Source organism: Nocardia sp. NPDC004415 (genome assembly GCF_053602435.1).
In genome coordinates this window covers 1-57,671 of sequence record NZ_JBSGDP010000023.1, presented here as the reverse complement: position 1 = coordinate 57,671, position 57,671 = coordinate 1, and the positions used below count along the sequence as shown (strand labels likewise).

Genomic DNA, 57,671 nt, shown 5'->3' with positions numbered 1-57,671 from the left:
GCGATGGGTCTGGGCGCGGGCGGCACGATGCGCCAGGAGATCTACGCCGATCCCCGCCCGCTCGACGACTACCACCACGATGCCGACGGCCGCGTCTTCGTCCACCTCGCCTCGGCCGCCCAGTGGCAGCAGATCACCGGCGAGCCCGCCCCGTCGACACCGATCACCGCCCAGTCCTACGCGCAGCGCGGCCTGCCCTGGTTCGAAAACTACGCCGCCGATGCCGACGACCTGCCCGCCGCGCCGGAGCTGGCCGAGGTGAAACCGACCGGCGACTGGCTGGCCGACGAGCAACCGTATCCGCCTGTCGAGCAACCACTTCCGGTGATCCCGCTGGGCAACAAGACAGTCCGGGACGGCAGCTGGTAACGCCGTTGCGCCGCAGGGCGACCGGCTGATCCGGTCAACCTGCCACGGGGTGGAGCCACACGGCCGTACGATCCGGAGGTGGCCGAATCGACTGGTTCCACCCCGCTGCGCGTGCTGGTCTACAGCAACGATGCCGATACCCGTCAACAGGTGATCCTGGCGCTGGGCCGTCGCCCCCGCGCCGACCTGCCCGAACTCGATTTCTTTGAAGTGGCCACCGCGCCGGTGGTCATCGAGCAGATGGACGCCGGGGGAATCGATCTGGCGATCCTCGACGGTGAATCCGCGCCGGCAGGCGGTCTCGGTATCGCCAAGCAGCTCAAGGACGAGATCGAGCAGTGCCCGCCGGTGGTCGTGCTCACCGGCCGTCCCGACGACGCCTGGCTGGCCAACTGGTCGCGCGCCGAGGCCGCGGTCTCGCATCCGATCGACCCGATGCAACTGACCAACGCCGTCGCCGGGGTGTTGCTCGCGCGCTGATCGGCATCGTCCCGATCTGTCGGATAGTCCGAATCGCACCTTTCCGCCCATCACCACTGGTAACACCCGTGGTTCCCGTCGGCATGCCCAAGGGCGATTACCCGCGTATCGCTCATGAATCGCGATACCGAAATCGATCAAAACCGGGCCCGGAAACGGTCGGCGGACCCTCGCGACGGCGGTACGCTGTGCTCTAGCTCACACGAGCGCGGGCTCAGGTATAACGCTCCGCCATCGCTGCACAGCCTTGCGCGAGCCCCGGTTCGGCGGACAACGTTGTCGGCCCCGTCTCGCCAAGCTGCCGTCCGCGACCGGGCCACACGGCTCGGCCTGCTCCAGCGAGGAGGGGAAGTGCAGTCGTGAATATCGAGGTGCCCGCACTCGTACTCGGCGCCATCGCCGCGGCGTTCGCCGTGTTCTCCGTCGTCATGGCGGCGCTGGTCGGCCCCAAACGCACCAACCGGGCCAAACTCGAACCCTACGAATGCGGCATCGAGCCGACACCGCACGCCATCGCGGGTGGGCCGGGAAACGCCACCGGGCAGCGCTTTCCGGTCAAGTACTACCTGACGGCGATGCTGTTCATCATCTTCGACATCGAGATCGTCTTCCTCTACCCGTGGGCCGTGCATTTCGACGCGCTCGGGCTGTTCGGTCTCGCCGCGATGGCGCTGTTCATCGTCAATGTGTCCGTCGCCTACGCCTACGAGTGGCGCCGCGGCGGCCTCAGCTGGGAATGAGTGGGAAATTATGGGTCTCGAAGAGAAACTGCCCAGCGGGTTCCTGCTGAGCACCGTCGAAGATTTCGCCGGCTACCTGCGCAAAGGCTCGGTCTGGCCCGCCACCTTCGGGCTGGCGTGCTGCGCGATCGAGATGATGGCCACCGGCGCCGGACGATTCGACATCGCCCGCTTCGGCATGGAAGCCTTCCGCGCCTCCCCCCGCCAGGCCGATCTGATGATCGTCGCCGGGCGGGTCAGCCAGAAGATGGCACCGGTGCTGCGGCAGGTCTACGACCAGATGACCGAACCCAAATGGGTGCTCGCCATGGGCGTGTGCGCGTCCTCGGGCGGCATGTTCAACAACTACGCGATCGTGCAGGGCGTCGACCACGTCGTCCCCGTCGACATCTACCTGCCCGGCTGCCCGCCGCGCCCGGAGATGCTGCTCAACGCGATCCTCGCGCTGCACGCCAAGATCGCCGAGATGCCGCTGGGCGTGAACCGGGAAGAAGCGGTGCGCGCCGCCGAACAGGCCGCGCTGGCCAGCACCCCCACCATCCGGATGGAGGGCCTGCTGCGATGACCTTCGACGCACCCGACGGCGCCGACACCCCTGCGGGACAGGACGTTCCGCAGGAATCGACCCCGCCCACGCCGTCGCAGCCCGCACCCGCCGAGGACGAGGTGATCGGTACCCGCCACGGCATGTTCGGTGTCAGCGGCACCGGCGACACCTCCGGTTACGGCGGACTCGTCACCCCGGTCACCCTGCCCGCGGGCACCCCACCGCCCTACGGCGGCTGGTTCGACGCCTTCGTCGGCACCGTGCGCGCCGCGCTCACCCAGCGCGTGATCGCCTTCGACAGTGTGGTGGAGAAGATCGTCGTCTTCCGCGACGAGATCACCCTGCACGTCTACCGCGAACACCTCGTCGCGGTCGCGAGCGCCCTGCGCGACGACTCCGCGCTGCGGTTCGAGCTGTGCCTGGGCGTCAACGGCGTGCACTACCCCGACGACGAAGGCCGTGAACTGCACGCGGTCTATCACCTGATGTCGATCACCCACAACCGCCGGGTACGCCTGGAAGTGTCGGCACCCGACGCCGATCCGCACATCCCGTCGCTGTTCGCGGTGTATCCGACCACCGACTGGCACGAACGCGAAACCTACGACTTCTTCGGCATCCTCTTCGACGGGCACCCCTCCCTGACCCGCATCACGATGCCCGACGACTGGCGCGGTCACCCCCAGCGCAAGGACTACCCGCTCGGCGGGATCCCGGTGGAGTACAAGGGCGCGCGGATACCGCCGCCCGACGAGCGGAGGACCTACAGCTGATGACCGACACCGATTTCCGCCGCGGCGAACCGCAGGTCGTCACCGTCGCAGGCCAGGACTGGGACCAGGTCAGCGAGGTGATCGAGGGCGTGGGCGAAGAACGCATCGTGGTCAACATGGGCCCGCAGCATCCCTCCACGCACGGGGTGCTGCGGCTGATCCTCGAGATCGAAGGCGAAACCGTCACCGAGGCCCGCTGCGGCATCGGCTACCTGCACACCGGCATCGAGAAAAACCTCGAATTCCGCACCTGGACCCAGGGCGTCACCTTCGTCACCCGGATGGACTACCTGTCCCCGTTCTTCAACGAGACCGCCTACTGCCTGGGCGTGGAGAAACTGCTCGGCATCACCGACGACATCCCCGAACGCGCCACCGTGGTGCGGGTGCTGCTGATGGAGCTCAACCGCATCTCCTCGCACCTGGTGGCGCTGGCCACCGGCGGCATGGAGCTGGGCGCGCTCACCCCGATGCTGTTCGGATTCCGGGAACGCGAACTGATCCTCGACGTCTTCGAAGCCATCACCGGACTGCGGATGAACCACGCGTTCATCCGCCCCGGCGGCCTCGCCCAGGACCTGCCCGACGACGGCGTCACCAAGGTCCGCGAACTGCTCGACCTGCTGCCCGGCCGGTTGCGCGACATGGAACACCTGCTCACCGCCAACCCGATCTGGAAGAAACGCACCCGCGACATCGGCTACCTCGACCTCACCGGCTGCATGGCACTCGGCATCACCGGCCCGGTGCTGCGCGCCACCGGCCTGCCGCACGACCTGCGCAAGTCCGCCCCCTACTGCGGCTACGAGAACTACGAATTCGACATCCCCACCCACACCGGCTGCGACTGCTACGGCCGCTACCTCATCCGCATCGCCGAGATGGGCGAGTCGATCAAGATCGTCGAGCAGTGTCTGGACAAGCTGCGGCCCGGACCGGTGATGATCGACGACAAGAAGATCGCCTGGCCCGCCGACCTGGAGCTGGGCCCCGACGGCCTCGGCAACTCGCCCCGCCACATCGGCAAGATCATGGGCACCTCGATGGAGTCGCTGATCCACCATTTCAAGATCGTCACCGAAGGCATCAGAGTGCCTGCGGGACAGGTCTATTCGGCGGTCGAGTCGCCGCGTGGCGAGCTGGGCGTGCACATGGTCAGCGACGGCACCACCCGTCCCTACCGGGTGCACTACCGCGACCCGTCGTTCACCAATCTGCAGGCCGTGGCCGCGATGTGCGAGGGCGGCATGGTCGCCGACGTCATCGCGGCCGTCGCCAGCATCGACCCCGTCATGGGAGGGGTAGACCGATGACGAGCACACCCATCCTTCTGAACCTCACCACCCGCCCCGAACCGTATCCGCCGCACGTGCGGCAGCGTCTCGAGTTGGACGCGAAAGAGGTCATCGCCCGCTACCCGCACCCCCGGTCGGCCCTGCTGCCGCTGCTGCACCTGGTGCAGGCCGAAGAGGGCTGTGTCACCGGCACCGGCATCGATTTCTGTGCCGACCACCTCGGGCTCACCGGCGCCGAGGTCACCGCGGTGGCCACCTTCTACTCGATGTACCGGCGCACCCCGACCGGCGACTACCACGTCGGTGTCTGTACCAACACGCTGTGCGCGGTGCTCGGCGGCGACGCCATCTACGCCACGCTGCAACAGCATCTGGGTATCGGACACGGGCAGACCACCGAGGACGGCGCGATCACCCTCGAGCACATCGAGTGCAACGCCGCCTGCGACTACGCGCCGGTCATGATGGTGAACTGGGAGTTCTTCGACAACCAGACCCCCGAATCCGCCGTCGCGATCACCGACGCCCTGCGCGCCGGGCACCAGGTGCGGCCGACTCGCGGCGCGCCCCTGTGCACATTCCGCGAGACCGCCCGCATCCTCGCCGGCTTCCCTGACGAACGCCCCGACGCTCTCGAGGGCGCCCCGGGTGCGGCGACCCTGGCCGGTCTGCACGCCGCCGAAGCCGACGACGACGCCACCGGGCAGGGGGACCCGCGATGACCCTGACCCCGGTACTCAGCGCCCACTGGGCCGAACCCCGGTCGTGGACGCTCGACCGCCACACCGCCACCGGCGGCTACGAGGGCCTGCGCGCCGCCCTGCGCATGGCCCCCGACGAGGTGATCCAGACCGTCAAGGACGCCGGGCTGCGCGGCCGCGGCGGCGCCGGTTTCCCCACCGGCATGAAATGGTCGTTCATCCCGCAGGGTCCCGGCCCCGACGGCACCACGAAACCGCACTACCTCGTCGTCAACGCCGACGAATCCGAACCCGGCACCTGCAAAGACATCCCGCTCATGCTGGCCACCCCGCACACCCTCATCGAGGGCGTGATCATCGCCGCCTACGCCATTCGCGCGCAGACCGCGTTCATCTACGTGCGCGGGGAAGTCGTGCCGGTGCTGCGCAGACTGCAAGCCGCGGTCGCCGAGGCGTATGCGGCGGGGTTCCTCGGGCGCGACATCCTCGGTTCGGGCGTGGATCTGGAGCTGATCGTGCACGCCGGGGCAGGCGCCTACATCTGCGGGGAGGAGACCGCGCTGCTCGATTCGCTCGAGGGCAGGCGCGGCCAGCCCCGCTTGCGACCGCCGTTTCCCGCGGTGGCGGGCCTGTACGCGTGCCCGACGGTGGTCAACAATGTCGAATCCATCGCCAGTGTGCCCTCGATCCTGCGTCACGGCACCGAATGGTTCCGGTCGATGGGTTCGGACAAGTCGCCCGGGTTCACGCTGTACTCGCTGTCGGGGCATGTCGCCCGGCCCGGCCAGTACGAGGCGCCGCTGGGCATCACGCTGCGGGACCTGCTCGGCTACGCCGGTGGCGTACGGGCCGGGCACACGCTGAAATTCTGGACCCCCGGCGGGTCATCGACACCGCTGTTCACCGCCGAACACCTCGACGTGCCACTGGACTACGAAGGTGTCGCCGCCGCCGGGTCCATGCTCGGTACCAAGGCGCTGCAGATCTTCGACGACAGCACCTGTGTCGTGCGGGCGGTGCTGCGCTGGACCGAGTTCTACGCCCACGAATCGTGCGGTAAATGCACCCCGTGCCGGGAAGGCACCTACTGGCTGGTGCAGTTGCTGCGCGATCTGGAGGCGGGCCGGGGCAGCGAGGCCGATCTGGCCAAGCTCGCCGATATCGCAGACAACATCAACGGCAAGTCGTTCTGCGCGCTCGGCGACGGCGCGGCCAGCCCGATCTTCTCCTCGCTGAAGTACTTCCGCGAGGAATACCTCGAACATCAGCGCCGCGGCGGGTGCCCGTTCGATCCGGCCCGCGCCACGGTGTGGGCCCCGGCAGAGGGAGGCATCCGATGACGGCCATCGCCCCGGGCAACAGCAGCGGCGTGGTCCCCGCCGACCTGGTGAGTGTCACCATCGACGACACCACCATTCAGGTCCCCGCGGGCACCCTGCTGATCCGCGCCGCCGAACTCATCGGCGTGCAGATCCCCCGCTTCTGCGACCACCCGCTGCTCGAACCGGTCGGCGCCTGCCGCCAGTGCCTGGTCGAGGTCGAAGGGCAGCGCAAACCGGTGGCCTCCTGCACGATCCCGGTCACCGACGGCATGGTCGCCCACACCCAGCTCAGCTCGCCGGTCGCGGAGAAGGCGCAGCGCGGGGTGATGGAACTGCTGCTGATCAACCACCCCCTGGACTGCCCGGTGTGCGACAAGGGCGGTGAATGCCCGCTGCAGAACCAGGCGATGTCCACCGGCAGCGCCGAATCCCGGTTCGAGGGTGAGAAACGTACCTATCCGAAGCCGATCCCGTTGTCGTCGGCGGTGCTGCTGGACCGGGAACGGTGTGTGCTGTGCGCGCGCTGTACCCGGTTCTCCCAGCAGGTGGCCGGTGACCCGTTCATCGAGTTGATGGATCGTGGTGCGCTGCAACAGGTCGGCATCGCCCAGGCCGAACCGCTCGACTCGTACTTCTCCGGCAACACCGTCCAGATCTGCCCGGTCGGTGCGCTCACCGGCACGTCCTACCGGTTCCGGGCCCGCCCGTTCGACCTGGTCTCCACCCCGAGCGTCTGCGAGCACTGTGCCTCGGGCTGCGCGCAGCGCACCGACCACCGGCGCGGAAAGGTGCTGCGCCGTCTGGCCGGTGACGACCCGCAGGTCAACGAGGAATGGAACTGCGACAAGGGCCGGTGGGCTTTCGCCTACGCCACCGAACGCGACCGGCTGACCACCCCGCTGGTCCGTGGCTGGGACGGCGTGCTCGCGCCGGCGTCCTGGCCCGAGGCGCTCGCCGCCGCCGCGACCGGGCTGCGTGCCGCCATCGGCAACGCCGGGGTGCTGGTGGGTGGACGGGTCACCGAGGAGGAGGCCTACGCCTACGGCAAGTTCGCGCGAATGGTGCTGGCCACCAACGACATCGACTTCCGCAGCCGGGTCCACTCCGAGGAGGAGGAACGATTCCTGGCCGCGCGGATCGCCGGACGCGGGATACGGGTCGACTATCAGGCACTGAGTCAGGCGCCGGTGGTGCTGCTCGTCGGATTCGAACCCGAGGAAGAATCACCGATCGTCTATCTGCGGTTGCGCAAGGCCGCCAGGAAGAACCGGCTGCGAGTGGTGTCGCTGGCCCCGTTCGCCTCCCGCGGGCTGGAACGTCTCGCCGGGGCACTCATCCAGACCCCGCCGTGCGGTGAGGCCGACGTCCTCGCCGCGATCGGCGCCGAAACCTCCCCCGACGCCACCGAACTCATGGACCTGCTGCGCACACCCGGTGCGGTGATCATGGCCGGTGAACGGCTCGCGGGCAGCCCCGGCGCGCTCTCGGCGGTCATCCGGTTGGCCGACGCTACCGGCGCCGGGCTCGCCTGGGTGCCGCGGCGGGCCGGGGAACGCGGCGCACTGGAAGCCGGTGCCCTGCCGAGTCTGCTGCCCGGCGGGCGTCCCGTCATCGATCCGGCGGCCCGCCAGCAGGTTCGGCACCGCTGGCAGTCCGACGAACTGCCGGTCAGCCTGGGCCGCGACACCGCGGGCATCCTCGCCAACGCCCCGCAGGCCGGGGCACTGGTCATCGGTGGCGTCGATCCGGCCGATCTGCCCGATCCGGCGGCCGCGCTGGCCGCCATCGACGCCGCGCGGTTCGTCGTCAGCCTGGAGATCCGCCACAGCGCCGTCACCGAACGCGCCGATGTCGTGTTCCCGGTCGCGACCGCCATGGAGAAGTCGGGCACCTTCCGCACCTGGGAGGGCAGGGCGCGCCCGTTCGCGGCGGCCCCGCTCGACACCACGCGCCGCGTCGCCGCCCCGCTCTCGGACCTGCGGGTGCTGCATTCGCTGGCCGCCGAGATGGGCGTCGGGATCGGCCTGCCCGACGCCGCCGCCGCACGGACCGAACTGGACGCGTTGGGCGCCTGGAACGGTGACCCGGTCAGCGTTCCCGACCACACCAGCCAGACCCGCCCCGCGCCCGGCCCCGGCACCGCAGTGCTCGCCGGCTGGCGGATGCTGCTCGACGCGGGCCGGATGCAGGACGGTGAACCGAACCTCGCCGGCGTCGCGCGGCCACCGGTGGCACGGCTCTCGGCCGCCACGGCCGCCGAGATCGAGGCCGCCGACGCCGATCACGTCATCGTCTACACCGACCGTGGTGAGATCACCGTCCCGCTGATGATCACCGACCTGCCCGACCGGGTCGTGTGGCTGCCGCTGCACTCGCCCGGTTCCACGGTCGCCGCCGAACTCGGGGTGACGCCCGGCGCCGTCGTGCGTCTGCGCCGCGCCGACGACAGGATGAAGGAACACCGTCATGAGTGATTCCGTGCGCTACCTCGCGGCCGACGCGGTCTTCGGCACCGACCCGCTGTGGCTGGTGATCGTCAAAGCGCTGGGCGTGTTCGTGTACCTGATGCTCGTGCCGCTCATCGCCGTGTTCGCCGAACGCCGTGTGGTGGCACGCATGCAGATGCGGTTGGGCCCCAACCGGCTCGGGCCCGGCGGGATGCTGCAGTCCATCGCCGACGGCGTGAAGATGGCGCTCAAGGAAGACATCGTCCCGGCCCTGGTGGACAAGCCGATCTTCGTGCTGGCCCCGATCATCTCGGTGATCCCGGCGTTCATGGCGTTCGCGGTGATCCCGTTCGGTCCCGAGGTGTCGATCTTCGGCACCCGCACCCCGTTGCAGCTCACCGACATGCCCGTCGGCGTGCTCTACATCCTGGCCATCACCTCGATCGGTGTCTACGGCATCGTGCTGGCGGGCTGGTCGTCGAACTCCACCTATCCGCTGCTGGGTGGCCTGCGTTCGACCGCGCAGGTGATCTCCTACGAGATCGCCATGGCACTGACCTTCGCCACGGTGTTCCTGCTCTCGGGCACCATGGCGACCTCGGGCATCGTGTCCGCACAGGAAGGCACCTGGTACGCCTTCCTGCTGCTGCCCTCGTTCCTGATCTACTGCGTGGCCATGGTCGGTGAGACCAACCGCGCCCCCTTCGATCTGCCCGAAGCCGAAGGCGAACTCGTCGGCGGCTTCCACACCGAGTACTCGTCGCTGAAGTTCGCCATGTTCATGCTGGCCGAATACGTCAACATGGCCACGGTCTCGGCGCTGGCCACCACCCTGTTCCTGGGTGGCTGGCGGGCACCGTTCCCGATCAGCCTGTGGGAGGGCGCCAATTCCGGCTGGTGGCCGCTGCTGTGGTTCACGATCAAGGTGTGGACGTTCCTGTTCGTGTTCGTCTGGCTGCGCGGCACCCTCCCGCGCCTGCGCTACGACCAGTTCATGAATCTGGGCTGGAAACTGCTCATCCCGACCTCGCTGGTGTGGGTGATGATCGTCGCCGCCGCCCGGGTCCTCGACATCGAGGGCATCCCCGGCCAGAACGCGATCCTCGTCGGTGTCGGCGTGGTGATCACCGCGGCGCTCATCGCGACATTCCTGCGGGCGGGACGAGATCGAGGACTACCGCCGCTGCCGCAGCCCGAACCCGCGAAAACGGCGGTCTTCCTCGGGTTCCCGGTGCCGCCGATGCCGCCACGTCAGGTATCCGCGGAACCCGAGGTCGGGCTGCTCGAACCGCTGGCGGGCTTCGCGGTCACCGCCGCCACCATGTTCAAGAAGCCCAACACCGAGTCCTATCCCGAACAGAAGGTGCCGACCGCGCCGCGCTATCACGGCCGCCACCAGCTCAACCGGTACGCCGACGGGCTCGAGAAATGCATCGGCTGCGAACTGTGCGCGTGGGCGTGCCCCGCCGACGCCATCTATGTCGAGGGCGCCGACAACACCGAGGACGAACGGTTCTCGCCCGGTGAACGGTACGGGCGCGTCTACCAGATCAACTATCTGCGCTGCATCGGCTGCGGCCTGTGCATCGAGGCCTGCCCGACCCGTGCGCTCACCATGACCAACGAATACGAGCTCACCGACGACAACCGCGCCGACCTCATCTACGAGAAGGACCGGTTGCTGGCCCCGATGGAGCCGGGAATGGCCGCCCCGCCGCACGCGATGGCGCCCGGTACCGACGCCGGTGACTACTACCTGGGCCGCGTGCAGCCCCCGGCATCGGAGGAGGTGCTGCGATGACCACCGCACATGTACTGGCCGCCGAGATCGCGAACACCTCCACCGGCGAAGCGGTGCTGTTCTGGGTGCTGGCCCCGATCGCGGTGCTCGGCGCGCTCGGCATGGTGACCGCCGCCAAGGCCGTGCGTTCGGCGCTGTGCCTGGCCGCCACCATGATCGCGCTGGCCGTGTTCTACATCGCCCAGGGCGCGCTGTTCCTCGGCGTCGTGCAGATCGTGGTCTACACCGGCGCGGTGATGATGCTGTTCCTGTTCGTGCTGATGCTGGTGGGCGTCGACTCCGCCGAATCGCTGCGGGAAACATTGCGCGGGCAGCGGATCGCCGCCGCTGTCGTGGGGCTCGGGTTCGGTCTGCTGCTCATCGGTGGGATCGGCTCGGCGTTGAGCGGCAGCGGAACCCCCTATCCCGGGCGCGGGTTCGGGGGTCGGGATGTGATCGCCGAACTGGCCGAACTGATCTTCCTGCGCTACGTGTGGGCGTTCGAGCTCACCGGCGCGCTGCTGATCACCGCGACCATCGGTGCCATGGTCCTGGCCCATCGCGAGCACTTCACCCCGCGCCGCGGCCAGCGCGAGATGTCGCGCGACCGGTTCCGCACCGCCGGACAGCGCGCGACGCCGCTGCCCACACCCGGCGTGTACGCCCGGCACAACGCGGTCGACAGCCCGGCCCAGCTGCCCGACGGGTCCTTCGAGGAACTGTCGGTGAGCACCATCCTGCGTCACCGCCGCACCCGCGCCCACACCGAGGCCGCCGCGCTCTCGGTGGGCGCGGGCCGCGACGTCACCCCGACGGCCGACGAGGAAGGCACCCGGTGAACCCCCAGAACTACCTGTTCCTGTCTGCGCTGCTGTTCACCATCGGCGCCGCCGGAGTGCTGTTGCGCCGCAACGCGATCGTGGTGTTCATGTGCATCGAGCTGATGCTCAACGCGGTGAATCTGGCCTTCGTCACCTTCGCCCGGCTGCACAGCAACCTCGACGGACAGGTGATCGCGTTCTTCACCATGGTCGTGGCCGCCGCCGAGGTCGTGGTCGGTCTGGCGATCATCATGACGATCTTCCGTGCCCGCCGGTCGACCTCGGTCGACACCGCCAACCTGCTGAAGTTCTGACATGGGTACCGCAACGTTGTGGCTGCTGCCCGCCCTGCCGCTGGCGGGCGCGATCCTGTTGTTGCTGCTCGGGCGCCGCGCCGACCGCTGGGGCGTGTACCTGGGGACCGCCGCCGCGCTGGCCTCGTTCGCGATCGCGGTGGTCGCGTTCGCCGAGATGCTCGGCCGCGCCGACGCCGACCGCGCGATCCACCTGCAACTGTTCGAATGGGTGCCCGCCGGTGCCCTGCGGGTCGGCTTCGGTCTGCAACTGGACCAGTTGTCGATCTGCTTCGCGCTGCTCATCACCGGCGTCGGCTCGCTGATCCATCTCTACTCGATCGGCTACATGAGCCACGACGAGGACAAGCGCCGCTTCTTCGGCTACCTCAACCTGTTCCTGGCCGCCATGCTGGTACTGGTCCTGGCCGACAACTTCCTGGTGCTCTACCTCGGCTGGGAAGGCGTCGGTCTCGCCTCCTACCTGCTGATCGGGTTCTGGTATCACAAGCCGTCGGCGGCCACCGCGGCCAAGAAGGCGTTCGTGGTCAACCGGGTCGGTGACATGGGTCTGGCCATCGCCATGATGACCATGTTCGCGACCTTCGGTTCCTTCGACTTCCGCACCGTGTTCGCCGCGACCCCGGGCGCGAGCGAAGGCACCCTCACCGCGATCGGGCTGCTGCTGTTGCTGGCCGCCTGCGGCAAATCCGCGCAGGTGCCGCTGCAGTCCTGGCTCGGCGACGCCATGGAGGGCCCCACCCCGGTCTCGGCGCTCATCCACGCCGCCACCATGGTCACCGCCGGTGTCTACCTGATCGCCCGCGCCAACCCGATCTACGATCTCGCGCCGAACGCCCGCCTCGCGGTCCTCGCCGTCGGCGCGGTGACATTGCTGTTCGGCGCGATCATCGGCTGCGCCAAGGACGACATCAAGAAGGCGCTGGCCGCCTCCACCATGAGCCAGATCGGGTACATGATCCTGGCCGTCGGCCTCGGCCCGGCCGGGTACGCGTTCGCGATCATGCACCTGCTCACCCACGGCTTCTTCAAGGCCGGCCTGTTCCTCGGCGCCGGTTCGGTGATGCACGCGATGGACGACGAGACCGACATGCGCCGCTACGGCGGCCTGCGCACGCTCATGCCGATCACCTTCGTCACCTTCGGCCTCGGCTATCTGGCCATCATCGGGGTGCCGCCGCTGTCCGGGTTCTTCTCCAAGGACAAGATCATCGAGGCCGCCTTCGATCACGGGGGCGGTGTCGGAATCCTGCTGGGCACGGTCACGCTCGTCGGTGCCGGCCTGACCGCGTTCTACATGACCCGCGTCATGCTGATGACGTTCTTCGGGCAACGCCGCTGGCGGCCCGACACCCACCCGCACGAGGCGCCCGCGGTGATGACCGGCCCGATGATCCTGCTGGCGTTCGGTTCGGTGTTCGCCGGTGGCCTGTTCGTGTGGGGCTCCTCGCTGGTGAACTGGCTCGCGCCGGTGGTCGGCACCCACCATGCCGAGCCGGTGATCCCGGCCGCAGTGGTCACCGGGCTGGCCCTGACCGTGGTGGTGATCGGTGTCGCCGTCGCCTACCGCGCCTACGCCGAGAACCCCGTCCCCGAGACCGCGCCCGAGAAGGTGAGCGTGCTGACCACGGCCGCGCGCAAGGACCTCTACGGTGACGCGGTCAACGAGGCGGCGTTCGAGCGTCCCGGCAAATACCTGACGCGGGCGCTGGTGTTCCTCGACGCGCGTGGTGTCGACGGGATCGTCAACGGGACCGCCGCCGCGATCGGTGGGTTGTCCGCGCGAATCCGCACGGTGCAAACCGGTTTCGTGCGGTCCTATGCCCTGTCCATGTTCACCGGCGCGGCCCTGGTGGCCGCTGCCCTGCTGGCGGTGAGGTTCTGGTGAACTCGTTTCCCTGGCTGACGACGCTCTGGCTGGCCCCCGCGGTCGGCGCGGCCGCGGTCCTGCTGGTCCCCGCCGGACGACGCACCGCGGCCCGCGCGCTGGCGCTGGCGGTGTCGATCGGTGTGCTCGCGCTGGCGGTCACCCTCGCGGTGCGGTTCCAGCCCGGCGGTGAGCAGTACCAGTTCGTCGAAGCCCACGAATGGATTCCGGCGTTCGGCGTCGGTTACACGCTGGGGCTCGACGGCATCGCCACCGCCCTGGTCCTGCTCACCGCGGTCCTGCTGCCGCTGCTGATCCTGGCCGGCTGGCACGACGACCGCGCCGCCGGGGACGGCCGCAAGACCGTGCACCTGTACATGGCGTTGATGCTGCTGGTCGAGTCGATGGTGCTGATCTCGTTCCTGGCGCTGGACGTACTGCTGTTCTACATCTTCTTCGAGGCCATGCTCATCCCGATGTACTTCCTCATCGGCGGTTTCGGGCCACGCACCGACGACGCCGCAGTGCGCGCCCAACGCTCGCGCGCGGCAGTGAAGTTCCTGCTGTACAACCTGTTCGGCGGACTGATCATGCTCGCCGCGGTGATCGGGCTCTACGTGCTCACCGCCAAGGCCGGACTGGGCACCGACTCCGCGGGCACCTTCGACCTGCGCCTGATCGTCGCCGCCGTGCAGGACGGCAGCCTCGGCGGCAGCGCGGCTGTCCTCGATCTGCTGTTCCTCGGCTTCCTGTTCGCCTTCGCGGTCAAGGCGCCGCTGTGGCCGCTGCACACGTGGCTGCCCGACGCGGCGGTCTCGGCGACCCCGTCGAGCGCGGTGCTGATGATGGCGGTGGTCGACAAGGTCGGCACCTTCGGCATGCTGCGCTACTGCCTGCTGCTGTTCCCGCTAGCGTCGAGCACGTTCGCGCCCATGGTGATCACCCTGGCCGTCATCGGGATCATCTACGGTGCGCTGCTGGCGATCGGCCAGACCGATGTCATGCGCCTGATCGCCTACACCTCGATCTCACACTTCGGGTTCATCATCCTCGGCATCTTCGCCATGACCAGCCAAGCCCAATCCGGTGCCACGCTCTACATGGTCAACCACGGACTGTCCACGGCGGCACTGTTCCTCATCGCCGGGTTCCTGGTCTCGCGGCGCGGCACCCGGATGATCGCGGAGTTCGGCGGCGTGCAGAAGGTCGCACCGGTGCTGGCGGGAACGTTCTTCATCGCCGGTCTGGCCACCCTCTCATTGCCGGGGCTCGCGCCGTTCATCAGCGAATTCCTGGTCCTCGTCGGCACCTTCAGCAAATACAAGGTGGCCGCCGTGGTGGCGACCGGCGCGCTGGTGCTGGCCGCGATCTACGTGCTGTGGCTCTACCAGCGGATGATGACCGGCCCGCTGAAACAGGGCAACGAGCATCTGCGTGACCTGGTACCCCGCGAGCTGGCCGTCGTCGTGCCGTTGCTCGTGGCGCTGCTGGTGCTCGGCTTCTACCCGAAACCGATTCTCGACCTGGTGGATCCCGCCGTGGGACACACCCTCTCGACGATCGGTCAGCATGATCCCGCGCCGACGGTTCCCGCTCCCGAGGCGGGCGCGGCCATCCAGCCCGCGGGCGGACACCGATGAGGACGGACTTCGTGACCAGCAACGAGCTCGCCGCCACCCTGCCCGCACCGAGCATCGAATACCACCTGCTCGCGCCGATGCTGATCGTGTTCGCGGTCGGTGTGGTCGGTGTGCTCGTCGAAGCGTTCGTGCCGCGCCCGGCGCGCTATCCCACCCAGTTGATCCTGGGCCTCGGTGGCGTGATCGGTGCCCTGGTCGCCGTGGTGCTGCTGTCGGGGTCACGCGCCACCGCGGTGGTCGGCGCGGTCGCCGTCGACGGCGTCACCCTGTTCCTGCAGGGCACGATTCTGCTGGTCGCGCTGCTGGGGCTGCTGCTGATCGCCGAACGCGGCGCCGTCCCGCGAGCCCGCAGCGGGCCGGGCACCTGGAGCCGGGCCGCGGCCACCCTCGACCGCGGAGTGGACGCGTTCACCCCGCAGGCGTCGGCGGTGCCGGGCAGCGCCGACGAACTGGCCGCCGTGCGCGCGGGGGTGTCGACGACCGAGGTGTTCCCGCTGACCATGCTCGCGCTGGGCGGTCTGCTGCTGTTCCCGGCGTCCAACGATCTGCTGACGATGTTCGTCGCGCTGGAAGTGCTGTCGCTGCCGCTGTATCTGCTGTGCGGGCTGGCCCGACGCAGGCGGCTGCTCTCGCAGGAGGCGGCACTCAAGTACTTCCTGCTCGGCGCGTTCTCCTCGGCGTTCTTCCTCTACGGGGTCGCGCTGCTGTACGGGCAGACCGGGACGGTGTCGCTGCCGGGAATCGGCGCGGCGCTGGATCAGCAGCCCGAGGACGCGACGCTGGCGCTGCTCGGCATCGGCATGCTCGCCGTCGGCTTGCTGTTCAAGATCGGTGTCGTGCCGTTCCAGGCGTGGGTGCCCGACGTCTACCAGGGCGCGCCGACACCGATCACCGCGTTCATGGCCGCGGCCACCAAGATCGCCGCGGTCGGCGCCACCCTGCGGGTGCTGACGGTCGCCGTCGACGCGCTGCGGGACGACTGGCGGCCGGTACTGGCCGCGATCGCGGTGGCGACCATGGTGGTCGGCGCGGTCATGGCGATCACCCAGACCGACGTGAAGCGGATGCTCGCCTACTCCTCGATCGCGCACGCCGGGTTCCTGCTGGTCGGCCTGGTCGCAGCCGACGGCGCCGGGGTGGCCGCGGTGCTGTTCTATCTGCTGGCCTACGGGCTCGGCACGGTCGCCGCGTTCGCGGTGGTCACCCTGGTGCGCGATGCCTCCGGCGACGAGGCGACCGCGCTGTCGCAGTGGGCCGGGCTGGGCCGCCGGTCCCCCTGGCTGGCATCGGCGTTCGCGTTGCTGCTGCTCTCGTTCGCCGGTCTTCCGTTGACCAGCGGGTTCGTCAGCAAGTTCGCGGTCTTCGCCGCCGCGTCCGGAGCCGGGTACACCCCGCTGGTCGTCATCGGCGTGGTCTGCAGCGCGATCGCCGCGTTCTTCTACGTGCGGGTGATCGTGCTGATGTTCTTCACCGACCCGCCCACCGACGCACCGACCGTCACCGCGCCGTTCGCGACCACGCTGGTGATCGCATTCGGTGCCGGCGCGACGGTCCTGCTCGGTGTCTTCCCGCAACCGGTGCTCGACCTGGCCGAACGCTGCGCGGTGCTCGTCCGCTGATGAGCGCCGGGGATCGTCCGCCGACCAGCCACGAACGCGGCAGCGGGCAGCCGTGGGCGGCGTCCTACCTTCCCGGTCCCGCACCGTGGGACATCGGCGCACCGCAACCGGCGGTGGTCGAATTGATCGCGGCGGGCGCGTTCCACGGTGACGTCCTCGACGCCGGCTGCGGCACCGGCGACAACACGGTGGCCATCGCCGCGCACGGCCTGCGCGTACTCGGCATCGACGTCGCCGAGCCCGCCCTGGACATGGCCAGGGCGAAAGCCACCGGCCGAGGGCTCGATATCGAGTTCGCCCTCGCCGACGCGCTGCACCTGGATCGGCTGCGCCGACGCTTCGACACCGTCCTGGACTCCGCGCTGTTCCACACCTTCGACGCCGCCGAACAGGCCACCTACGCAGCGGGTCTGGCCACGATCACCGCGCCCGGGGCCACCCTCTCTCTGCTGTGCTTCAGCGATACCGGCCCGAACCCGGGGCCGCATCCGGTCAGCCGCGACGCCATCGCCGCGGCATTCGCGCCGCCCGACTGGCAGATCACCACCATCGCACCCGCCTTTCTCCGTACCCGATTCGACGAGGCGAGTCCCGCCTGGCTGGCCACCATTCGCCGCCACTGATCTGTGGCGGGCCGCCGGACGTGGTGGGGAGGGCACCGGTTGTTGTCGGACCCGGCGGCTACGGTGTCGGTATGCAAACGGGGAGTGAGCTGGTGGGTGGGGTCGCGGGAATGTCGGTGCCGCAACGAATGCGGACGCTGGCCGGTACCGCGCGGCGATTGTCGGGGACCGCGGAGCTGCAGGGGTTGCTGGCCGAGCTGGCCGCCGCCGGGCCGTACGAACGGCGCACAGCCGGGTATCTGGCCTATGTCGGTGGCGCCCGCGAGTTCCTGCTGACGCAACTCGACTCGCCGGAACAGGCTGTCGCCGGTCACGCCATGACCGCCCTGGTCCGGCTCGGGATCGCACCGCGGATCGTGCTGGAGCGGCTGCCGCAGATGTCGCGGCGTGCCCGTTACGACGTCATCCGAGTACTCGTCCGTGGCGGCCACACCCCGCTCGCCGACGCGCTGGTTCCCCTGCTGCGGGAGCGGTTCGGTGATGCCGAGGCCGCCCGGGTGCTGCCGGGATGCTCCGCGACCGCCGTCGCCGAGTGGCTGCCCGCCCTCGCCTACGCGGTCCCGAACTGGAACAGGCTCGCGCGCGCCCACATCGCGGTGATCTTCGACCATGTGCGGGAACGGTCGGTGGCCGCGGACCGCGCCGAATGGCAGGAGCTGTGGTCGCGGCTGACGGCGAATCCGGTGGCCGCCGCCGGTCACGATCCGGACGGTCTGCTGGCACTGGCCGCCGAAGCGGTCGTCTATGTGCCGCTCGCGGAGTTGAATCCGGTCGCCGGTGTGCTCGCCCGCCACGACGGTGCGGCCGTGTACCGGTTGATGCGGCATCCCAGCGGCAACGGCCAAGTGCTCGCGGGCCCGGCACTGTGGCGGGCATTGCACACGCTGCCCGACGACGACCTGCGCGAACTGTATCTGGCCTACCCGCAGGGCATCCGGCGCCGTTTCCTGCACACGATGCCGCCCTCGCGACGCGCCTCGATGGCGGCCGCCGACCTCGCGCGCCCCGGCAGCGCTCCGGCCGATGTCGACACCGCCCTACTCGACGAACTGCCCGCCCCCGCCCGCCACACAGTGGTCGAGGAGCTGCTGTCGCGCCCGGGCGCCACGGATGTTCCCGAAGTCAGCGACCAGCTGTCCGCACGTCTGCCCTGGGCGCAGGCGCGGCCCGCGCTGGTCGAAGCCGTGCGGCGGCCCACCGCCGAGGAACGGGCACGGGCGTACCCGCTGCTGGTCACCGCCGCCGCGGGCAGCCGCGATCCCGCCGCCGTCACCGACCTGCTCGGCCTGCTCACCCGGACCCGCAACGAACAGGACCCGGTGCGCTCGCGCGTCGTGCAGGCGCTGCTCACGGTCCCGATGCGGCTGTGGACCCCGGCGCATCTGCCCGCGCTCGAGCAGATCGCCACCGACGCGCTGCAAGCCCGCGACCGGTCGTGGGCGACGACCACCGCCGTATCGACCCTGGCGCGCACTCTGCTCCTATGCGGCAGCCGCGCGGACGACCGCGCCTTCACCGACACCGCGCTGCGCGTGTTCACCCGGCTGGCCGCGGTGACCAGCACACCGAATCTGTCGGGCCTGCACCGTGATCTGCCACGCGGCGCCGAACACCGCCTCGTCGACGCGCTGCGCGAGCGCCTGGCCGCCGACGCCGAACGTGACACCTGGGACCTGTGCCTGGCCCTGGCCGACGGGCTCGCCCACCGCGCCTACGACATCCCCGAGCTGCAACAGCTGCTCGTGCGTGCGGCCCGCTCGACCTCCGACGCCACCGTACGCCGCGCGGTGCGGCTCGCCCTGGCCGCACCCGCCACCCGCGACACCCACCTCGACACCCTCCTGGCCCACGACCGCTCGCTGATCACCCTGCCCGAAATCCAGCACCAGATCGGGATGCGCCGCACCGACCTGCTCGACACCCTCCTCGACACCACCACCCCCGGCCGTTTCCTGCCCGCGAACGTGGTGTTCGTGCCCATGTTCCACAGCGGTTTCGTCCGCTGGTCCCAGCACCATCTCGACCAGTACGCGCGGCTGCTCGACGGCCACGCCCGCAATCACGCCACCCAGCCGTACCAGCAGGCGACGGCGGTGCGCGCGCTGGGCACGCTGCCGGGCAGCTTCGCCCGCGTGAGCTGGTTCGTCGACCACGGTGAGCTCGTCACCGCCGAAGCGGCGCTCACCGCGCTGGGTGGCAGCGACGAACCCGAGCGGGCGGTCGCACTGCTGGCCGGTCACGTCGACGGCGACCGGGCCCGGGTCGCGGTCAGCAGTATCGCGGCCTGCGCCCCGGCACTGCCGCCGCACCGTGTGTCGACCGCGATCGCGCCCTTGCTCGCGTCCCGCAAGATCACCGCGGTGAAGGAAGGGGTCCGTCTGCTCGCCTCGTTGCGCGCCCCGGACGCGACCGCAGTGATCGCCGAACTGGCCCAGCGTCCGGACGCGCACCGGGATGTGCGCCGGGCGGCCGTATTCGGCACCCGGTTCCTGCTCGACCAGGAACAAGCGTGGACACTGCTCGGCCAGGCTGCCACCGAGCCGGAGGTGGCGAGCGCGATCCTCGATATCCGGCCGTCTCTGGTGCCGGTCCCGCAACGCAGGCGGTTCGCGGCCTTCGTCCGTGATCTGGCCGCACAGACCGATCCGCGGCTGGCCGGTCCCGCGCTCGCCGCGGTGAGTGGGTGGCAGCGCTGGGCGGCACCGGGCACCGATGACGTGATCCTCGACCAGCTCACCGATCTCGACCGGGTCGGGGTGTGGCAGGCCGCGATGCACGCCCTGCTGGCGGGTGTGCGGCAATCCGGTGACTGCACCGCCCTGTCGGCCGCGGTCCTGCGGCTGCGGGCCGACGAGTTCACCGCGCCGGGCCGGGATCTGCCCGCCCACCAACGCCTGTCGGCGTTGCTGAGCTCGTTCCTGCCGCTGGTGCGCACCATCGACGAACTGCGGCCGTCGGCCGCGACGGTGACCGCGCTGCTGGCCGACGACCCACTCTGGCACGACAAGCTGATCGCGCTCACCATGGCCGCGGTGCGCTGGACCGAGCCCGCCGAGATCGTCACCCTCGTCGACACACTCACCCCGTATGCCACCGGCGCCCTGGTGACCAGTCCGGCCGGTTATCTGCCCCGGCGTCTCCCGGCCGCTCTCACCGCCACCGACCTGGAGGTCCTGCGCACGATCACCGCCGAGCTGGCAACCCGTCCCGCACCCGCCGCGGCATTGGTGGCCCTCACGATCGTCGGCAGATGCGGCACCCAGCGCGGTTGGTCGAGCGACTGGGTCGACGTCTTGTCCTCGCTGCGAAGGCATTCCGGCCCCGACGTCCGCCGCGCCGCACACGCCCTGTTCACCGAGCACGAGTAAGCACCGGGGCACCCGTCACCACGGCACTGTTCCGGCGTCGTCGAAGAACCCGCCGGTCGCTCCGCCGTCGGGCAGGGTGGCGAGCCGGATCGCGATGGCCGCACCCTGCTGCGTGGTGCGGGTGCCGCGAAACCCGTTGAGGTCGGTGGCGGTGAAGCCCGGACAGACCGAGTTGATCAAGATGCCGGTATCGGCCAGTTCCTCGGCGTAGCGGAGGGTGAGCGCGTTGAGGAAGGTCTTGGAGGCCGCGTAGACGGCGGGAACCGGGCCCATGTCGATACCGGGTGTGGTCTGTAGGGCGAGCGAGCCCACGCTGCTGGACACGGTGACGATCCGCGGCGCGGCCGAAACACGCAACATCGGCAGCATCGCGTTGGTGACCCGGACGACCCCGATCACATTGGTTTCCACCACCGTCCGCACGGTCGCGGGGTCGACGGTGGTCGGTGTCTGCGGCACACCGCCGGTGATCGCGGCATTGTTGACCAGAACATCGAGCCCGCCGGCATGACCAGCGAGGAAATCGGCCGCCGCGGCCACACTGTCGTCGTCGGTCACATCGAGCGGCACCCCGAACGCGTCCGCCCCGGCCGCGCGCAGCTTCGCCACCGCGGTGTCGCGGCGGTGCCGATCGCGCGCGCCCACCCCGACTCGCCAGCCCAGCGCGCCGAGCCCGGCGGCGATCTCGTAGCCGATTCCCTTGTTCGCGCCGGTCACCAGCGCGATCGTCTGTTCACTCACCCTGCCGATCCTGCTGGGGCGGCGCGGACGTGGTCCAAGACCGATCGGGTGGGCGGCGATACCGCACGGGTATCGATCGTGGTCGTCGGCGGATACCATCGCCGCGTGGAGACGCGGGAGCTGCGCTATTTCGTGGCCGTCGCCGAGGAGTTGCACTTCGGGCGGGCGGCACAACGGCTCACGATCGCGCAACCTCCACTGTCGCGAGCGATCCAGCAGCTCGAACGGCGGCTCGGAGTCGTCCTGCTGCACCGCACCGCTCGCGCCGTCGCCTTGACCGAGGCCGGGGCGGTGCTGCTGCGGGAGGCCAGGGCCGCCCTCGATGCGATCGAGGCCGCCGAGCGGCGAACCCGCCGGGCCGGGTCCGCCCGGCCCGGTGTCGTGCTGGCCACCAAGGCCGGAGCGTCCAGCGATCTGCTGTCGAAGCTGTTGCACACCTATGCCGCCGAACCGGGTGCTGTCCCCGTCGAGGTGATGCTGTGCGGGCCGGGCCAGCCGGAGAGCCTGCTGCGCACCGGGCAGGCCGATGTCGCTCTGCTCCACCGGCCCTATGACACGACAGCCGGATTCGACACCGAGGATCTGCACACCGAACAGCAGGTCGTGGTGCTGCCCGCGGGTCATCCCCTCGCCGACCGGACGCAGGTGTCATCGGCCGAGGTCGGCACCCTGACGAACCTGCCCCTGCCGCGCTGGCCGCGACCGGACGGCAGCTACCGGGACGGGCCCGGTCCGCAGGTGCGCGACCACACCCAGCTGTTCCAGCTGATCGCGCTCGGGCTGACCTGCGCGGTCGTGCCCGAGTCGCTGCGCGCCCAGCTGCGGGACGATCACGCCGTCGTCCCCGTGCCCGACGCGCCACCCGTCACGACGGTCATCGCCTGGCCACCACACAGCAGATCCCGGGCCGTCGCCGACCTCGTTCACACCGCCACGAACCTCTGACAAGTACCACGTCGCCGACCCGTACTCGGCGAACATGCCTGGGCGAGAGAGCATTCGACGCCCCGGCCCCGCCTGTCGACGCTGGTAGCGTTGCCGCGTGCGACGTCGTCACCGATTCCGGTGCACCCTGGCAACGATTCTGGCACTGGCCGCCGCCTCCGGGTGCGCCCGCGAAGGCCACGCGGTACCCGTACAGAGCGCGCTACCTGGCTGCGACGCCGTCGTGATGATCGTGCTCGACGCCTCCTTGTCGATGGAGGCCACCGACGTGGCACCCAGCCGTCTCGCGGCCGCCACCGGCGCGCTCGGGTCCTACACGCACCGGTTGGCTCCGCAGACCGCGCTCGGGCTCGTGACCTTCGCGGGCACCGCGTCGACCCTGGTGACACCGACGACCAACCGCGACGCCATCGATGCCGCCCTGCGCACCGTGCGCTTGGCCGAACGCACCGCCACCGGCGAGGGCATCTTCACCGCGCTCGCGACGATCGCCACCGTCGACAAGGTCGTCGCGCCCCCGGGCGGGCGGCGGATCATCCTGGTCTCCGACGGCAAACAGACCCTCCCCGCCGACCTCGACGACCCCCGCGGCGCCTACACCGCCGCCCGACAAGCCGCGTCCGACGGCGTCACGGTCTCGACGATCTCGCTGGGCACCCCCACCGGCACGGTCGCGATACCCGGCCCCGACACCACACACACCGTCCCCGTCCCCACCGACGACGAATCACTGCGCGAGATCGCCTGCCTCGGCGGCGGCACATTCCACACGGCCACCACCACCGAACACCTCACCACCGCCTTATCGACCCCGGCCTGCTGAGGGTGGCGCTGGATCTGCGGGGAAATCAGTTGTAGGAGGCGGCGACTCCGTCGAGGAGGTGTTCGAGGGTGTCGTAGGCGGGCACGTCGACGATGTCGATCAGGTTCGGCGGGACGGGCACTGTGCGCTCGGCGGCGACCGCGGTGAACTGGGCGTTGTCGCCGGTGCGGAAGCCGTGTTCGGCGGCGAGTCTGCGCAGGTCCGGGTTCTCGGTGAGCAGGGCGCCGATCTTGTCGCCGGTGGCGGTGAGCGGGACCAGTGTGTGGGTGGACAGGACGGTCGGGGTCGGATAGGTGAGCACCATGTCGGGGGTGACGCGTCCCTGGCCGGCGGCCTCGATGTACTGGGCCTCGTAGATGCACACCAGCGGCGTCGGACCCATTCCGTTGGCCAGGTACTGGTTGAACGGGCCCTCGCTGCTGGTGTCGGTGTAGCCCTGGGCGAGGAACAGTTTCGACAGGGCGGGCAGCACGTGCGCCTCGGCGGTGGCGCCGCGCACGATGGTGTGGTCGTTGGCGACATAACTGGCGATCGACAGATACATGGCCGCGGAGTTGGAGCTGCGCGGGTCGGTGGTGGAGACCAGGATGTTCTTGGCGACCGGGTAGCTGGTGTTGCCGGGCAGGTCGTCCCACTGCACGCCGGCGGCGGTCAGTTCCAGGTACTTGTTCATGTCGAAGGTGGCGACCGGGCCGGGCGCGATCACTCCCGCCGCGGTGAGCAGGTCGGCGATCGGGCGGTAGGTGGCGATGGCGATCGGTGAGGAGAACGGCGTGTATTTCGTCGTGATCGCCTGCTGCCGCTGGATGCGTTCGGCGGCCGGACTGCTCGACGGGAACGCGAAATCGTAGCGATCCAGATCCACGGTGGTGGCGATCTGGCGTGACCCGGCGGGTTCCACCTCCACCCGCACGCCGTGCTCGGCCAGTACGCGCACCACGTTCTCGTCCTGGAAGAACGCGACCTTCTCCGACCCGACGACACCACGCACCACCGTGAGCGCGGCCGGTGCCGCCGCGGGTGCGGGGTCACCGCCGGGCCACAGCACCGCCCCGGCGACGACGGCGGCCACCATCCCGGCGGCGCCGATCGACAACGGCAGCACCGCGCGCCTGCTCACCGTCCGCCGATGCTCGCCGCCGGAGCTCTGCCGCGCCGGTTCCGGTTTCGTCAGCCGGACGGTGGCCGGTGCGGGCACTCGCACCGTCGGGTCGGGGTCGGCCAGTTCGCGGCGCACGATCCGCTCGACCAGGATCGGCACGAATTCCCGGATCGGGGTGCCGTCGAATCGGGTGTGCGCGGCGCCCACGGCCGAGGTCACCTGTTCGACGGGCACGTTCTCGGACAGGTCCTCGACCAGACTCTCGGTCATGCGCCGCATCGCCTGCGCTTCTCGCTGGACGACATCGGCTGCTGCGCCGGAGGTTTCGCGCGACACCACATTCTCCTGGGCTCGGATCGGCTGCGGACACGGCGCGCCGGACGGAGATGCCCGTGCGCACGCCGCGGGCCACGCTACCGGCGCGCAGCACAGTTGCCCCCGCGGTGAACGGGTGGGCACGCAGAGTTCAACACGCGCTCGGCTGCCCGCCATGTCGCGTTGTCCGGCTGTTCGCGATCGCGGCCGAAATATGTTCCGCTAGAGCGTGATTGGCCCGGTCAGCTCGCGGCGCCGGGGCGCTCGGCCAGGCCCAGTCGCAGATGTTCGCTGTGATAGACGGCTTCGTCGAGCAATTGGGCGACGTGATTGTCGTAGAGGCTGTAGACGATGCTGCGCCCGGCGCGGGTCCCGGTGACCAGCCCCAGGTTGCGCAGCAGCCGCAGCTGGTGTGAGACCGCGGACTGCTCCATGCCGACCGCGTCGGCGAGCTCGGTGACCGGGCGCGGCCCCTGGCGCAGTTCGCTGAGGATGAGCAATCTGCTCGGGGTCGCCAGGGCCTGCAAGGTCGTGGCGACGTGCGCGGCCGCGTCCGCGTCCAGCCGTGCGATCGGCCGGTCGTGGCCATCGACACCGTGTCCCATGGCCGCAGTCTAACCCGGCCACAACACATGAATATCTCTTCATTTGTTCTGTTATTGTCGCGGAGTCCGTCCCCCGACCACCGGAGGTGCCCCGTGGCCTCGTCCCTCGCCACGCCCGTCCACCCCGCTACCGCGCGAGCGGCGAGTCCCCCGCGACGCATCCGCTGGACGGCCCTGCCGGAAATGCGCTGGGCCGCTGCCGCGTCGGTCCTGTTCGCCCTCGGCGTGCTCGCCCAGCTGGGTGGGACGCCGGCCTGGCTGTGGTGGTCGCTGTATCTGGCCTGCTACGTCACCGGCGGGTGGGAACCCGGCCTCGCGGGACTGCGCGCACTGCGCGACAAGACACTCGATGTCGATCTGCTGATGGTGGTGGCGGCACTCGGCGCCGCCGCCATCGGACAGGTCTTCGACGGGGCGCTGCTCATCGTCATCTTCGCCACCTCCGGCGCACTCGAGGCGTTCGCCACCGCCCGCACCGAGGACTCCGTGCGCGGCCTGCTCGACCTGACCCCCGACACCGCCACCGTGCTCACCGCCGACGGGGCCGAACACACCGTCGCGGCCGCCGACCTCGAGATCGGCGCCACCGTGCTGGTCCGTCCCGGCGCGCGGATCGCCGCGGACGCGACGGTCGTCGCGGGCACCAGCGAGGTCGATCAGGCCACCGTGACCGGCGAGTCCCTGCCGGTCGACAAGCACCCCGGTGACACCGTGTTCGCCGGAACCCTCAACGGCACCGGGGTGCTGCGGATACGGGTCGAGCGCCGCGCCGAGGACTCGGTGGTGGCGCGCATCGCCGGTCTGGTCGAGCACGCGAGCCGGACCGCCGCGCCACGGCAGCTGTTCATCGAGAAGATCGAGCAGCGCTACTCCCTGGGCATGGTCGTGGCCACGCTCGCGGTGTTCCTGGTGCCGCTGGGTTTCGGTGCGACGCTGCAGAGCGCGCTGCTGCGCGCGATGACGTTCATGATCGTCGCCTCCCCGTGCGCGGTGGTGCTGGCCACGATGCCGCCGTTGCTGGCGGCCATCGCCACCGCCGGTCGCCACGGCGTCCTGGTCAAGTCCGCGGTGGTGATGGAACACCTGGGCACCACGACCCGCGTCGTCTTCGACAAGACCGGCACCCTGACCCGCGGCGTGCCCGTCCTCGGCGCGGTCGCCGTGCTCGACGCGAGCCTGACCGAAGACCAGGTACTGCGCCTGGCCGCGGCCGCCGAACACCCCAGCGAACATCCCCTGGCCAGCGCGATCGTGCGCGCCGCCCGCGACCGCGGCCTGCGCCTGCCGCCCACCGAAGACTTCGCCGCCCGACCCGGACGAGGGGTGACCGCCCTCGTCGAGGGCACCACGGTCCAGGTGAGCTCACCGGCGACGCTCACCGGCACCGACCCCGCCCACGGCGCGGTCGCGGAACTCGAGCGCAGCGGCCACACCGCGGTCGTCGTCTCCCGCGAGGACACCCCGATCGCGGTACTCGGCATCACCGACCAGCTCCGCCCCGAAGCCGCCGCCACCGTCGCCGTGGTGACCGCGACCACCGGCGCCGCACCGGTTCTGCTCACCGGCGACAATCGGGTCACCGCCGCCGCGCTGGCCCGCCGGGTCGGCATCACCGAGGTCAGGGCCGAGCTGCTGCCCGAGGACAAGGTCGCCGCGATCCGGGCCCTGCGGGATGCGGGAGAACAGGTCGCGATGGTCGGTGACGGCATCAACGACGCTCCCGCCCTGGCCGCCGCGCCGGTCGGGATCGCGATGGGCGGCGCCGGATCCGACCTGGCGCTACAGACCGCCGACGTGGTGATCGTGCGCGACGACCTCACGACCATCCCCGCCCTGGTGCGCCTCTCACGTCGCGCCCACCGCGTCGTGGTCGCCAACCTCGTCATCGCAGGCGGGTTCATCGCCGCGCTGGTGGTCTGGGATCTGGTCGGGCACCTGCCGCTGCCGCTGGGTGTGGCCGGACACGAGGGCTCGACCGTGCTCGTCGGCCTCAACGGTCTGCGCCTGCTGCGCTCGTCCGCGTGGCGTGCGCACTGAGCTCAGTGGTCGGTGACTGGCCCACGCAGCGCGGCCCGCAGCAGTCCCCCGGTCAGCAGCTCGAGCGCCCCGATCACCAGCAGCCCGGCACCGGCGAGGGTGGCCAGCCCGGTGACGGTCTGGAACTTCACGGCGATCACCACGATCCCGACGATCGCGGTGCCCACCCCGCACACCTCGTGCAGCGGTCCACCGGCGAGCCCGTCGTCGAAGGCCGCCACCAGTGCCTGCACGGTGCCGCGCACCGCCCACCCCAGCCCGATCCACAACGCCAGCAGCTCGATCGTGCCACCGCTGAAGGCGAGCATCGACAGGGTCAGGGTGAGGATCGCGCTCACCACCACCAGCACCCGCAGCGCCACCGCGATCCGCGCGAGCAACGCCAGATACGCCTGCATCCCCGCACTGACCAGCAGCGAGGTGCCGAACACCAGCGCCAGCGTGGTCGTGCTGCGCCCCGGCCACAACAGCAGCGCCAGCCCGAGCGCGAACGAACAACCCCCGGCGATGAGCATCGCCTGCCGGGTGCCGTCGCGCGGGGCCGCGCTCACCTCAGATGGTCCCGCAGGTAGGGCGCGGTGCGGCTGTCCGGGTCGGCCGCGACCTGTTCGGGTGTCCCCTGCGCCACGATCCGCCCGCCCCGCGCCCCACCGCCGGGGCCCATGTCGATCACGTGATCGGCCCGGGCCACGACCGTCATCTCGTGTTCGACCACGACCACGCTCGCGCCGGAGTCGACCAGCGAATCGAGTTGGGCGAGCAGCACATCGGTGTCGGCCGGATGCAGTCCGGTGGTCGGTTCGTCCAGGAGATACACCGTGTTGCCGCGACGCACCCGCTGCAGTTCGGTGGCCAGTTTCACCCGCTGCGCCTCCCCGCCGGACAGTTCCGTCGCCGGCTGACCCAGCCGCAGATATCCCAGACCGACATCGGCGAGGGTGCTCAGCGCGCGGGCGACAGCGGGGACATCGGCGAGGAACACCGCGGCCGCGTCCACCGTCAGGTCCAGCACCTCGGCGATGGTGGTGTCGCGGTAGGTGATCTCGAGAGTCTCGGGGTTGTAGCGGGCACCGTGACAGTCCGGGCAGGGACTGTAGGTGCTGGGCAGGAACAGCAGTTCGACGGTGATGTATCCCTCGCCCTGACAGGTCGGACAGCGCCCCTCGGCGACATTGAACGAGAACCGGCCCACCCCGTAGCTGCGCGCCCGCGCCTGCGGGGTGTCGGCGAAGAGTTTGCGGACGGTGTCGAACAGGCCGGTGTAGGTGGCCAGATTCGACCGCGGGGTGCGCCCGATCGGCGCCTGGTCGACCTCCACCACCCGGCTGATCGTGTCGTCCGCTTCGGCGCCGCGCGAGACGGCGTGCAGCAGCGTGGATTTGCCCGACCCGGACACACCGGTGATCGCGGTGAACACACCCAGCGGCAGGTCGACATCCACATCGACCAGATTGTGGCTGGTGATCGCACGCAGCGCGAGCACACCGGTCGCGGCCCGTTTCGCGCGCACCGGCCGCACGATCTCGTCGAACAGGTACGGGCGGGTCACCGACTCGGACACCGCGCGCAGACCCTCGACCTCCCCGCTGTAGAGCACCCGTCCCCCGTGCACGCCGGCACCGGGCCCGATGTCGATCAGCCAGTCGGCGTGGCGCACCACGTCGAGGTCGTGCTCGACGAGGAACACGCTGTTGCCGGAGTTCTTGAGCCGCCCGAGCACCGTGGTCAGCGCGGCCGTGTCGGCGGGATGCAGTCCGGCCGAGGGCTCGTCGAGGATGTAGACCACACCGAACAGCCCCGAACGCAACTGTCCGGCCAGGCGCAGCCGCTGCAACTCCCCACCGGACAGGGTCGGGCTCTCCCGGTCGACGCTGAGATAGCCGAGCCCGAGCTCGATGAGCACATCCAGCCGGGAGGTGAGGTCCTGGGTGAGCACCGCCACCGCCGCGGTCCCGGCCGTGTAGGGCCGCAGGACTTCGGCGAGTTCGCTGATGGGCAGTTCGGCCAGCTCGGCGATGTTGTGACCGGCGAAAGTCACTGCCAGCGCTTCGGGTTTCAGCCGCCGCCCACCACACAGCGGGCAGACGGCGGTGTGCAGGAACCCCGCCGCGCGCGCCCGGGTCGTCTCGCTCTTGGACTCCGCGTGCGCGCGCAACAGCAGCCGTTCGGCGCTGGTGTAGGTGCCCTGATAGGGGCGGTGGATGCGATGCGGTTCGCGTTCGGGTTCCACGGTGACGACGGGCTTGTCGGCGGTGAACAGGATCCATTCCCGGGCGGCGGGGGCGAGTTCGCGCCACGGCCGGTCGATGTCGTAGCCGAGGGCGGCGAGCACATCACGCAGATTCTTGCCCTGCCACGCACCCGGCCACGACGCGATCGCGCCCTCGCGAATGCTCAGCGACGGGTCGGGCACCATCGACGCCTCGGTCGCCTCGTGCACCACCCCCTGCCCGTGACAGCGCGGGCAGGCACCCTCGACGGTGTTCGGCGAGAACGCGTCCGAATACAGCCGGTTGGTGCCCTGCGGATAGTGCCCTGGCCCGGTTCTGTCCGGACCGGGCGGGTAGTCGCCCTCGCGGGACATGAGCATGCGCAAGGTGTTCGAGATCGCGGTCACCGTCCCGACGGTCGAGCGGGAGGACGGCGCCGACCGTCGTTGCGCGAGCGCCACCGTCGGCGGCAAGCCGGTCACCTCGTCCACATCGGGTGCCTCGACCTGATGCAGCAACCGCCGGGCATACGGCGCCACCGACTCCAGATAGCGACGCTGCGATTCCGCGTACAGGGTGCCGAAAGCCAGCGACGACTTCCCCGACCCCGAGACCCCCGTGAACGCGACCAGCGCGTTGCGGGGCATCGCGGCGCTCACATCACGCAGATTGTGGACCCGGGCGCCGCGCACCCGAACCGAAGGATCGACCTCGTGCGAATCCACAGCTACCGAGATTACGCGGTCACCCCCGGCCCGCGACGCCACACACGCTGGGCGTTCCCGGCCGCACTAGAAGAACCAGCCCAGTTCGGGTGCTCGCGCGGTGGCGAACGCCGCGTCGAAGGCCCGCAGCGCCGCCGGGTCCGCGACACCGATCCGATGCGCCGCGGCCAGTGTGCGAGCCCGGTGCCCGCCGAAGTAGAGCGCGCCGAGCACAGCGATGTCGAAGCTCAGGTCCGCGGGCCGGGTGGTGGGCGAACAGTCGGCGACACCGTCACGAACGCGCAGCGCGAACCGGCCGCCCGCGGTGCGGAACGGATCGTGCACGTCCACGACGGTGTCGAGCTCGCCCTCGTAGCCGCGCGCGACGAGCGCCGCGGGGACATCCATCACCCGCGCCCACAGCGCATCACCACGCTGGGTGACCCGGACGGTGCGCGGGTCGGTGAACAGATACGGCAGCGGATCGTCCTCGGCGAGCGTGGCTTCCACCCGGTCGACGAGATCCAGGCCGAGCAGCACCCGCCACAGTGCCGCGTGTGCCGCCGGTGTCACCGCCCGAATCTCCGAGACCGTCACCACCGACTCGTGCGCGTCACGACGCCGCTGATACAGCGCGTACCCGTCGGGATGGGTCAGCACGAACACCGACGACACCCCCGACCGGCGACCCTCCGGATCGTCGAACACCAACGCCCACTTCGCCTCCGGCCGCTCCTGCGCGGCCGAGGTCCGCCGCTGCCAGCGCTCGTAGACCGCGCGGATGTGCCCGGCGGCGGACTCGAGGGTGGCCATGACGACCCCGCCGGGATCGGGTGTGGTGGGACGGAACTCGACGCGGCGGCGATCGATGGAGACCGTGGTGTCGGTGACGGCGGGGTCGTAACCGAACCGGCCGTAGATCGTGCCCTCGCTGGCGGTGAAGATCGTCAACGGCAGCCCGTCGGCCTCGGTCCGGGCGTGCTGCGCCGTGTACAGGGCACGCAACAGTCCGCGACGCCGATGGGTCGGGGCCACGGCCACCGCCGACACGCCACGCGCGCGCACCGTGCGGTCTCCGGGCACGGTGACCGTCATCGTGATGTCGACGGTGTGCCCCACCACCTGTCCGGCGTCGGCCACCACCAGCGACCGCTCCACCGGGAACAGGCGCTGCCGGTGCTCGCGTTCCTCGGCGCCGAGCCTGCCGCCGAAGGCCGTGGCCAGCAGTTCGGCGATCCCGTCGCGGTCGCCGGTACCCGCCGCCCGCACACTGATGCTGTTGCCCGATGACATGCCCGTACCCTCCCACGCGCGCCCGGCGAACACACCTGATTTACGGCGCGGGTTGTGCCCCCGAGATCAGCTCGTGCTGCCGCGCTCCACCATGGCCCGCAGGTCCGGCAGGGCGCCGATCCGCTGGGTCCGGGGCCTGCCGGGGGCGTCGGTCTGCGCGGAACCGGTCGCGCGCAGCAACGCCCGGATCTGTTCCGGCGTCCCCCGGCCCCCGCTGTGCGCCCGAATCCCCTGATAGGCGGCGACCGCCCCGACCACGATCGGTGACGCGCTCGATGTGCCGCTGAACTCGTCGGTGTACCAGAGGTCTTCGTCGGGTCCGCCCTGCAGGTCGCCGTAGCCGGTGGTGGTGACCTCACGTCCCCACCCCTGCACGTCCAGGCGCGCACCGTAATTGGAGAACGCCAGCCGCGAGCGGGCGGGACCGTGGTCGCGACCGTGCAGGCCGGGCGGCGGCGCGCCCGCGCCGACCAGGACGGCACCGGAATCGACGCCGCCGCCCCGCAGCGGATTGCGCCAATCGGCGGGAAACTCCGCAGGCCGCGCGTCGTAGACCGGATCGTCGAAGTTCTCGCCGCCGTTGCCCGCGGCTTCCACCACGACGATCCCGCGCCCGACCGCGTAACGCACGGCCGCGAAGTCGTCGGGCCACCATTCCACCGCGATGTAGCCGCGCTGGTCACCGGTGGTCCGGTAGCCGAATCGCGGCCCCGGACGGTGCAGTTCGATCAGCAGCACATCACCGGGATCCAAGGCGTCGGCGGCGGAGCGAATCGCGGTCGCCGAACCGGTCCCGAAGATCGACACCGCCCTGATGTGGGCCTCCGGCGCGATCCCGGTGATCCCGAACGCGTTGAGGTCACCGCTGATCTCGCCCGCCACGGCGGTACCGTGATTGCGCCAGCCGAGATCGTCGGCGGCGTTCCCACCGATCATCCCGCCCTGGTTCTGCCGCAGGTCCTCGTGGGTGAACCGCCACGCGCCCTCGACATCGATCACCCGCACGCCGGTGCCGAGCCCGCCGGGCCGGGTATGCGCCCAGTGTGCGTCGATACCGGTGGGTCCCGCGTCCAGATAGCCCTGGCGGGTACGGAAATCCGGGGTCACCGGCGGGGCCTCCGCGGCGACGACGTTCCCGGCCGACGGGGCGAGCGGTGGTTCGGCGGGCGGTTTGACGTAGGCGGCGGCGACGGTGTCGTCCTCGCGGAGCCGATCGGCGAGCTCGCCGAGATCACCCACCGCGCCGCGCACGGTGAAATACCGCAGGTACTCACCGGCCGACGGAGCCTGCGGCGTGTCCGCGAGCCGGTCGGAGAGCCGGTTGTCGGGCCCGAAGATCGGCTCGAGATGCGCCGTCGCTGGCAGGATCTCCTCGACATGTCCGCGCACCGACCGGTTCTCCCGCAGCGCGCGAGCGGTGATGGTGGGCCCAGGCGGCACGGTGAGGACGACCAGTTCGCCGGGGGCGCCCGCGGCGGCCCGCGCGCCGGGTCGCTGCTGCTTGCGAGGTCGAGCGGTGGAGGCCATGGGTATCAGTGAACCGCGCCCCACACGCCTTGCGCTACCGTTCATCCGCACACGCGGGCCGCGACACGCCGTACCGGGCCGCGTACGCGGGTGTATCCGTCGCGGGTTGCCGGGTACGCCGGTGTTCGTGAGTGAATCATGATGCGCGCCTATGGCTTTCACCTAGAATTGCCGCAGGGTGAGATCCTCGGTCACCCGGCGTGAACCAGACCATCGGAAAATGCCGTCTCGCAGGGGGTCAACCATGTCTACCGCTGTCGATTTCGCCGCCCGCCTCATCGATCCCGCGGCCATCGCCGCCGCAGGGCACTCGGCAGTCCTCGCCTATGTCTCGCCGTCGCGGCCCGGCGCGAACTTCGGCGCCAAACCCATCACCGCCGACTACGCGCGCGCCCTGGCCGCCGCGGGCCTGGATGTCGTGTCCATCTGGCAGTACGGCAAACCCGGCGACGCCACCCCCTCGGACTGGACCACCGGCTTCGACGGCGGCAGGCGCATGGCCGAGCAGGCCCGCGCCACCCACCTGAGCCTGGGCGCGCCCGCGCACGCGCCGATCTTCTTCGCCGTCGACGAGGACATCTCGCTGTCACAGTGGAACACCACCGCCGTCGAGTTCTTCCGTGGCGTCAATGCCGTGCTCGGCACCGCCAACACCGGCATCTACGGGCATTCGCGGGTGTGCGCGTGGGCGATCGAGGACGGCGTGGTCGGTGGGCGCGGCGGACACAGCTGGGTGTGGCAGACGCGCGCCTGGTCGGGTACCGAACGCGAACCGCGCGCGGTGCTGTATCAGCGGGTGATCGACACCCCGACCAACCCGGGCCCGAAGATCGACGGAACCTCCGTCGACGTCAACGACATCCTGGCCCCCGATTTCGGGCAGTGGGCACTGGACCGCACGGTCACGATCCCGCAGTTCACCGAGATCGACCGGCTCGGCCCCTCGCACTCCCCGCGCAACGGCGTCCGCATCACCAATTTCATCCTCCACACCCAGGAGGGCAACGGCACCGCCGAATCCCTGGCCGCCTACCTCAACAACCCCGCCAACGGCGTCTCCTACCACTACACGCTGCGTGACGGTGTGCTGGTGCGGGTGGTCCCCGAGGAACTCGCCTCCTGGTCGGTGCTGTCGGCCAACCCGTTCACGGTGAACCTGTGCTTCGCGGGCAGCCGGGTGGCGTGGTCGCGCCAGCAGTGGCTCGCCATCGACGCCGACCTGCGCGTCGCCGCCTACATCGCCGTACGCAGCGCCTTGCGCCACGGCTATTCGACCGCGGTCATCGCCCCCGACTACCGGGTGGCCGACGGCATCACCGACCACAACTATGTGACCGAAGCACTCGGCATCGGCAGCCACACCGATGTCGGCCCGAACTTCCCCTGGGATGTGTTCGCCGCCCACGTCGCCGATTTCGCGGGCGCCAGCCCCACCGCCATCGACACCAGGGCCGCCGCGTCACCGTGGCTCGGGCAGCGCCGCACCGACGGCGAGATCGCCACCCCCGACGGCATCGGACGCTTCGCCGAGTTCGACAACGGCTACGTCTACTGGCATCCCGCCACCGACGCGCACGCGATCCCGACCGCGATCATGACCAAATACGCCGAACTCGGCTGGGAAGCAGGCCCCCTGGGCTACCCGATCGCCGAACACACCGAACTTCCCGACCCGCGCGGCACCGGCCCCGGCCTCGCCCAGGCATTCCAGGGCGGCATCGTCTACCGCCGCGCCGGACGTCCCGCCTACCGGGTGCACGGCGCGATCGGCGCACGCTGGGCCGCCTCCGGATACGAGAACGGGCCACTGGGCTGGCCGATCTCGGAGGAGATCGGCCACGACGACGGCAAATACCAGGAATTCGAATTCGGGCGGATCTACTGGGTGCCCGAGCAGGTGGTCGCCCTGCGCACCTCCGGCGACCCCGACACCCCGCTCGCCCGCCCGGCGTGACCTCTAGCCCAGCAGCAGGGCGAGGGTGGTGGCCGCGACTCCGAGGACCAGTGCCGCGACCACGACGAGCGCGATGAGTCGCGTCCGCGGCGACGGACCCTGGTAGGTCGTGTCCTCGTTCAACATGTCGGCGAGGTCGACGGCGGCGAATTCACGGGTCGTTTCCAGGGGTCCGGGCTGCTCGGTCATGAGCGCACACGGTAGTCCAGGGCACGGCCGTGGGTGACCGATACCCCGATCATGGGGCGTACGAAGGCATGTCCAACGCCCGCGCCATGGCCGCCGCGACCGGCCCTGCCTGATCGGGCACGTATCGGCCCGCCCATTCGGCCACGAGGCCGAGGAACTCGACGAGATCACGTCCGACACGCTCGATCAGGACAGGGTGCATAGTGATCACCTCCGGAAGTCTCCTGCGCACCCCGGCTACCACGCCAGCCGAATTCCGGGCGTTACGTGCTCATGCCTGTGGCGCAGTGGTTCTGGTGGCGGCGAGTAGGTCGTCGAGGCGGCGTTCGGCTCGTTCGGCCCGCGCGAGGGTTTCCTTGCGGACCTCGTCGAGGGCGGACAGGCGCTCTGCGGCTTCGGCGCGTGCGCGCTCGAGTGCGGCGGCCGATTCGGTACGCCGCTGTTCGGTTTCCGCGCTCGTGGTGCGGCGCAGGTCGGCGAGCTCCAGGCGTGTCTGGTCGAGTTCGGTGCGGGTGGCGTCGAGTTCGGCGCGGGCGCGGCGCCATTCCTCCCGGGCTTCCGCGGCGGCTTCCACCCGTTCGGCGGTCGCCTGTTCGGCGCGTTCGGTGGCGCGGTCGGCATCGGCGGCACGCTGGATCGCCAGGTCGCGTTCAGCGGCGGCGGCCGCGATTCGGGCGTCGGCGTCGCGGCGGGCGTGGGCGATCTCGGTGTCGGCCCGCTGTTCGGCCCGGCTCACCGCCTCGGCGGCGTCACGCTGAGCAGCGGCGATGTCGTCGGCGGCGTTCTGTTGCGCGGCACGGACTTCGGCGTCGGCCTCGCTGCGGGCAGTGAAGACGTCCTCGGCGGCTTGCTTGGTGACCTGATCCACCGAGGCGAGCACCTCGTCGCGGGCGGCGAGCGCTTCGCCGACCGCTTGTTCGGCCTCCTCCGCGGCGGCCACCGCGTCCTGGGCCACCGACTCGGCCAGTTCCCGCGCCGCCTCGGCGTCCCGCCGCGCCTGTTCGGCCGCCACCGCGGTCATCTCGGCCTCGGCGATGCGGCGGGCAGCGTCGGCCTGCACGGCCTGCACCTGCGCCTCGGCCACCGAGGGATCGCCCAGGGTCTGTAGTTCGGCGACCGCCGCGTTGAGCGTGGTGCCCAATTGTTCGGCCAGTCCACGGAACTGACCGAGCAGCTCGTCGGCCCGCAACCGTGCCACGGTGACCGGCCCTTGTTGCGTCACAGTGACGGCAGCGGGCCCAACCTCCGACTCCTGCTGCAGCCGTTGCCGTTCCCGCCACGCCCGCCATCGCGTGTGGTCCGGGTGGTCACAGTATTCGGAGGGGCGACCCGGACCGCCGCCGCGGGTGATGGGACGGGCACAGCCCGGATAGTTGCAGACGCTCGACACGAGAGAATCGTAACGTTGGTTTCGTCAATCTCTTACGTTTCGACGAAACGAAACCCGTGTCGCCCGTTCAGGTCTCGAATCTACCCTCCGCCCATCTGACCCCCGATAAGTGAACATTATCGGGGGTCAGATGGTCACGAGGGTTCCAATCACCTCCCCTGATTTACGTTTACGTTTGGTCGCATCCAACGATACGTATCCACAACGGAACCTGGTGAAAACTGTGCTCGGTGGTACGGGCGTCCACAACGACAGGTGGCCGATGTCAGCGGGGTCCGGTTGGATGAGCTCGTGACTGTCTACGACGTGGCCCGCCGGCTTCCGGCCATCGCCGACGTGCGGGATCTGTGTCGCTCGGTGGCGATGCTCGATGCGATCCTGAGCCCGGACTGGGAACGCCGGTACTACTCGTTCAACGCCGCGTGGGCGGACGGCGAGGAGGTGGCCTCGATGCGCAACGGGTCAGGAGACGAGTACTCCATCGTGTTCGCGGCGGCCGGGGCCTATGTCCGTGGTTTCGGTCACGAATCGCCGATGAGCCCCTACGGCAACGACTACGAGCCCTGGCCGGGAGTGATCGACGACGTTCCCGATGTCTTCCATGGCTTCGTCGAAGAGCCGGCGTTCACCGACGAGGACGGCGTGCCCGTGGTGACGGCCTGCCTGTGGCGGGAAGCGACGGATGAGCAGTGGCGCCACGGCACCATCGACTTCCCCACTGGCCGCGTCGACCCTGATGGTGCGACAGGTCTGTTCCACCTGCTGGTCGAACGCTCACCCGAATCGTTCCAGCGCTTCGCCGAGGACTACTACGAGATCCCCGTCGACCTGAAAGCGGTGCGTGAGGTGTATGCCTTGCGCCCGCTGGACCAGGAACTCGTGTCGTCGCTGAACGGAAACCTCACCCTGGCGGACCTGGCCCAGGACATCTCCGAAATCGGTTATCCGCGGGTCCGCTGAGCGCCGAAGGCCGGTCACCAGCATTCGCCTGTCCGTCACGATGCGTGTCCATCCAGCGACGATCGCCCTGTCCAATACGTCGCGCGACGTATGCGGCAGCGGCGCGCAGGCTGGCCGAGTACGCGCGGGTGCCCGACGACGGACTGCGCCGGTATCAGGCAGACAGTCAACCGGCGGTGCGGCGGCCGACGTGTATCAGCTGATCTTCTGGATGTCGGCAGGTTTCCAAGTGCCGTCGAACGCGGGCTGTTCGGGGCCGTAGATGCGCAGGTAGACAAACCAGCCACGCCCCGGCACGGTACGGATCCAGCGGCCTTCGGCCCCGGCCGGCTCCTCCGGTGCGAAATACAGGCGCGTCGGTGTCGAGGTGTCGACATCGCTGAGCTCGAACATCGACCGCAGTGCGGCTTTGTCCTGATCGGTCTGTATTTGCGAGCGGGTTTCGGCGTCGTAGACGGTGACCGACCAGAAGAGTTTGCCGGGTACCGGCTGGGGGATGTCGAGGGTGTAGGAGTGGGTGCCGTCGAGGTGGACACCGTCGCCGTCGCGGACCGCGAGCCAGTACAGCGATCCCTGCCCGGCCTGGCGACGGAACATCACCGGGGAGGACACGATCGCCTGGGCGAACCAACGATCGCGGGCCTCGAGGTCCAGACCGTTCGGAGTCTCGAAGTCCCCGTTGTCGGGGACCAGTCCGACCCACTCCCACGCGCGGTCGGGCCAGGCGATGCGATCGGGCCGGTCGCTGGCGAACGCCGAGACCAGCATCTGGTCACGGCCGGTGCGGGCGGCGCGCTCGAGCAGGGCGCGGGTGGTTTCGTCGGTGGGGAACGGTTTGCCCGGTTCGATTCCGAGTGCGCTCAGCAGTCCATGCATCGGCCGGAACTCCTCGATGACGGGTTCGGCGTCGAGTATTTCGTGCAGTTGTTTCCAGTAGTCGAGACCGGCCTCGACCTGGAGGGGGCTGGCGTCCATGGCGGTCTCGGTGATGTCACGGAAGCCCATGCGATCGTCCTCGCCCGCGGCGAGCGGGTAGATCTTCATCGCCCGCAGCGCGTCGAGAGCCTTGTCGATGTCGGCCCCGAGCGGGTGTCGGAGTTCGCGGTGAACCCGATCTGGCGGGGTCCGGTCGAGGCGATGCCCATGGTCTCGTTGGCGTGAATGCCGATTGCACGGTTGCCCCGGAACATTGCGGCGACCGAGATGGTCGGATACCAGAACCGGTACGCGGTCACCGCCCTCGCGAACGTGGCCTCCTCGCGGGCGGCCGCCGCAGCCGCAGCGGTCGGATAGCCGGTATCGAATTCATAGGCGACACCGATCTGCTGGGCTTGCGTGCGTTCGGTCACCGCGGACTCCATTTTCTGTCTCGGGAACGGGCGTGTGGCGCGCCCGGGGACGGATTCTCACTGTCGCATCACCGCCCGCTGCTCGACCCCGCACGAAACGGGTGACTTCGGTCGGGCCTCGCCCCCATCGGTGGCGCAGATACCCGCGTGCTCACTCGTCGCTGTCAGGGTCACGCGCACCACCGCGGCCCGACACATCTTCCCGATGTCCTTCGATTCGGTCGCAGTTGATGCGCCCGCCTGCGGCCTCGTCCAGGGGCGTAGTCCCGGCCGGAACCAGACCACCGGCGACGATCAGGCCGGTCTTGTTGTCGCCAGGCGGTACCCGACGCAGTGGAGCTCGTCGGTGGGGTGGCCGCTAGCTCTGGCGGAGCCGGTCGAAGGTCAATCGCACCTGCGCCCGGGCGACCGTGTCGAGGTCGTGCCGGCTGACCGCGGGACTTTCCGGTTCCCGGGTGAGGTCGATCCGTACGCGCACCATCATGTTGCGGTCCTGGACCTCCATCTCGTAGGTCATATTGGGAACGAGGTCACCATAGGTTTCCCACATCCAGCAGCCGCGGGTGCCGATGTCGGTGACCAGTCCCATATCGATGTCGCCGGAGGCACGCATGGTGCAGAAGTGGCTCGGCGCCGACTCGTCGTGGGTGAACTCGGCCGCGACGACCATGGCGGCACGGTCGAACGAGTAGTCGTCACCGACGGTGCTGGTGTAGTCGACTTCGCATTCCAGGCGGCCGAGGGAGTTGGCCGATGGTGGCGTCTCCGTGTGTACGGGGTCGCGTTTCGGTCTCGTCGCCCATTGGGTCAACGGGGTCGGATCGAGCAGATCGCACGCGTTGGTGATGCCGTTCATCGAATAGGTCGTCGGGCTCGGTGCCGCATCGGCGTCCGTTCCACCCTTGTCACCGGCACCGCGGACGAGGAACCCGATCACCACACCGACGACCAGGCCGAGCACTCCCGCGACGATCAACCCAGTACGCGGCGGCCGCGGATGCGGTGCCGATCCGGCCCCACCCCGATGCGGTGCGTCGCTGTGTTCGCGCTGCGCTTCGCTCATCCTTGATCCCCTCCGGTGCCGGCCGGACCCGCTCGCCGGTGATCGACTCGGACCGATCCTACTGTCGGCCTGCCCCGGATCATCCACGCGCACACCCGGGTCCGGGCGGACCGGGCAGTGCCGATGTGGTGTCAGGCGAGGGTGGCGGTCGTGGCGAGAGTGGTGTGTTCCATGGTGAAGGAACCGCCCAGCGCGTCGATGGCCGCGCCGACCACGTCGGCGATCTCGGCCAGTTGATCGGGGCCGAGGCCGGTGAGTCCGCCGGTGGTGGGGAGTAGTTCGAGCCATTGGTCGCGGGTGTAGGTCCGCTGCCAGTCGTATCGCCACTGTTCGGGTTCGGCGAAGTGCCCGGTCTCGCGGATCTGCTCGGCGAACGTCGCGTAGCCGGCCTGGTAGAGGCTCAGGGGCCGGCGGGACGGTTGACCGTTGAGTGGGGAGTCCGGTGCCACTCGCCGGTAGACTGCGGCGAACGGTTCGGCCACTGCCTCCGGTGGTTCGTAGACGTGGCCGAAGATCGCCAGGCGGCCACCCGGACGCAGCACCTCGGCCGCTTTGGCGGCGCCCACGGCGGGGTCGACCCAGTGCCACGACTGGGCCGCGACGACCGCGTCGAACGACCGGTCGCGTGGTTGCCACTGCTCGAAGCTCGCCACCTCGACCCGCAGGCCGCGGGCGCGGGCGAACTCGGCCATGCGCGCGTCGGGTTCGATGCCGAGCACCGTGGCTCCCCCGGCCTGGAACTGGCGGGCGGCGATGCCGGTGCCGCAACCGATGTCGAGGACGTCGGGCCGACCGGTTCCGGCGAGGATTCGGGTGATGAGGGTGTCGGGGTAGCCGGGGCGGGCCCGGTCGTAGCGCTGGGGGTCGACGCCGAACGAGACGGCCATCCGCGGGAACCGATCCGGCGGTCGTGGGGCGGGTTCGGGGTGTTGCGACGATAGAGTGGGCATGCGCCCACCTTAGTGGGCACGCGCCCACTGTGCCATGATTCCGCTGGATCGACGCACGAGAGGATCACTGAGTGCCGACTGGAGTGCACCTTCGCGATGTCCGGCAGCAACTCTTCGACGCCGCCGACCGCGTCCTGCTGCGCGACGGCCCCAACGGGCTGACCAGTCGCGCCGTCACCGACGAGGCCGGCTGCGCCAAAGGCGTGCTGCACCGGCACTTCACCGACTTCGACGCCTTCCTCACCGACCTGGTACTCGACCGGGCCGCCCAGCTCGACACCCAGGCGGCCACGCTCCGCGCCGCCGCGGGCACCGAGACGGTGGCAACCAACCTGACCACCGCCCTGACCACGCTGTTCGGTCCGGTTCCGGTGGCGATCATCCCGCTCATCACCTTCCGCGACGAGCTACGCGCCCGGCTCCGCCACGCCAGGCCCGGCGGCGGCATGGCGATCCTGGCCGAGGTGACGAGCGCGATCACCGGCTATCTCGGCGAGGAGCGCGCGCTCGGGCGCATCGCCGCCGACGCCGACATCGATTCGCTGACCCTGTCCCTGGTCGGCGGTGGGCACCTGCTGTTCACCGATCGCGACCACATCCCCACCACCGAGGCGGTCGGCAAGTTCGTCGCCTCGGTCGTCTCCGACGTGGTCCGGCGCCGACCGGCCTGAGCCGTCCGGGTCCGCATCGGACTAATTCTTCTTCAGCTCCTCGGCGAGCATGACCAGGATGCCGCTGGGACCGCGGAGGTAGGTGAGCTTGTAGATGTCGGCATAGGTCGCGACGCCGCGCAGCGGATGGCAGCCGTGCCGGGCGGCAATCGTGAGAGCCTTGTCGAGATCGTCGACCGAGAACGCGACGCGGTGCATGCCGATCTCGTTGGGCAGGGTGGGCTCGGTCTCGATCGCTTCGGGATGGATGTACTCGAAGAGCTCGAGCCGGCCGTGCCCGTCCGGCGTCTGGAGCATCGCGATCTTGGCGTGGTTGCCATCCAGGCCGACCGCGGTGTCTGTCCACTCGCCGCTGACGGTGCTACGGCCGACGACCGTGAGGCCGAGGTCGGTGAAGAACGCGATCGTCGCTTCGAGGTCGTGAACGGCGATGCCGACGTTCTCGAGTTTGATATCCATGCGTCGCATGCTAATCCCGGTGTGCGACGAGTTCTGGAGGCATTCCCATGCCGTTGCGCTCGAGGCCGCTGGAGCAGTCGCTGCCCGCATCGGCGACACCAAGCGATCCCAGAAATGTGTCGGACCGGTGGGTTAGGTTGCGACACATGACAGATCGAAGCTCCTTCGCGCCGCTGACCTTCTTCGAATACGACCACAAGCCCGGCACCTACTGTCTGATGCTCACCGACAGCGAGATGTCCGAGGGGGTGGAGGTCTTCGACGAGGCCGGATACGAGGCCAGTGGATACAGCTGGACCGGTATCGCCCGCGCGGCGCTGACGGTGCGCGCCCCGGAGCTGGTCGATCGGGTGAAGTTCGATCCCGAGGCCGGAATGATGGTGGCCTACGGGTCCGATGCCGACGCGCTGCGCACGCTGGGCACCTATCTCCAGGAAGCCTTGCAGGACACAACCGTCCTGGCCGGGTTCTTGGCCGCGGGCGATCCGGAATGGTACGACTGACCGCATCCGGATGTAGGCGACGCGGCCCACTCCGACACCCAGGAGGATCCTTGCGCATCGGCATCATGCTCACCGACCGGACCGGCCCCGACGCGCTCGACCGGCTCGCCGAGGATCTGGCCGAGGTCGCCGACGAGGGCTTCAGCTCGGCCTGGCTCTCGCAGATCTTCTCCCTCGACGCCCTCACCGCGCTGACGGTGATCGGTGCCCGCGTGCCCGGTATCGAACTCGGTACCGCGGTCGTGCCCAGCTACCCGCGACACCCGGCGGCGCTGGCGCAGCAGGCCAGGACGACCGCGCTCGCCATCGGCCCGGGTCGGCTGACCCTGGGTGTCGGCCTGTCCCATCAGCGGGTGATCGAGGACATGTACGGCTACGACTTCGCCCGTCCCGCCCGGCACATGACCGAATACCTCGAGGTGCTGGTGCCGTTGCTCGCCGGGGAGAGCGTCGCGTTCCGCGGGGAGACCCTCTCGGCGCAGATCGGCCTCACCGTGCCCAACCCCGAACCGGTTCCGGTGTTGCTGGCCGCACTCGGCCCGCGGATGCTGCGCCTGGCCGGTGCGCGGACCGCGGGCACCACGCTGTGGATGACGGGCCCGCGCACCGTCGCTGAACACATCACCCCGACGATCACCGCGGCTGCCGCCGAAGCGGGCAGGCCCGCTCCCCGGATCGTGTGCGCGCTGCCGGTGTGCGTCACCGACGATCCCGCGGACGCCCGCGCCCGCGCCACCCAGAGTTTCGGCTTCTACGGCGGATTGCCCTCGTATCGGGCGATGCTCGATCGGGAAGGCGCCACCGACCCGGTCGACCTGGCGATCATCGGTTCCAAGGACGAGGTCGCCGCCCGGGTCCGGGCCATCGCCGATACCGGCGCCACCGATTTCGTCGCGGTGCCGTTCACGCGCGGTGAGAGCGCCACCCGCACCAGGGCGCTGCTCATGTCGCTGGACTGAGTTCGCCTCACACTTTCTTCAACGCGTTGAAGATCAGGTCGCCGTAGATCCGCCACTGTTCGGGGTCGCGTTCCTGCTGGCGGAACAGGCTGCCCGCGACGCCGCCGAGCAGCACTTTGACGTGCTGGGCGGTCACGTCCTCGCGGATGACGCCCTGTCGCTGGCCGGCGGCGATGATCGGCTGCAGTGATCCCGGTTCCTGTGCCGGGGTCGTCGCGGGGAGCGCTTCGGCGAGGGCGCGGTCGTTGGCGAGGCGCTCGACGGTGTCGGCGAGCATGTCGCGCAGGATCGTGAGGGGGTCGCCGCCGGCGTTGAGTTGTTCGAGGGCGGCCAGGCCGCGGCGGTGGAACCAGGCGCGCTGATAGTGCGCCACCGCCTGCACCAGCGCGTCTTTGGTGGGAAAGCTGCGGTAGACGGTCGCTTTGCCGACCCCCGCGCGCTCGGCGACCTGCGGAATGGTCGCGTCGATGCCGTATTCGGCGAACACTTCCACCGCCGCGGCGACCACCCGTTCGTGATTGCGCCGGGCGTCGGATCGTTTGTTCGACCAGTCGTCGTCGGGCAGCGGGTCGGGCTCGGGAGCGGTCACAGTGCGATTGTGCCGAATCGGGCAGTAGTGATGATCACAACGCCTCCCTCTGTGTTAAACGGACTCCAGGGTCCACTATAGTTCTATATGGACTTCGAGGTCCACTTACTGGCTCGCGGACGCACGGAGGCGTGAAAACCCATGACAGAACTGACAACCCGGGAGCCGGAGGCCGCACCCGGCTCCGGCGGACTCGGGGCCAATCTCCTGTTCCTCGCACTGGCCGCCGCCGCGTTCGCGCTGGCGCAGACCGCGATCGTGCCCGGTGTCATGATCCTGGGCCACGAGCTGGGTGCGAGCACCGCCGATGTCGGCTGGGTGCTGACCGCGTACCTGATCTCGGCGGCCATCCTCACCCCGGTCTTCGGCCGCCTCGGTGACATGTACGGCAAGAAGAAGCTGCTCGTCGTCGCGCTCGCGCTGTTCGCGCTCGGCAGTGTGATCGGCGCGCTCGCGCCCTCGATCTGGGTGCTCGTCGCCGCCCGGGTGATCCAGGGTGCCGGCGGCGGCATCTTCCCGCTCTGCTACGGCATCATCGGCGACACCTTCCCCGCCGAGAAGCGCGGTGGCGCACTGGGTCTGATCTCCGCGCTGGCCGGCATCGGCGCCGGTGGCGGCCTGCTCATCGGCGGCCTGCTGATCGACCACCTGTCCTGGCAGTGGGTGTTCTGGTCCGGTGCCATCATGTCGGTGATCGCGCTGGCCGGCGTGCTGCGGGTGCCCGAACGCAGCATCCCGACACCCGGCCGTATCGATGTCGTCGGCATCGCCTTGCTCAGCGTCGGCCTCACCATGCCCCTGCTCGCCCTGAGCCGCGGCTCCACCTGGGGCTGGACCGACGCGCGCACGCTCGGTCTCATCATCGGCGGCCTGGTCGTGCTGGTCGGTTTCGTCTTCTTCGAGAACCGCACCACCGAACCGCTGATCGACATGCGGGTGCTGCGCCGGCCGATCGTGCTGATCACCAATATCGCCATGCTGCTCTTCGGTGCGGGCATGTTCGCGGTGTTCTCGCTCATCCCGCAGCTGGCACAGGCCCCCGACACCGGCGAATACGGTTTCGGGATGGACGCGACCGGTTCGGGCCTGCTGATGATCCCGGGCTCGATCGCCATGCTGGCCGCCGCGGTGGTGGCCGGACGTCTGGTGGCCCGGGTGCGGGCCGCGGTGCCGCTGGTCGTCGGCGCGTTCATCGCCGCGGCGGGCTTCGCGGCACTGGCGCTGGCACACGGGTCCCAAGGCGCGGTCGTCGCATTCACCGTGGTGACCTTCGTCGGTATCGGGCTGGGCATGGCGGCGATGCCGAACCTGATCATGTCCGCGGTGCCGGCGGCGAAGACCGCGGAGAGCACCGGCGTCAACGCGCTGATCCGTTCGGTCGGTTCGTCGATCGGTTCCCAGGTGGCGGCCACCGTGCTGGCGGGCAGTGTTGTCGCCGGGTCGGCACTGCCGACGGATTCGGCGTTCTCGACCGCGTTCTGGATGGCGGCCGGTGCCATCGCGCTCGCCGGTGTGGTCGCGGTGTTCATCCCGAAGGGCGACACGCCCGCCGCACCGCCTGCCACCGACCGCGAGCCGGAACTCGCTGTCGCGCTGGCCAAGTAGTGACCGCGACACCCCCAGGCCGCGAGTCGCCCGGGGGTGTCGCGCACGCTCAGTTCGTCGGATCGAGCAGTGTGTCGATCTTCTCCGGTGCGACACCGAAATTGGCGAGCCGGTTCAACGGCACCGAGGCGATCATCTTCATGATGTCCACGCCCAGTGCCGCGCCGCTGTCGGGAGTGCCCGCGCCGAACACTTCCGCCAGCGCGGCGGCGGCCGCGGGGTCGGTCAGTACTTCACCGAGGGTGGAGGACGCGGTGATCGGGACCCGCACCTCGTCACCGGCGAGTTCGATCTCGCCGTCGGCGCGCAGGTCCCGGCTCGACGCACCCACCCACACTCGGTAGGTTCCGCCCTCGACCACCCACTGGTCGGTGCGGGTCTCCCAGTACGCCAGCTGATCTCGGTCGACACTGATCGAAACATGTTCGCTCGCACCGGGTTCCAGATCACCGGTGACCGCGATCGCGGCCAGCTCACGGATCGGCCGCGACACCGCCGAGCCCGGCCGTCCCGTATACACCTGGACCACTTCGCGGCCCGCACGGGCACCGCTGTTGGTGATGTCGACCTCGACGGTGAGCCGGGAGCCGTCGGTGGCCAGTGTCAGGCCGGTGTAGTCGAAGCTGGTGTAGGACAGGCCGTGACCGAAGGGGTAGGCCACGTCGGCGGCACGGATGTCGTACCAGCGGTAGCCGACGAACAGTCCTTCGCCGTAGCGGGCGTGACCGTTCTCGCCGGGGAACCACGGGTAGGCCGGGGTGTCTTGCAGGCGCAGCGGGACCGTTTCGGCCAGCCGCGCCGAGGGGTTGACCACGCCGAACAGGACGTCGGCCAGTGCGCCGCCACCGGCCTGGCCCAGCAGCGCGCCGTCGAGCACCGCGGGCGCGGTGACCGGAGGCTGTGCCAGGACCCCGCCGTGGGAGAGCACGACCACGGTGTCGGGCTGCGCCTGGACCACCGCGGTGAGCAGTTCGATCTGGTCGGCGGGCAGGTCGATGTCGGTGCGGTCGAATCCCTCGGACTCCTGGCTTTCACCGAGGCCGAGGAACACCACCGCGACCTCGGCGCGCGCGGCGGCGGCGACCGCTTCGGCACGCAGTGCCGCCGGGTCGGCGTCGTCGGCGGCATCGAAACCACGGCTGAACGACACCTCCGCCTCGCCGGCCAGGGCGCGGATCTCCTCGAGCGGCACATCCACCCGGGTCGGGTTGACGTGTGAACTGCCGCCGCCCTGGTAGCGCGGTTCCACGGCGAAGGCGCCGATGACCGCCAGCGAACGCCCCGCGGCCAGGGGCAGCAGTTCGCGTTCGTTGCGTAACAGCACGACACAGCGTCCGGCGACTTCGCGCGCGAGCCGATGGTGGTCCTCGACAGCGAAGGGTGCGAGATCGTGTGCCCGGCCCTGCGTCACGCGGTCGGCGAGGGTGGCGACAGTGGCCGCTGCCCGGTCGACGCTCGCCTCGTCGAGCTTGCCCGCGCGCACCGCGGCCACGACCTTCTCGTCACCGCTGCCGCCACCGGGCATCTCGAGGTCGAGTCCGGCCGCGACGGCGGCGGGCCGGTCGTCGACCGCGCCCCAGTCCGAGACGACGGCACCGTCGAATCCCCATTCCCCGCGCAGGACATCGGTGAGCAGCCACCGGTTCTGGGAGGCGTAGACGCCGTTGATCCGGTTGTAGGAGCACATCACCGTCCACGGCCGCGCGGTGCGCACGATGTGAGCGAAGGCCCGCAGGTAGATCTCGCGCAGGGTGCGGGGGTCGATGTCGGCACTGATCCGCATCCGGTCGAATTCGGCGTTGTTGGCGGCGAAATGCTTCAGCGAGGCGCCGACCCCGACGCTCTGCAACCCGGTCACCCAGGCCGCGCCGAGCACGCCGGTCAGGACCGGGTCCTCGGAGTAGTACTCGAAGTTGCGGCCGCCACGCGGGTCCCGCTTGATATTGATGCCCGGCCCGAGCAGGACATCCACGCCGAGTGCGCGCGCCTCCCGGCCCAGCGCCTCCCCCACGCGCCGTACCAGGTCGGGGTCGAAACTCTGGCCGAGGCCGACCGCCGGCGGGAAGCAGGTCGCGGGTTTGCTGCCCGCCAATCCGAGGTGATCGGTGGCGCCGTCCTGGCGGCGGACACCGTGGGGGCCGTCGGTGAGCAGCAGCGAGGGCACCGGGCCGACCGCTTTCGTCGTCCAGAAGTCGGCGCCGCTGCCGAGCGCGGCGCGCTCGTCCAGTGACAGCGCGGTGAGGTCGGTGGTCATCGAAGCTCCCTCAAGTGATCGCGCGGACATCAACCCTGCCCACGGTACGTGGCCGCGGGCTCGGCGGACCGGACTCCGGCGAGGATGCGGCACTGCCAGTTCACGATGCTCATCAGGTCCAGCCTGCGGTCGGGATCGTCGATCGGCCGGCCGATCAGCTCGGTCACCCGGCGCAGCCGATGACGCACGGTTTGACTGTGCACGCCGAGCCGTTCGCCGGCGAGCAGGGCGTTGCCGCCGCATTCGAGATAGGCCAGCAGGGTTTCCAGCAGCGGTTGCGCCCGCTGGGACGGCAAGGTTGCCAGCTCACCGAGGATCTCCCGCGCCGAGGCCGCCATCAGGTCCTCGGCCAGCGACGCCGAGATCGTGGCCGTGTGCTCGACGCAGCGCAGCGCCGGAGCCGGCGCCAGGATGCCGCGGTCGATCAGGGTGACGGCGTAGCGGGCCCAACGCAGCGACTGCGCGCCGCCGGTCACCGGCACGGTCGGCCCGATCGCGACCGACGGGCTGCGCAGCAGGTTCACGATCTGGCGCACGCGGTGCGGCCGGTCCGGGTCGGGCACGATCACATACGGTGCCGGCGCCGCCCAGTCGACCAGTACGTCCGGGGGCAGGATGCCGTGACTCGGCCCCGTCCGGTGCGCCGCGACCAGGATCGCAATGCGCTGCGGCACCGGCCAGGCGGCCTCCCGGGCGAGTTGCCGGATCTCCGCGGGGCCCGGCGGTGCTTCACGGATCAGCAAGTCGCGCAGTCTCGCCCGGTGCCGGTCCCGATCGGTGCCCAGCTGCCCCTGCTGACGCAGGTAACCCTGGTTCGCGGCGTCACCTGCCGTGGCGATCATCGCGAAGAGCCGGTCGGTGAGGGTGGCCAGTACCTCCTCCGACCAGCCGTATCGGTAGGCGGCCCGGATGAACCGGCGGCACGCGATCTGTCCGCCGACCTGCAGTGCGGTCTGCACCGGTTCCAGATCGCGTTCCTGATTGCCCAGTTCGGCGCCGAGCCGCCGGTACAGCGAGTTCGCGGCCGACCAGATCGGCGGTTCGCCGGCGAGTTCGTCGAGGAAACCGGTGATCGTCTCCTCGATGATCGCGTGCAGCGACCAGCTGGTGGCGGCTTCCCAGGTGTCGGCGACACCGGGGGTCCGGCGCCGGAAATCCTGTTCGATCTCGTCGATCACGTCGGCGGTGCCCACGCGGAGCAGGTCCGGCAGCCGCGGGTCGAGTTGCGAGGTCATCGTGCCCTCCCGCCGGTTCGCCCGGACAGGTAATCTCTCCATTAGTTGACTAATTGAGCAATCAATCTATCCCGTCCGTGACCTGTTCGTGACAATTTCGGGCCGAAACCCTCGGCGTCGGCTCGCGCGCGCCGGCCGGGCGGCTCGGAGGTGCGGTGCGGTACAACCTGATCGATCACGAACTCACCGAGGACGAGTCCGCCGCGGTCATCGCCCTGCTGCGCGAACACAATGCCGAGGTCTCCCGCGCGGCCATCGAGGCCATCGAAACCCAGCTGGCCGACCAGCTGCGGCCGCTGGGACGCCGCGATCACGAGATCGGCGCCCTGATCGTCCAGTGGTGCAACAGCACATTCCTCGATCTGCTCGAGGACGACGAGACCCCGCTGACCGACCTGCGGGCCTTCCTGCGCGAAGTGGGTCGCGCGGACGCGGTGGAGGGTTTCGCGCCCGAGCTGCGCCAGACGGCGTTCCGGATCGGGACCGGGGTGTCGATCGCCCGCTTCGCCGAGCTCTCGATGACGTTGCCGTCGGTGACCGCGGCCACGATCGGGCAGGTGGCCCAGCAGGTCATGCTCTTCCAGAACTCGGTCATGGCAGCACTGCGCGAGGGCTACGCGGAGGCCGCCGAGGGCGGTGAACAGACCCGCAGGCGCCGCAGGCTGCTGGAGCTGCTGCTCGAACCCGCCGCCGACCCCCAGTCCGTCCGGGCCGCGGCCGCGGCAGCGGACTGGCCGCTGCCTCGCACCGTGGCCGCCGTCGCCGTCGACGAACCGACCCGCGATCCCTTTCGCCGGGCCGACCTAACATTGCCCGATACCTGGGTGTCGGGACTGCATCTGGCCCAGCAGTGCTTCGTCGTGGCCGATCCCGACGACCCCGAAAACCGTGCGGCGCTGCATTCTTCGCTGCACGGGCGGATCGGCGTGGTCGGCCCGACCACCGGCCCCGACGGCGTCGCTGACTCGCTGGACTGGGCGCGACGCACTCTCGATATGGTGCGGTCCGGTCATCTGCGCGCCGAGGGGCCGGTCCGCGCGCTCGATCACGTCCCGGATCTGCTGATCGCCCGCAACGACGATCTCGTGGCCGGTCTGGCCGCCGAACTGCTCGCGCCGCTGGCGGGCGAGGGCAGCGAACCCTACCGGCTGGCCGAAACGCTGCTCGCCTGCCTGGAATGCCGGTTCAACGCTCCGGCCGCGGCGCAACGGTTGGGGGTGCACGCGCAGACGGTCCGCTATCGCGTGCGCCGGCTCAACGAATTGTTCGGCGAGACCATGCGCCGCCCCGATCGGCAGCTGGATCTGCAGCTCGCCCTGCGCCATTGGCTGATGACCCACCGCCCACAACATTTCTGACCCGGGGCGCATCTCGGTGACAGGCCCCGATCCCGGCCTGTCCCGGCGATGACACTGTTGCTCGGCGATGAGCGGATTCAACAGAAAACTCCACCGCTCGCGGCGCAGCACCGGCCACCCCGACCACGCGAGACTCCTCTGGCACCACCGGCGCCGGTTCGTGGTGCGAGGAGGTGGTCACCGATGACGATCCCGCTGGAGCACCCACCGCTGTGGCGGCCGCTGCGCGATGTGCGCACCGTGACCGCTCGGCTGGTCGGTCATTTCGCCGAGCAGGTGGCCGTCTGCGGAGCCCTGCCGGGTGAGGCGATCACCGGCGACGTCACCACGGTCACCAGAATGTGCCTGGAGATCGTGGGCGGGGTGATCGACGGCGGCGACGTCACCGTGAAAATGGATCGGCTCGCGCACGCCGCCGCCGGATGGGCGCACGAGGGCATCCCGATCGACACGATCCTGCACGCCTTCCACGAGGGCCTGCGCCTGAGCATGGATCTCGTCTGCGAGCGCGACAGCGACGCCGACCGCGACACACTCGTCGACGGTTTCCGCACGGCCATGGCGATCTCGGATCAGTTGTGCGCCACGGTCGCCCGCACCTATATCCGGGAGTATCGCGCGATCGCGGGTCAGCATCATTCGTCGGTGCACACGCTGACCTCCGCACTGCTGGCCGGTCAGCCGACCACCACCATGGCGCGCGAATGCGGGATCGGTGTCGCGAGCGCCTATCACGTCGTGGCGCTGTCGATCCAGCGACATCCTGACGAACGCGACCGGCGGTTCGACGGCGGGGTGATCGCGCGGCGCACGCTGCGCCGGGTGCAGACCGCGCTCGCGCAACGCTGTGGCGAATCGGTGTTGGCATTGCTGTCGGTCGACGGCGGCACCCTGCTGATCCCGTCGGACCTGGCCGACGAGGACAGTCTCGACGCGCTCGTCGCCGGACTGTCGCAGTCCGCGCGGGCGGACATCCTGGCCACGGTGATCTCCGCGGCGACCGGCGAGATCCCCGATGCCGCGCAGCGCGCGCACGAGCTGCTCGACATCGTCGAACGCCTGGAATGCCTGCCGGGCCTGTACCGGTTCGACGACCTTGCCCTGGAATACCAGCTGACCAGGCCGGGTCCCGGCCGGGCCAGGCTCGGCGAGCTGCTGGCGCCGCTGGATGCCTTTCCCGAGTTGTACGAGACCCTGCGCGTGCACGTGGCCAACAACATGAACCGCAGGCGGACCGCGCGGCTGCTGCACGTGCACACCAACACCGTCGACTACCGGATGCGCCGGGTCGCCCAGCTGACCGGTTTCGACCCGATCCGCTCCGCCGACCTGTGGCAGCTGCGTTCGGCGATGATCGCGCGCAGCTACCAGTCGGGGCCGTCCACCGATCGCGCGAATCGGGAGACACCTCGGCGATCCGTGCCATATAGTCAAATTCACACCTAGTAATAAAGTTGAGTATTGGAGTTCGGATGAACCGACGACGCCCCCACCGACACTGCTCCGCGCCCGCGGACCCCCGAACACCGCACACCGACCGAGGACGGAACGCCTGACATGCTCAATCTCGCTGTGTTGCTGGAAGATTCGGCCCGCAATCACCCCGGCCGCGTCGCCGTGGTGTCTGGCGGCGCGCGGCTCACCTATGCCGAGGTCGACGCGGCGGCCAACCAGGTGGCCGGTCTGCTGGCCGGCCGCGGGATCGGCGCCGGTGACAAGGTCGCGCTGTCGTGCCCGAACACCGCGTGGTTCCCGATCGTCTATTACGGCATCCTCAAAGCCGGCGGCGTTGTCGTCCCGCTGAATGTGCTGCTCAAGGCCCGCGAAGTCGGCTACCACCTGCGCGACAGTGATGCCGTGGCCTACTTCTGTTTCCAGGACACCACCGATCTGCCGATGGCCACCGCGGGACGCGACGGTTTCGATGAGGCGCCGGCCTGCCGGGAGATGTTCGTGATCACCGCCGATCCGGCCGCACCCGCGCCCCTGGCCGGCATCGAAACACTGGGCCGGGCGCTGACGGGCCGTCCTGACGTGTTCGACAGCGTCGCCACCGAGGCGACCGATCCGGCCGTCGTGCTCTACACCTCCGGCACCACGGGCGCACCCAAGGGCGCCGAGCTGACCCATGCCAATCTGGTCCTCAACGCACTGACCTCCCAGCGGCTGGTCGGCGCGGACGACGGCGCCGAGGTCCACCTGGTGGCACTGCCGCTGTTCCACGCCTTCGGGCAGACGCTGCAGTTGCACACCGCCTTCGCCTCTGCCGCCACCGTGGTGCTGATGCCACGGTTCGATCCGGTCCAGGCGCTGCGGCTCGTCCGCGCGGAGTCGGTCACCCATTTCGCCGGTGTCCCGACGATGTATCACGGCTTGCTCGGCGCGCTCACCGATGACACCGAGAATTCGGCGGCGACACTGGATTTCGCGATCTCCGGCGGTTCGGCGATGCCGGTGGAGTTGCTGCGGCAGGTGACCGAACGGCTCGGCGTGCGAGTGCTGGAGGGCTACGGCCTCTCGGAAACCTCACCGGCGGCCTGCTTCTCGCCGGTGGACGGACCGAACCGGCCGGGCTCGATCGGCAAGCCGATCTGGGGTGTGCAGATGAAGCTGATCGACGGCGACTGGTGCGAGATCCCGGATGCCCCGGACGCGATCGGTGAGATCGCGATCAAGGGACACCCGGTCATGCGGGGCTACTACAACCGGGCCGCCGCGACCGGTGAGGTGCTGCGCGAGGGCTGGTTCCGCACCGGCGATCTGGCCCGCCGCGACGCCGACGGCTACTACTACATCGTCGACCGGGCCAAGGATCTCATCATCCGCGGCGGCTACAACGTCTATCCGCGCGAGCTCGAGGAGGTGCTGATCACTCATCCGGCGGTGTCGCTGGTGGCGGTGATCGGCGTCGCGCACGCCGCGCTGGGTGAGGAGATCAAGGCGGTCGTGCTCAAGACCCCGGGGGATCCGACCACCGAGGACGAGCTGATCGCCTGGGGCAAAGAGCAGTTCGCGGCCTACAAGTACCCGCGGATCGTGGAGTTCCGTACGGCGCTGCCGATGACCTCGACGGGCAAGATCCTGAAGATGGAACTGAGCCGGTAACAGGGGTGGTCACGCCGCAGGGCCCGGGTGAGCGGGTGCTCGCCCGGGCCCTGCGGTACCGCACCGGTTCACAGCATCAGAACGCGGCCTCGTCGACGCGCATGATGTCGTTGTCCAGCTCCGCGAGGATGACGCGCAGGGCGTGCAGATCGGGCAGGACATTGCGGGCGAAGAACCGCGCGACGGCCACTTTACCCAGATAGAAGGTGGTGTCGGTGCCCGCCGCCGGTTCGCTCAGCACGTCGAGTGCCACCTGGGCGTGCGCCAACAGCCGCCACCCGATCAGCAGATCGCCGACAGCGAGCAGGTAGCGCACCGATCCGAGCCCGATCGTGTACAGGCCTCCGGGATCGTGCCCCGCAGCCAGGACGTGCCCGGTCAGGGTCGCGGTCATCGCCCGCACGTCCTCGAGTGCCGCGGCCAGCAGCTGCCGTTCGTCCTTCAGTTCCGCCGTATCGGCGCGGTCCCGGGTGAACTCTTCGATCCGCGCGAGCAGGTACGCGAACGCGGTCCCACGATCGCGAACGATCTTGCGGAAGAAGAAGTCCTGTGCCTGGATCGCGGTGGTGCCCTCGTAGATCGAATCGATCTTGGCATCGCGCAGGTACTGTTCGAGCGGGTAGTCCTGCAGGTAGCCCGACCCGCCCAGGGTCTGCAGCGATTCGGCCAGACAGCGATACGCCCGCTCGGAGCCGACGCCTTTCACCACCGGCAGCAGCAGATCGTTGATCCGGCCCGCCAGTTCCGGATCGGCACCCGAAACCCGGTGCGCGAGCACGGGATCCTGGTGCGCGGCGGTGTAGAAGTAGACCGCGCGCAGCCCTTCGGCGTAGGACTTCTGCAGCATCAGCGAACGGCGCACCTCCGGATGGGCGATGATCGGCACGCGGGGTGCGGACGGGTCGCCGGCGCGGGTCAGGTCGGCGCCTTGGACCCGGGTGCGCGTGCAGGTAGCCGCTGGACAGGGTCGCGATGGCTTTGGTGCCGACCATCATCCGCGCGTGTTCGATTGCGTTCACCGAGTTCACCGGTGTGCGGATCGAACCGGTACTTCGACACTCGGGCAGGGTGACCGAGTCGGCGGGTGCCGATCGGCGTCGGCGAAGGAGGCGCCCAGTGGTCCTTCGGCGACGCGGCGCAGCTCCTCGAGCATGTCCGCCACCGTGGCGCGGTCTAGGTCGCCGAAGGTGCCCGTGTCGAGCAGTTCGCCCAGACCGAGGACCTCGAACAGGTTGAAGGACAGGTCACGAACGTTGCTCTTGTAGTGCGTCATCGCTGAGCGGCTGCCTCGCGCTGCAGTTGTTCGGCTGCTTCGGCCTGGATGCGGGGGTACTGGGCGGCCATCGCCTCGCTGAGCAGGGTGGCGGCGGAGAGCGGGCGCACCATGACGGTGAACTCGTCGATCTTGCCGTCGGCGTCGAAATGCAGGAAGTCGCAGCCGAAGATCTGTTTGCCGGCGACCTTCGCTTCGAACAGGACGGCGTGATCGCGCCCGGCGGCGTCCTCGATCTCGCGGACGTAGTGGAAGTCTTCGAACACCCGCGTCACCCCGCGCAGGATCGCCGCGGTGATCGCCTTGCCGGGGTAGGGCTTGAACGCGACGGGGCTGCGGAACACCACGTCCTCGGCCAGCAGCGCCTCGAGAGCGGTCATGTCCTCGGCCTCGACGGCCGCGCGGAATGGATGCGTCGCACACCTCACAGTCAAATAGTTGAGTAACCTACTTGGACAGTAGCTACTTCCCCCAGCCTGGTCAACAGGAAGAGATTCACCCGCAGTGGACACCTCTTCAGCCCGGCACTATCGTGATCGCTTAGTCAATAAATTTACTATCTGAGCGCTGCGACTTCTCGCGCCGACGACTCCACTCCGGCACCGGACACGATCGGTAGGTCATTCGATGAACACGACGCCATATCCCCATCTGCTCGAACCGCTCGACCTGGGCTTCACCACCCTGCGCAACCGCGTACTGATGGGGTCGATGCACGTCGGACTGGAAGAAGCGCCCGACGGCTACGCGCGGATGGCGGCGTTCTACGCCGAACGGGCCCGCGGCGGCGCCGGCCTCATCATCACCGGCGGTATCGCCCCCAACGAGGCGGCGCGCCCCTACCCCGGTGGCGCGATGCTGACCGAGGCCGCCGAAGCCGACCGGCATCGCGTGGTCACCGACGCCGTGCATGCCGCGGGCGGCAAGATCGCGATGCAGATCCTGCATTTCGGCCGCTACGCCTACCATCCCGAACTGGTCGCGCCGAGCCCGCTGCAGGCCCCGATCAGCCCGTTCCCACCGCGTGAACTCACCGACGCCGAGATCGAGCAGACCATCGAGGATTTCGTGCGCAGCGCCGTGCTGGCCCGGCGGGCGGGCTACGACGGTGTGGAGATCATGGGGTCGGAAGGCTATCTGATCAACGAGTTCATCGCCGCCCACACCAACAAGCGCACCGACCACTGGGGCGGCAGCTACGGCAACCGGATCCGCTTCCCCGTCGAGATCGTCCGGCGGGTCCGCGCGGCCGTCGGTAACGATTTCATCGTCGTCTATCGGCTCTCGATGCTCGACCTGGTCCCCGACGGCTCCACTTTCGACGAGGTCGTCGACCTGGCCCAGCGTATCGAGGCCGCCGGGGCGAGCATCATCAACACCGGCATCGGCTGGCACGAGGCACGCATCCCCACCATCGCGACCTCGGTGCCGCGCGGCGCCTACGCCTGGGTCACCCGGAAGTTGATGGGCGCGGTCTCGGTGCCACTGGTCACCAGCAACCGCATCAACACCCCCGACACGGCCGAGGAGCTACTCGCCGGCGGTTACGCCGACATGGTGTCGATGGCCCGCCCGTTCCTGGCCGACGCCGAGTTCGTCAACAAGGCCGCCGCGGGCACCCCCGAACGCATCAACACCTGCATCGGCTGCAATCAGGCCTGCCTCGACCACACGTTCAGCATGAAAATCACCTCGTGCCTGGTCAATCCGCGCGCCTGCCACGAAACCGAACTCGTGATCGGACCCACCCGCAGACGCAAGCGCCTCGCGGTCGTCGGCGCGGGCCCGGCCGGGCTGGCGTTCGCCACCACCGCCGCCGAGCGCGGCCACGAGGTCACTGTTTTCGAGGCCGCGGGCCAGATCGGTGGTCAGCTCGACATCGCGCGCCGGGTGCCGGGCAAGAGCGAGTTCGACGAGACGCTGCGCTATTTCCGGTATCGCCTGGACGCGACCGGTGTGCGGGTGCGCTTGCACACCCCCGCCACCGTCGCGACGCTGACCGACGGGTCCTTCGACGAGATCGTGCTCGCCACCGGCGTCGTTCCCCGGGTTCCCGATGACCTGCCCGGCATCGACCATCCGATGGTGCTCGGCTATCTCGATGTGTTGCGTGACAAGGCATTCGTCGGTGAGCGGGTGGCCGTGCTGGGCGCCGGTGGCATCGGATTCGATGTCGCGCAGTTCCTCACCGCCGCCGATTCCGCCGCCGAGCCCGAGGTCGCGACCTTCCTCGCCGCATGGGGAGTCGACGGCCTGCATCGTCACCGCGGCGGCCTGACCGAGGCCGTCCGGCCCGCCACCGCCCGCACAGTCACTGTCCTGCAACGCAAGACCAGCAAGCTCGGCGCGGGGCTGGGCAAGACGACCGGCTGGATCCACCGGACCGAACTCCGGCATCGCGGCGTCGAGATGATCGCGGGCGCACACTATGAACGCATCGATGATCGCGGCCTGCACTACCGCCTGCGCGACACCACGCATCTGCTCGAGGTCGACACCGTCGTGCTGTGTACCGGCCAGGAACCCAACCGGGCCCTGTATGCCGCACTGATCGGGCAGGGTCACAGTGTCCATGTGATCGGCGGTGCCGATGTGGCCGCCGAACTCGATGCCAAGCGGGCGATCGACCAGGGCACACGGCTGGCCGCCGCGATCTGACGACGTCGGCACGGGAATCGGCGGGGTACCGCCGGGTGGCCCGTGTGCGCCCCATTCCGGGCGGGAAAGACGCGGGGCGCGGGTGTGGAATAACAGGTTAGGGGGAGGGCCGTGGGGGCGCCCGCACCGCCCCCCCCCC

At 69.7% G+C, this 57,671-nt stretch carries 50 protein-coding genes and 1 pseudogene (1 of these 51 running past the window's edge); 30 read left to right on the top strand and 21 right to left on the bottom strand.

All coding sequences use genetic code 11. The features are described 5' to 3' along the window. From ACWEMY_RS13845 to ACWEMY_RS13765, 17 genes are all read left to right on the top strand, one after another. Positions 1-369 carry the 3' end of a hypothetical protein gene (locus ACWEMY_RS13845; protein ID WP_452390305.1) on the top strand. 639 nt of this gene lie to the left of the window's left edge, so 369 of the gene's 1,008 nt are visible here — the last part of the coding sequence; the start codon falls outside the window, past its left edge; the stop codon is at positions 367-369. A 78-nt stretch (positions 370-447) separates the two neighbouring features. Then, complete coding sequence (locus ACWEMY_RS13840) at positions 448-849, top strand: Rv3143 family two-component system response regulator (RefSeq protein ID WP_336082493.1); 402 nt, start codon at positions 448-450, stop codon at positions 847-849. Between the two features lie 359 nt (positions 850-1,208). Further along, positions 1,209-1,589, top strand: a complete 381-nt coding sequence (locus ACWEMY_RS13835; protein WP_375927453.1) for an NADH-quinone oxidoreductase subunit A — start codon at positions 1,209-1,211, stop codon at positions 1,587-1,589. A 10-nt stretch (positions 1,590-1,599) separates the two neighbouring features. Then, the gene (locus ACWEMY_RS13830) at positions 1,600-2,154 is read left to right on the top strand and encodes a NuoB/complex I 20 kDa subunit family protein (RefSeq protein ID WP_278262302.1); all 555 of its coding nucleotides are present in this window, start codon (positions 1,600-1,602) and stop codon (positions 2,152-2,154) included. Then, complete coding sequence (locus ACWEMY_RS13825) at positions 2,151-2,909, top strand: NADH-quinone oxidoreductase subunit C (protein WP_452390304.1); 759 nt, start codon at positions 2,151-2,153, stop codon at positions 2,907-2,909. The genes ACWEMY_RS13830 and ACWEMY_RS13825 overlap by 4 nt, the downstream gene beginning before the upstream one ends. Then, the gene (gene nuoD / locus ACWEMY_RS13820; RefSeq protein ID WP_452390303.1) at positions 2,909-4,222 is read left to right on the top strand and encodes an NADH dehydrogenase (quinone) subunit D; all 1,314 of its coding nucleotides are present in this window, start codon (positions 2,909-2,911) and stop codon (positions 4,220-4,222) included. The genes ACWEMY_RS13825 and nuoD overlap by 1 nt, the downstream gene beginning before the upstream one ends. After that, complete coding sequence (gene nuoE, locus ACWEMY_RS13815) at positions 4,219-4,926, top strand: NADH-quinone oxidoreductase subunit NuoE (protein WP_452390302.1); 708 nt, start codon at positions 4,219-4,221, stop codon at positions 4,924-4,926. Before nuoD ends, nuoE begins: the two co-directional genes overlap by 4 nt. Next, positions 4,923-6,245 carry an NADH-quinone oxidoreductase subunit NuoF gene (nuoF, locus tag ACWEMY_RS13810; protein ID WP_452390301.1) on the top strand — a complete coding sequence of 441 codons (1,323 nt, stop codon included), beginning with the start codon at positions 4,923-4,925 and terminating at the stop codon, positions 6,243-6,245. Before nuoE ends, nuoF begins: the two co-directional genes overlap by 4 nt. After that, positions 6,242-8,701, top strand: coding sequence for an NADH-quinone oxidoreductase subunit G (locus ACWEMY_RS13805; RefSeq protein WP_452390300.1), 2,460 nt, complete (start codon positions 6,242-6,244; stop codon positions 8,699-8,701). The genes nuoF and ACWEMY_RS13805 overlap by 4 nt, the downstream gene beginning before the upstream one ends. Beyond that, positions 8,694-10,475, top strand: a complete 1,782-nt coding sequence (gene nuoH / locus ACWEMY_RS13800) for an NADH-quinone oxidoreductase subunit NuoH (protein ID WP_452390299.1) — start codon at positions 8,694-8,696, stop codon at positions 10,473-10,475. The genes ACWEMY_RS13805 and nuoH overlap by 8 nt, the downstream gene beginning before the upstream one ends. Then, positions 10,472-11,293 carry an NADH-quinone oxidoreductase subunit J gene (locus ACWEMY_RS13795; RefSeq protein ID WP_452390298.1) on the top strand — a complete coding sequence of 274 codons (822 nt, stop codon included), beginning with the start codon at positions 10,472-10,474 and terminating at the stop codon, positions 11,291-11,293. Before nuoH ends, ACWEMY_RS13795 begins: the two co-directional genes overlap by 4 nt. Then, positions 11,290-11,589, top strand: coding sequence for an NADH-quinone oxidoreductase subunit NuoK (gene nuoK / locus ACWEMY_RS13790; protein WP_336082477.1), 300 nt, complete (start codon positions 11,290-11,292; stop codon positions 11,587-11,589). The genes ACWEMY_RS13795 and nuoK overlap by 4 nt, the downstream gene beginning before the upstream one ends. Position 11,590: 1 nt before the next feature. Continuing rightward, positions 11,591-13,477, top strand: coding sequence for an NADH-quinone oxidoreductase subunit L (gene nuoL, locus ACWEMY_RS13785; RefSeq protein ID WP_452390297.1), 1,887 nt, complete (start codon positions 11,591-11,593; stop codon positions 13,475-13,477). After that, on the top strand, positions 13,474-15,096 hold the full coding sequence (locus tag ACWEMY_RS13780) for an NADH-quinone oxidoreductase subunit M (RefSeq protein ID WP_452390296.1): 1,623 nt from the start codon (positions 13,474-13,476) through the stop codon (positions 15,094-15,096). The genes nuoL and ACWEMY_RS13780 overlap by 4 nt, the downstream gene beginning before the upstream one ends. Next, complete coding sequence (gene nuoN, locus ACWEMY_RS13775) at positions 15,093-16,715, top strand: NADH-quinone oxidoreductase subunit NuoN (RefSeq protein ID WP_452390295.1); 1,623 nt, start codon at positions 15,093-15,095, stop codon at positions 16,713-16,715. The genes ACWEMY_RS13780 and nuoN overlap by 4 nt, the downstream gene beginning before the upstream one ends. Then, on the top strand, positions 16,715-17,338 hold the full coding sequence (locus ACWEMY_RS13770; protein ID WP_452390294.1) for a class I SAM-dependent methyltransferase: 624 nt from the start codon (positions 16,715-16,717) through the stop codon (positions 17,336-17,338). The genes nuoN and ACWEMY_RS13770 overlap by 1 nt, the downstream gene beginning before the upstream one ends. A gap of 71 nt (positions 17,339-17,409) precedes the next feature. Next, the gene (locus tag ACWEMY_RS13765; protein WP_452390293.1) at positions 17,410-20,706 is read left to right on the top strand and encodes a hypothetical protein; all 3,297 of its coding nucleotides are present in this window, start codon (positions 17,410-17,412) and stop codon (positions 20,704-20,706) included. Between the two features lie 15 nt (positions 20,707-20,721). On the opposite strand, the gene ACWEMY_RS13760 is transcribed toward ACWEMY_RS13765, so the two are convergent. Beyond that, positions 20,722-21,447 (bottom strand): SDR family NAD(P)-dependent oxidoreductase, encoded by a 726-nt coding sequence (locus ACWEMY_RS13760; protein ID WP_452390292.1) that lies wholly within the window; start codon positions 21,445-21,447, stop codon positions 20,722-20,724. 105 nt (positions 21,448-21,552) lie between these two features. Between ACWEMY_RS13760 and ACWEMY_RS13755 the strand changes: the two genes are divergently transcribed. Continuing rightward, positions 21,553-22,392 (top strand): LysR family transcriptional regulator, encoded by an 840-nt coding sequence (locus ACWEMY_RS13755; RefSeq protein ID WP_452390291.1) that lies wholly within the window; start codon positions 21,553-21,555, stop codon positions 22,390-22,392. Between the two features lie 97 nt (positions 22,393-22,489). Continuing rightward, a complete protein-coding gene (locus tag ACWEMY_RS13750) occupies positions 22,490-23,215 on the top strand; it encodes a VWA domain-containing protein (RefSeq protein ID WP_452390290.1) in 726 nt (241 codons plus the stop codon). A gap of 25 nt (positions 23,216-23,240) precedes the next feature. Here the strand turns inward: ACWEMY_RS13750 and ACWEMY_RS13745 are convergent, their stop codons facing one another. Together ACWEMY_RS13745 and ACWEMY_RS13740 are read right to left on the bottom strand one after the other, a co-directional pair. Then, the gene (locus ACWEMY_RS13745; RefSeq protein WP_452390289.1) at positions 23,241-24,653 is read right to left on the bottom strand and encodes a three-helix bundle dimerization domain-containing protein; all 1,413 of its coding nucleotides are present in this window, start codon (positions 24,651-24,653) and stop codon (positions 23,241-23,243) included. Between the two features lie 221 nt (positions 24,654-24,874). Further along, entirely contained in the window at positions 24,875-25,237 is a 363-nt protein-coding gene (locus ACWEMY_RS13740; protein WP_452390288.1) for an ArsR/SmtB family transcription factor, read from the bottom strand. Between the two features lie 27 nt (positions 25,238-25,264). Here ACWEMY_RS13740 and ACWEMY_RS13735 point away from each other — a divergent pair, with 27 nt between their 5' ends. After that, on the top strand, positions 25,265-27,274 hold the full coding sequence (locus ACWEMY_RS13735) for a heavy metal translocating P-type ATPase (RefSeq protein ID WP_452390287.1): 2,010 nt from the start codon (positions 25,265-25,267) through the stop codon (positions 27,272-27,274). 2 nt (positions 27,275-27,276) lie between these two features. Here the strand turns inward: ACWEMY_RS13735 and ACWEMY_RS13730 are convergent, their stop codons facing one another. The 4 genes from ACWEMY_RS13730 to ACWEMY_RS13715 form a co-directional block, all read right to left on the bottom strand. Then, a complete protein-coding gene (locus ACWEMY_RS13730; protein WP_452390286.1) occupies positions 27,277-27,825 on the bottom strand; it encodes a DUF308 domain-containing protein in 549 nt (182 codons plus the stop codon). Further along, positions 27,822-30,131: an ATP-binding cassette domain-containing protein gene (locus tag ACWEMY_RS13725; RefSeq protein ID WP_452390328.1), complete on the bottom strand. Its 2,310-nt coding sequence runs from the start codon at positions 30,129-30,131 to the stop codon at positions 27,822-27,824. The genes ACWEMY_RS13730 and ACWEMY_RS13725 overlap by 4 nt, the downstream gene beginning before the upstream one ends. A 144-nt stretch (positions 30,132-30,275) precedes the next feature. Beyond that, complete coding sequence (locus ACWEMY_RS13720; RefSeq protein WP_452390285.1) at positions 30,276-31,481, bottom strand: GNAT family N-acetyltransferase; 1,206 nt, start codon at positions 31,479-31,481, stop codon at positions 30,276-30,278. Positions 31,482-31,547: 66 nt separating this feature from the next. Further along, positions 31,548-33,008: a S8 family peptidase gene (locus ACWEMY_RS13715; RefSeq protein ID WP_452390284.1), complete on the bottom strand. Its 1,461-nt coding sequence runs from the start codon at positions 33,006-33,008 to the stop codon at positions 31,548-31,550. Positions 33,009-33,252: 244 nt separating this feature from the next. On the opposite strand from ACWEMY_RS13715, the gene ACWEMY_RS13710 reads away from it, so the two are divergent. Continuing rightward, the gene (locus tag ACWEMY_RS13710; RefSeq protein ID WP_452390283.1) at positions 33,253-34,962 is read left to right on the top strand and encodes a glycoside hydrolase domain-containing protein; all 1,710 of its coding nucleotides are present in this window, start codon (positions 33,253-33,255) and stop codon (positions 34,960-34,962) included. Between the two features lie 3 nt (positions 34,963-34,965). Here ACWEMY_RS13710 and ACWEMY_RS13705 read toward each other — a convergent pair whose 3' ends face one another. From ACWEMY_RS13705 to ACWEMY_RS13695, 3 genes are all read right to left on the bottom strand, one after another. Further along, the gene (locus ACWEMY_RS13705) at positions 34,966-35,151 is read right to left on the bottom strand and encodes a hypothetical protein (protein ID WP_375927405.1); all 186 of its coding nucleotides are present in this window, start codon (positions 35,149-35,151) and stop codon (positions 34,966-34,968) included. Positions 35,152-35,200: 49 nt separating this feature from the next. Continuing rightward, complete coding sequence (locus ACWEMY_RS13700; RefSeq protein ID WP_452390282.1) at positions 35,201-35,353, bottom strand: hypothetical protein; 153 nt, start codon at positions 35,351-35,353, stop codon at positions 35,201-35,203. A gap of 69 nt (positions 35,354-35,422) precedes the next feature. Then, on the bottom strand, positions 35,423-36,349 hold the full coding sequence (locus ACWEMY_RS13695; RefSeq protein ID WP_452390281.1) for a hypothetical protein: 927 nt from the start codon (positions 36,347-36,349) through the stop codon (positions 35,423-35,425). A 447-nt stretch (positions 36,350-36,796) separates the two neighbouring features. On the opposite strand from ACWEMY_RS13695, the gene ACWEMY_RS13690 reads away from it, so the two are divergent. Continuing rightward, positions 36,797-37,501, top strand: a complete 705-nt coding sequence (locus tag ACWEMY_RS13690) for a hypothetical protein (RefSeq protein ID WP_452390280.1) — start codon at positions 36,797-36,799, stop codon at positions 37,499-37,501. A 195-nt stretch (positions 37,502-37,696) separates the two neighbouring features. On the opposite strand, the gene ACWEMY_RS13685 is transcribed toward ACWEMY_RS13690, so the two are convergent. The 4 genes from ACWEMY_RS13685 to ACWEMY_RS13670 form a co-directional block, all read right to left on the bottom strand. Continuing rightward, a complete protein-coding gene (locus ACWEMY_RS13685; protein WP_452390279.1) occupies positions 37,697-38,545 on the bottom strand; it encodes a DUF1214 domain-containing protein in 849 nt (282 codons plus the stop codon). After that, the gene (locus ACWEMY_RS13680) at positions 38,542-38,850 is read right to left on the bottom strand and encodes a hypothetical protein (RefSeq protein WP_452390278.1); all 309 of its coding nucleotides are present in this window, start codon (positions 38,848-38,850) and stop codon (positions 38,542-38,544) included. Before ACWEMY_RS13680 ends, ACWEMY_RS13685 begins: the two co-directional genes overlap by 4 nt. Positions 38,851-39,208: 358 nt before the next feature. Further along, entirely contained in the window at positions 39,209-39,913 is a 705-nt protein-coding gene (locus ACWEMY_RS13675; RefSeq protein WP_452390277.1) for a hypothetical protein, read from the bottom strand. 131 nt (positions 39,914-40,044) lie between these two features. Continuing rightward, positions 40,045-40,863 carry a class I SAM-dependent methyltransferase gene (locus ACWEMY_RS13670; RefSeq protein WP_452390276.1) on the bottom strand — a complete coding sequence of 273 codons (819 nt, stop codon included), beginning with the start codon at positions 40,861-40,863 and terminating at the stop codon, positions 40,045-40,047. Between the two features lie 71 nt (positions 40,864-40,934). Here ACWEMY_RS13670 and ACWEMY_RS13665 point away from each other — a divergent pair, with 71 nt between their 5' ends. Continuing rightward, a complete protein-coding gene (locus ACWEMY_RS13665) occupies positions 40,935-41,534 on the top strand; it encodes a TetR/AcrR family transcriptional regulator (RefSeq protein WP_452390275.1) in 600 nt (199 codons plus the stop codon). Between the two features lie 21 nt (positions 41,535-41,555). On the opposite strand, the gene ACWEMY_RS13660 is transcribed toward ACWEMY_RS13665, so the two are convergent. Continuing rightward, a complete protein-coding gene (locus tag ACWEMY_RS13660) occupies positions 41,556-41,993 on the bottom strand; it encodes a VOC family protein (protein ID WP_452390274.1) in 438 nt (145 codons plus the stop codon). Between the two features lie 146 nt (positions 41,994-42,139). On the opposite strand from ACWEMY_RS13660, the gene ACWEMY_RS13655 reads away from it, so the two are divergent. Then, positions 42,140-42,496 (top strand): Imm51 family immunity protein, encoded by a 357-nt coding sequence (locus tag ACWEMY_RS13655; RefSeq protein WP_452390273.1) that lies wholly within the window; start codon positions 42,140-42,142, stop codon positions 42,494-42,496. A gap of 50 nt (positions 42,497-42,546) precedes the next feature. Continuing rightward, positions 42,547-43,455: an LLM class F420-dependent oxidoreductase gene (locus tag ACWEMY_RS13650; RefSeq protein ID WP_452390272.1), complete on the top strand. Its 909-nt coding sequence runs from the start codon at positions 42,547-42,549 to the stop codon at positions 43,453-43,455. Between the two features lie 7 nt (positions 43,456-43,462). Here the strand turns inward: ACWEMY_RS13650 and ACWEMY_RS13645 are convergent, their stop codons facing one another. After that, positions 43,463-44,044: a TetR family transcriptional regulator gene (locus ACWEMY_RS13645; protein WP_452390271.1), complete on the bottom strand. Its 582-nt coding sequence runs from the start codon at positions 44,042-44,044 to the stop codon at positions 43,463-43,465. A gap of 141 nt (positions 44,045-44,185) precedes the next feature. Here ACWEMY_RS13645 and ACWEMY_RS13640 point away from each other — a divergent pair, with 141 nt between their 5' ends. Continuing rightward, a complete protein-coding gene (locus ACWEMY_RS13640; protein WP_452390270.1) occupies positions 44,186-45,649 on the top strand; it encodes an MFS transporter in 1,464 nt (487 codons plus the stop codon). 49 nt (positions 45,650-45,698) lie between these two features. Here the strand turns inward: ACWEMY_RS13640 and ACWEMY_RS13635 are convergent, their stop codons facing one another. Both ACWEMY_RS13635 and ACWEMY_RS13630 read right to left on the bottom strand, forming a co-directional pair. Then, complete coding sequence (locus ACWEMY_RS13635; protein WP_452390269.1) at positions 45,699-47,903, bottom strand: glycoside hydrolase family 3 C-terminal domain-containing protein; 2,205 nt, start codon at positions 47,901-47,903, stop codon at positions 45,699-45,701. Positions 47,904-47,932: 29 nt separating this feature from the next. Further along, a complete protein-coding gene (locus ACWEMY_RS13630) occupies positions 47,933-49,138 on the bottom strand; it encodes a PucR family transcriptional regulator (protein ID WP_452390268.1) in 1,206 nt (401 codons plus the stop codon). 155 nt (positions 49,139-49,293) lie between these two features. Between ACWEMY_RS13630 and ACWEMY_RS13625 the strand changes: the two genes are divergently transcribed. The 3 genes from ACWEMY_RS13625 to ACWEMY_RS13615 all read left to right on the top strand — a co-directional run bounded on the left by ACWEMY_RS13625 (position 49,294) and on the right by ACWEMY_RS13615 (position 53,601). Beyond that, positions 49,294-50,496, top strand: coding sequence for a PucR family transcriptional regulator (locus ACWEMY_RS13625; protein ID WP_452390267.1), 1,203 nt, complete (start codon positions 49,294-49,296; stop codon positions 50,494-50,496). Positions 50,497-50,679: 183 nt separating this feature from the next. Further along, on the top strand, positions 50,680-51,942 hold the full coding sequence (locus tag ACWEMY_RS13620) for a PucR family transcriptional regulator (protein ID WP_452390266.1): 1,263 nt from the start codon (positions 50,680-50,682) through the stop codon (positions 51,940-51,942). 111 nt (positions 51,943-52,053) lie between these two features. After that, positions 52,054-53,601, top strand: a complete 1,548-nt coding sequence (locus ACWEMY_RS13615; RefSeq protein WP_452390265.1) for a long-chain-fatty-acid--CoA ligase — start codon at positions 52,054-52,056, stop codon at positions 53,599-53,601. A gap of 76 nt (positions 53,602-53,677) precedes the next feature. Here the strand turns inward: ACWEMY_RS13615 and ACWEMY_RS13610 are convergent. The 3 genes and pseudogenes from ACWEMY_RS13610 to ACWEMY_RS13600 form a co-directional block, all read right to left on the bottom strand. Further along, positions 53,678-54,617, bottom strand: a pseudogene (locus tag ACWEMY_RS13610) (acyl-CoA dehydrogenase); the annotation flags it as partial. An 8-nt stretch (positions 54,618-54,625) separates the two neighbouring features. Continuing rightward, positions 54,626-54,874, bottom strand: coding sequence for an acyl-CoA dehydrogenase family protein (locus ACWEMY_RS13605; protein ID WP_452390264.1), 249 nt, complete (start codon positions 54,872-54,874; stop codon positions 54,626-54,628). Then, positions 54,871-55,302, bottom strand: coding sequence for a nuclear transport factor 2 family protein (locus tag ACWEMY_RS13600; RefSeq protein ID WP_452390263.1), 432 nt, complete (start codon positions 55,300-55,302; stop codon positions 54,871-54,873). Before ACWEMY_RS13600 ends, ACWEMY_RS13605 begins: the two co-directional genes overlap by 4 nt. Positions 55,303-55,501: 199 nt before the next feature. Here ACWEMY_RS13600 and ACWEMY_RS13595 point away from each other — a divergent pair, with 199 nt between their 5' ends. Continuing rightward, positions 55,502-57,532: an oxidoreductase gene (locus ACWEMY_RS13595; RefSeq protein WP_452390262.1), complete on the top strand. Its 2,031-nt coding sequence runs from the start codon at positions 55,502-55,504 to the stop codon at positions 57,530-57,532. Positions 57,533-57,671 lie beyond the last annotated feature (139 nt).

What these genes read in the sequence shown, in the direction of transcription:
- ACWEMY_RS13740 (WP_452390288.1), bottom strand. Translation starts at nt 25,237, where the DNA reads ATGGGACACGGTGTCGATGGCCACGACCGGCCGATCGCACGGCTGGAC.
- nuoN (WP_452390295.1), top strand. Translation starts at nt 15,093, where the DNA reads ATGAGGACGGACTTCGTGACCAGCAACGAGCTCGCCGCCACCCTGCCC.
- ACWEMY_RS13605 (WP_452390264.1), bottom strand. Translation starts at nt 54,874, where the DNA reads ATGACGCACTACAAGAGCAACGTTCGTGACCTGTCCTTCAACCTGTTC.
- ACWEMY_RS13735 (WP_452390287.1), top strand. Translation starts at nt 25,265, where the DNA reads ATGAATATCTCTTCATTTGTTCTGTTATTGTCGCGGAGTCCGTCCCCC.
- ACWEMY_RS13700 (WP_452390282.1), bottom strand. Translation starts at nt 35,353, where the DNA reads ATGCACCCTGTCCTGATCGAGCGTGTCGGACGTGATCTCGTCGAGTTC.
- ACWEMY_RS13710 (WP_452390283.1), top strand. Translation starts at nt 33,253, where the DNA reads ATGTCTACCGCTGTCGATTTCGCCGCCCGCCTCATCGATCCCGCGGCC.
- ACWEMY_RS13615 (WP_452390265.1), top strand. Translation starts at nt 52,054, where the DNA reads ATGCTCAATCTCGCTGTGTTGCTGGAAGATTCGGCCCGCAATCACCCC.
- nuoD (WP_452390303.1), top strand. Translation starts at nt 2,909, where the DNA reads ATGACCGACACCGATTTCCGCCGCGGCGAACCGCAGGTCGTCACCGTC.
- nuoH (WP_452390299.1), top strand. Translation starts at nt 8,694, where the DNA reads ATGAGTGATTCCGTGCGCTACCTCGCGGCCGACGCGGTCTTCGGCACC.
- ACWEMY_RS13705 (WP_375927405.1), bottom strand. Translation starts at nt 35,151, where the DNA reads ATGACCGAGCAGCCCGGACCCCTGGAAACGACCCGTGAATTCGCCGCC.
- ACWEMY_RS13765 (WP_452390293.1), top strand. Translation starts at nt 17,410, where the DNA reads ATGCAAACGGGGAGTGAGCTGGTGGGTGGGGTCGCGGGAATGTCGGTG.
- ACWEMY_RS13685 (WP_452390279.1), bottom strand. Translation starts at nt 38,545, where the DNA reads ATGAAGATCTACCCGCTCGCCGCGGGCGAGGACGATCGCATGGGCTTC.
- ACWEMY_RS13805 (WP_452390300.1), top strand. Translation starts at nt 6,242, where the DNA reads ATGACGGCCATCGCCCCGGGCAACAGCAGCGGCGTGGTCCCCGCCGAC.
- nuoF (WP_452390301.1), top strand. Translation starts at nt 4,923, where the DNA reads ATGACCCTGACCCCGGTACTCAGCGCCCACTGGGCCGAACCCCGGTCG.
- ACWEMY_RS13830 (WP_278262302.1), top strand. Translation starts at nt 1,600, where the DNA reads ATGGGTCTCGAAGAGAAACTGCCCAGCGGGTTCCTGCTGAGCACCGTC.
- ACWEMY_RS13715 (WP_452390284.1), bottom strand. Translation starts at nt 33,008, where the DNA reads ATGGCCTCCACCGCTCGACCTCGCAAGCAGCAGCGACCCGGCGCGCGG.
- ACWEMY_RS13770 (WP_452390294.1), top strand. Translation starts at nt 16,715, where the DNA reads ATGAGCGCCGGGGATCGTCCGCCGACCAGCCACGAACGCGGCAGCGGG.
- nuoE (WP_452390302.1), top strand. Translation starts at nt 4,219, where the DNA reads ATGACGAGCACACCCATCCTTCTGAACCTCACCACCCGCCCCGAACCG.
- ACWEMY_RS13725 (WP_452390328.1), bottom strand. Translation starts at nt 30,131, where the DNA reads ATGCCCCGCAACGCGCTGGTCGCGTTCACGGGGGTCTCGGGGTCGGGG.
- ACWEMY_RS13825 (WP_452390304.1), top strand. Translation starts at nt 2,151, where the DNA reads ATGACCTTCGACGCACCCGACGGCGCCGACACCCCTGCGGGACAGGAC.
- ACWEMY_RS13660 (WP_452390274.1), bottom strand. Translation starts at nt 41,993, where the DNA reads ATGGATATCAAACTCGAGAACGTCGGCATCGCCGTTCACGACCTCGAA.
- ACWEMY_RS13630 (WP_452390268.1), bottom strand. Translation starts at nt 49,138, where the DNA reads ATGACCTCGCAACTCGACCCGCGGCTGCCGGACCTGCTCCGCGTGGGC.
- nuoL (WP_452390297.1), top strand. Translation starts at nt 11,591, where the DNA reads ATGGGTACCGCAACGTTGTGGCTGCTGCCCGCCCTGCCGCTGGCGGGC.
- ACWEMY_RS13670 (WP_452390276.1), bottom strand. Translation starts at nt 40,863, where the DNA reads ATGCCCACTCTATCGTCGCAACACCCCGAACCCGCCCCACGACCGCCG.
- ACWEMY_RS13655 (WP_452390273.1), top strand. Translation starts at nt 42,140, where the DNA reads ATGACAGATCGAAGCTCCTTCGCGCCGCTGACCTTCTTCGAATACGAC.
- ACWEMY_RS13675 (WP_452390277.1), bottom strand. Translation starts at nt 39,913, where the DNA reads ATGAGCGAAGCGCAGCGCGAACACAGCGACGCACCGCATCGGGGTGGG.
- ACWEMY_RS13795 (WP_452390298.1), top strand. Translation starts at nt 10,472, where the DNA reads ATGACCACCGCACATGTACTGGCCGCCGAGATCGCGAACACCTCCACC.
- ACWEMY_RS13595 (WP_452390262.1), top strand. Translation starts at nt 55,502, where the DNA reads ATGAACACGACGCCATATCCCCATCTGCTCGAACCGCTCGACCTGGGC.
- ACWEMY_RS13620 (WP_452390266.1), top strand. Translation starts at nt 50,680, where the DNA reads ATGACGATCCCGCTGGAGCACCCACCGCTGTGGCGGCCGCTGCGCGAT.
- ACWEMY_RS13640 (WP_452390270.1), top strand. Translation starts at nt 44,186, where the DNA reads ATGACAGAACTGACAACCCGGGAGCCGGAGGCCGCACCCGGCTCCGGC.
- ACWEMY_RS13720 (WP_452390285.1), bottom strand. Translation starts at nt 31,481, where the DNA reads ATGTCATCGGGCAACAGCATCAGTGTGCGGGCGGCGGGTACCGGCGAC.
- ACWEMY_RS13635 (WP_452390269.1), bottom strand. Translation starts at nt 47,903, where the DNA reads ATGACCACCGACCTCACCGCGCTGTCACTGGACGAGCGCGCCGCGCTC.